Annotated in this window: 53 protein-coding genes and 2 pseudogenes (2 of these 55 cut by a window edge); 31 read left to right on the plus strand and 24 right to left on the minus strand. The window is 62.9% G+C overall.

What is annotated here, in order from left to right:
* A protein-coding gene (gene gcvP, locus ACIQUG_RS03600) for an aminomethyl-transferring glycine dehydrogenase (protein ID WP_402317471.1) crosses the window boundary here: on the plus strand, positions 1–943 show its 3' end. It extends 1,922 nt beyond the left edge of the window; 943 of the gene's 2,865 nt are visible here — the last part of the coding sequence; its start codon lies off the left edge, out of view; its stop codon occupies positions 941–943.
* A 139-nt stretch (positions 944–1,082) separates the two neighbouring features.
* Here the strand turns inward: gcvP and ACIQUG_RS03605 are convergent, their stop codons facing one another.
* The 9 genes from ACIQUG_RS03605 to ACIQUG_RS03645 form a co-directional block, all read right to left on the minus strand.
* Positions 1,083–1,511, minus strand: coding sequence for a response regulator (locus tag ACIQUG_RS03605; RefSeq protein WP_156134021.1), 429 nt, complete (start codon positions 1,509–1,511; stop codon positions 1,083–1,085).
* An 11-nt stretch (positions 1,512–1,522) separates the two neighbouring features.
* Positions 1,523–3,028, minus strand: coding sequence for an ATP-binding protein (locus ACIQUG_RS03610; RefSeq protein WP_402317474.1), 1,506 nt, complete (start codon positions 3,026–3,028; stop codon positions 1,523–1,525).
* A gap of 92 nt (positions 3,029–3,120) precedes the next feature.
* Positions 3,121–3,513 carry a Fe-S cluster assembly scaffold SufA gene (gene sufA / locus ACIQUG_RS03615; RefSeq protein ID WP_402317477.1) on the minus strand — a complete coding sequence of 131 codons (393 nt, stop codon included), beginning with the start codon at positions 3,511–3,513 and terminating at the stop codon, positions 3,121–3,123.
* 94 nt (positions 3,514–3,607) lie between these two features.
* The gene (locus ACIQUG_RS03620; RefSeq protein ID WP_043614418.1) at positions 3,608–3,988 is read right to left on the minus strand and encodes an SUF system Fe-S cluster assembly protein; all 381 of its coding nucleotides are present in this window, start codon (positions 3,986–3,988) and stop codon (positions 3,608–3,610) included.
* A gap of 73 nt (positions 3,989–4,061) precedes the next feature.
* On the minus strand, positions 4,062–5,303 hold the full coding sequence (locus ACIQUG_RS03625; RefSeq protein WP_205238757.1) for a cysteine desulfurase: 1,242 nt from the start codon (positions 5,301–5,303) through the stop codon (positions 4,062–4,064).
* 130 nt (positions 5,304–5,433) lie between these two features.
* A complete protein-coding gene (gene sufD, locus ACIQUG_RS03630) occupies positions 5,434–6,714 on the minus strand; it encodes a Fe-S cluster assembly protein SufD (protein WP_402317479.1) in 1,281 nt (426 codons plus the stop codon).
* Between the two features lie 22 nt (positions 6,715–6,736).
* On the minus strand, positions 6,737–7,492 hold the full coding sequence (gene sufC / locus ACIQUG_RS03635; protein ID WP_043614649.1) for a Fe-S cluster assembly ATPase SufC: 756 nt from the start codon (positions 7,490–7,492) through the stop codon (positions 6,737–6,739).
* 80 nt (positions 7,493–7,572) lie between these two features.
* Complete coding sequence (gene sufB, locus ACIQUG_RS03640; protein ID WP_402317482.1) at positions 7,573–9,042, minus strand: Fe-S cluster assembly protein SufB; 1,470 nt, start codon at positions 9,040–9,042, stop codon at positions 7,573–7,575.
* A 151-nt stretch (positions 9,043–9,193) separates the two neighbouring features.
* Positions 9,194–10,360 carry a cysteine desulfurase family protein gene (locus ACIQUG_RS03645; protein ID WP_402317484.1) on the minus strand — a complete coding sequence of 389 codons (1,167 nt, stop codon included), beginning with the start codon at positions 10,358–10,360 and terminating at the stop codon, positions 9,194–9,196.
* Between the two features lie 224 nt (positions 10,361–10,584).
* Here ACIQUG_RS03645 and ACIQUG_RS03650 point away from each other — a divergent pair, with 224 nt between their 5' ends.
* Both ACIQUG_RS03650 and ACIQUG_RS03655 read left to right on the plus strand, forming a co-directional pair.
* Positions 10,585–11,262 (plus strand): alpha/beta hydrolase, encoded by a 678-nt coding sequence (locus ACIQUG_RS03650; protein WP_043614433.1) that lies wholly within the window; start codon positions 10,585–10,587, stop codon positions 11,260–11,262.
* A gap of 206 nt (positions 11,263–11,468) precedes the next feature.
* Positions 11,469–12,287 (plus strand): alpha/beta fold hydrolase, encoded by an 819-nt coding sequence (locus ACIQUG_RS03655; RefSeq protein ID WP_402317487.1) that lies wholly within the window; start codon positions 11,469–11,471, stop codon positions 12,285–12,287.
* A gap of 11 nt (positions 12,288–12,298) precedes the next feature.
* Here the strand turns inward: ACIQUG_RS03655 and ACIQUG_RS03660 are convergent, their stop codons facing one another.
* Positions 12,299–13,498, minus strand: coding sequence for a diguanylate cyclase (locus ACIQUG_RS03660; RefSeq protein WP_402317490.1), 1,200 nt, complete (start codon positions 13,496–13,498; stop codon positions 12,299–12,301).
* A 140-nt stretch (positions 13,499–13,638) separates the two neighbouring features.
* The gene (locus ACIQUG_RS03665) at positions 13,639–14,760 is read right to left on the minus strand and encodes an anhydro-N-acetylmuramic acid kinase (protein WP_402317493.1); all 1,122 of its coding nucleotides are present in this window, start codon (positions 14,758–14,760) and stop codon (positions 13,639–13,641) included.
* Positions 14,761–14,859: 99 nt separating this feature from the next.
* On the opposite strand from ACIQUG_RS03665, the gene tyrS reads away from it, so the two are divergent.
* Positions 14,860–16,113: a tyrosine--tRNA ligase gene (gene tyrS / locus ACIQUG_RS03670; protein WP_402317496.1), complete on the plus strand. Its 1,254-nt coding sequence runs from the start codon at positions 14,860–14,862 to the stop codon at positions 16,111–16,113.
* A 51-nt stretch (positions 16,114–16,164) separates the two neighbouring features.
* Here tyrS and ACIQUG_RS03675 read toward each other — a convergent pair whose 3' ends face one another.
* A complete protein-coding gene (locus tag ACIQUG_RS03675) occupies positions 16,165–19,557 on the minus strand; it encodes a DUF3971 domain-containing protein (protein WP_402317499.1) in 3,393 nt (1,130 codons plus the stop codon).
* Between the two features lie 126 nt (positions 19,558–19,683).
* Here ACIQUG_RS03675 and ACIQUG_RS03680 point away from each other — a divergent pair, with 126 nt between their 5' ends.
* The 6 genes from ACIQUG_RS03680 to ACIQUG_RS03705 all read left to right on the plus strand — a co-directional run bounded on the left by ACIQUG_RS03680 (position 19,684) and on the right by ACIQUG_RS03705 (position 24,844).
* Positions 19,684–19,911, plus strand: a complete 228-nt coding sequence (locus ACIQUG_RS03680) for a hypothetical protein (protein WP_402317502.1) — start codon at positions 19,684–19,686, stop codon at positions 19,909–19,911.
* A gap of 55 nt (positions 19,912–19,966) precedes the next feature.
* Entirely contained in the window at positions 19,967–20,434 is a 468-nt protein-coding gene (locus ACIQUG_RS03685; protein WP_402317505.1) for a peroxiredoxin, read from the plus strand.
* Positions 20,435–20,442: 8 nt separating this feature from the next.
* On the plus strand, positions 20,443–21,270 hold the full coding sequence (locus tag ACIQUG_RS03690) for a ferritin-like domain-containing protein (protein ID WP_402317508.1): 828 nt from the start codon (positions 20,443–20,445) through the stop codon (positions 21,268–21,270).
* 104 nt (positions 21,271–21,374) lie between these two features.
* A complete protein-coding gene (locus ACIQUG_RS03695) occupies positions 21,375–22,709 on the plus strand; it encodes a M23 family metallopeptidase (protein WP_402317511.1) in 1,335 nt (444 codons plus the stop codon).
* Between the two features lie 185 nt (positions 22,710–22,894).
* Positions 22,895–24,403, plus strand: coding sequence for a DEAD/DEAH box helicase (locus ACIQUG_RS03700; RefSeq protein WP_043614459.1), 1,509 nt, complete (start codon positions 22,895–22,897; stop codon positions 24,401–24,403).
* Positions 24,404–24,412: 9 nt separating this feature from the next.
* Entirely contained in the window at positions 24,413–24,844 is a 432-nt protein-coding gene (locus ACIQUG_RS03705; RefSeq protein WP_402317515.1) for an NUDIX domain-containing protein, read from the plus strand.
* 107 nt (positions 24,845–24,951) lie between these two features.
* Here the strand turns inward: ACIQUG_RS03705 and ACIQUG_RS03710 are convergent.
* The 8 genes and pseudogenes from ACIQUG_RS03710 to ACIQUG_RS03745 all read right to left on the minus strand — a co-directional run bounded on the left by ACIQUG_RS03710 (position 24,952) and on the right by ACIQUG_RS03745 (position 31,638).
* Positions 24,952–25,692: pseudogene (locus tag ACIQUG_RS03710) on the minus strand (alpha/beta hydrolase family protein).
* 90 nt (positions 25,693–25,782) lie between these two features.
* Positions 25,783–26,100 carry a TfoX/Sxy family protein gene (locus ACIQUG_RS03715; RefSeq protein WP_192446200.1) on the minus strand — a complete coding sequence of 106 codons (318 nt, stop codon included), beginning with the start codon at positions 26,098–26,100 and terminating at the stop codon, positions 25,783–25,785.
* A complete protein-coding gene (locus ACIQUG_RS03720; protein ID WP_402317519.1) occupies positions 26,093–27,721 on the minus strand; it encodes an NTP transferase domain-containing protein in 1,629 nt (542 codons plus the stop codon). Before ACIQUG_RS03720 ends, ACIQUG_RS03715 begins: the two co-directional genes overlap by 8 nt.
* Complete coding sequence (locus ACIQUG_RS03725; protein ID WP_402317522.1) at positions 27,718–28,419, minus strand: XdhC family protein; 702 nt, start codon at positions 28,417–28,419, stop codon at positions 27,718–27,720. Before ACIQUG_RS03725 ends, ACIQUG_RS03720 begins: the two co-directional genes overlap by 4 nt.
* A gap of 2 nt (positions 28,420–28,421) precedes the next feature.
* Positions 28,422–28,754 (minus strand): XdhC family protein, encoded by a 333-nt coding sequence (locus ACIQUG_RS03730; RefSeq protein ID WP_402317525.1) that lies wholly within the window; start codon positions 28,752–28,754, stop codon positions 28,422–28,424.
* A gap of 47 nt (positions 28,755–28,801) precedes the next feature.
* Complete coding sequence (locus ACIQUG_RS03735) at positions 28,802–30,058, minus strand: VWA domain-containing protein (protein ID WP_402317527.1); 1,257 nt, start codon at positions 30,056–30,058, stop codon at positions 28,802–28,804.
* Complete coding sequence (locus tag ACIQUG_RS03740; RefSeq protein WP_043614478.1) at positions 30,058–30,987, minus strand: MoxR family ATPase; 930 nt, start codon at positions 30,985–30,987, stop codon at positions 30,058–30,060. The genes ACIQUG_RS03735 and ACIQUG_RS03740 overlap by 1 nt, the downstream gene beginning before the upstream one ends.
* Before the next feature lie 124 nt (positions 30,988–31,111).
* Positions 31,112–31,638: pseudogene (locus ACIQUG_RS03745) on the minus strand (flavin reductase family protein).
* Between the two features lie 261 nt (positions 31,639–31,899).
* Here ACIQUG_RS03745 and ACIQUG_RS03750 point away from each other — a divergent pair.
* The 7 genes from ACIQUG_RS03750 (at position 31,900) to ACIQUG_RS03780 (ending at position 37,870) form a co-directional block, all read left to right on the plus strand.
* Positions 31,900–32,991, plus strand: a complete 1,092-nt coding sequence (locus ACIQUG_RS03750) for a branched-chain amino acid ABC transporter substrate-binding protein (RefSeq protein ID WP_192446206.1) — start codon at positions 31,900–31,902, stop codon at positions 32,989–32,991.
* On the plus strand, positions 32,988–33,995 hold the full coding sequence (locus tag ACIQUG_RS03755) for a P1 family peptidase (protein WP_402317532.1): 1,008 nt from the start codon (positions 32,988–32,990) through the stop codon (positions 33,993–33,995). Before ACIQUG_RS03750 ends, ACIQUG_RS03755 begins: the two co-directional genes overlap by 4 nt.
* Positions 33,996–34,071: 76 nt before the next feature.
* Complete coding sequence (gene rpe, locus ACIQUG_RS03760) at positions 34,072–34,749, plus strand: ribulose-phosphate 3-epimerase (protein WP_043614490.1); 678 nt, start codon at positions 34,072–34,074, stop codon at positions 34,747–34,749.
* Positions 34,746–35,489 (plus strand): DUF2259 domain-containing protein, encoded by a 744-nt coding sequence (locus tag ACIQUG_RS03765; protein WP_402317536.1) that lies wholly within the window; start codon positions 34,746–34,748, stop codon positions 35,487–35,489. Before rpe ends, ACIQUG_RS03765 begins: the two co-directional genes overlap by 4 nt.
* Positions 35,486–36,046: a hypothetical protein gene (locus ACIQUG_RS03770; protein WP_402317539.1), complete on the plus strand. Its 561-nt coding sequence runs from the start codon at positions 35,486–35,488 to the stop codon at positions 36,044–36,046. The genes ACIQUG_RS03765 and ACIQUG_RS03770 overlap by 4 nt, the downstream gene beginning before the upstream one ends.
* A gap of 63 nt (positions 36,047–36,109) precedes the next feature.
* Positions 36,110–37,411 carry an adenylosuccinate lyase gene (gene purB / locus ACIQUG_RS03775; RefSeq protein WP_060585098.1) on the plus strand — a complete coding sequence of 434 codons (1,302 nt, stop codon included), beginning with the start codon at positions 36,110–36,112 and terminating at the stop codon, positions 37,409–37,411.
* 153 nt (positions 37,412–37,564) lie between these two features.
* Entirely contained in the window at positions 37,565–37,870 is a 306-nt protein-coding gene (locus ACIQUG_RS03780) for a PilZ domain-containing protein (RefSeq protein ID WP_402317543.1), read from the plus strand.
* A gap of 97 nt (positions 37,871–37,967) precedes the next feature.
* Here ACIQUG_RS03780 and ACIQUG_RS03785 read toward each other — a convergent pair whose 3' ends face one another.
* Positions 37,968–38,783 (minus strand): DUF2189 domain-containing protein, encoded by an 816-nt coding sequence (locus ACIQUG_RS03785; protein ID WP_402317546.1) that lies wholly within the window; start codon positions 38,781–38,783, stop codon positions 37,968–37,970.
* A 261-nt stretch (positions 38,784–39,044) separates the two neighbouring features.
* On the opposite strand from ACIQUG_RS03785, the gene ACIQUG_RS03790 reads away from it, so the two are divergent.
* Positions 39,045–39,599, plus strand: coding sequence for an alpha/beta hydrolase (locus ACIQUG_RS03790; RefSeq protein ID WP_043614501.1), 555 nt, complete (start codon positions 39,045–39,047; stop codon positions 39,597–39,599).
* A gap of 178 nt (positions 39,600–39,777) precedes the next feature.
* Positions 39,778–42,300 carry an EAL domain-containing protein gene (locus ACIQUG_RS03795; RefSeq protein ID WP_402317549.1) on the plus strand — a complete coding sequence of 841 codons (2,523 nt, stop codon included), beginning with the start codon at positions 39,778–39,780 and terminating at the stop codon, positions 42,298–42,300.
* Between the two features lie 59 nt (positions 42,301–42,359).
* Here the strand turns inward: ACIQUG_RS03795 and ACIQUG_RS03800 are convergent, their stop codons facing one another.
* Positions 42,360–42,674, minus strand: a complete 315-nt coding sequence (locus ACIQUG_RS03800) for an ATPase inhibitor subunit zeta (RefSeq protein WP_043614504.1) — start codon at positions 42,672–42,674, stop codon at positions 42,360–42,362.
* Positions 42,675–42,983: 309 nt separating this feature from the next.
* Between ACIQUG_RS03800 and purC the strand changes: the two genes are divergently transcribed.
* From purC to ACIQUG_RS03820, 4 genes are all read left to right on the plus strand, one after another.
* Entirely contained in the window at positions 42,984–43,748 is a 765-nt protein-coding gene (gene purC / locus ACIQUG_RS03805) for a phosphoribosylaminoimidazolesuccinocarboxamide synthase (RefSeq protein ID WP_043614507.1), read from the plus strand.
* 17 nt (positions 43,749–43,765) lie between these two features.
* Positions 43,766–44,008: a phosphoribosylformylglycinamidine synthase subunit PurS gene (gene purS / locus ACIQUG_RS03810; RefSeq protein WP_034794427.1), complete on the plus strand. Its 243-nt coding sequence runs from the start codon at positions 43,766–43,768 to the stop codon at positions 44,006–44,008.
* A gap of 169 nt (positions 44,009–44,177) precedes the next feature.
* Positions 44,178–44,849 carry a phosphoribosylformylglycinamidine synthase subunit PurQ gene (purQ, locus tag ACIQUG_RS03815; protein WP_043614510.1) on the plus strand — a complete coding sequence of 224 codons (672 nt, stop codon included), beginning with the start codon at positions 44,178–44,180 and terminating at the stop codon, positions 44,847–44,849.
* Positions 44,850–44,904: 55 nt separating this feature from the next.
* Positions 44,905–45,312, plus strand: coding sequence for a hypothetical protein (locus tag ACIQUG_RS03820; RefSeq protein WP_043614513.1), 408 nt, complete (start codon positions 44,905–44,907; stop codon positions 45,310–45,312).
* Between the two features lie 93 nt (positions 45,313–45,405).
* Here the strand turns inward: ACIQUG_RS03820 and ACIQUG_RS03825 are convergent, their stop codons facing one another.
* Complete coding sequence (locus tag ACIQUG_RS03825; RefSeq protein ID WP_402317556.1) at positions 45,406–45,660, minus strand: DUF1127 domain-containing protein; 255 nt, start codon at positions 45,658–45,660, stop codon at positions 45,406–45,408.
* A gap of 82 nt (positions 45,661–45,742) precedes the next feature.
* Between ACIQUG_RS03825 and ACIQUG_RS03830 the strand changes: the two genes are divergently transcribed.
* Together ACIQUG_RS03830 and ACIQUG_RS03835 are read left to right on the plus strand one after the other, a co-directional pair.
* Positions 45,743–47,161 carry a PLP-dependent aminotransferase family protein gene (locus ACIQUG_RS03830; protein ID WP_205238735.1) on the plus strand — a complete coding sequence of 473 codons (1,419 nt, stop codon included), beginning with the start codon at positions 45,743–45,745 and terminating at the stop codon, positions 47,159–47,161.
* 92 nt (positions 47,162–47,253) lie between these two features.
* Entirely contained in the window at positions 47,254–47,835 is a 582-nt protein-coding gene (locus tag ACIQUG_RS03835) for an acyloxyacyl hydrolase (protein ID WP_402317559.1), read from the plus strand.
* 110 nt (positions 47,836–47,945) lie between these two features.
* Here the strand turns inward: ACIQUG_RS03835 and ACIQUG_RS03840 are convergent, their stop codons facing one another.
* A complete protein-coding gene (locus ACIQUG_RS03840) occupies positions 47,946–48,695 on the minus strand; it encodes a hypothetical protein (protein WP_402317562.1) in 750 nt (249 codons plus the stop codon).
* 428 nt (positions 48,696–49,123) lie between these two features.
* On the opposite strand from ACIQUG_RS03840, the gene purL reads away from it, so the two are divergent.
* The 6 genes from purL to ACIQUG_RS03870 form a co-directional block, all read left to right on the plus strand.
* Complete coding sequence (purL, locus tag ACIQUG_RS03845; RefSeq protein ID WP_402317565.1) at positions 49,124–51,355, plus strand: phosphoribosylformylglycinamidine synthase subunit PurL; 2,232 nt, start codon at positions 49,124–49,126, stop codon at positions 51,353–51,355.
* Positions 51,356–51,580: 225 nt separating this feature from the next.
* Positions 51,581–51,814 (plus strand): BolA family protein, encoded by a 234-nt coding sequence (locus tag ACIQUG_RS03850; protein ID WP_034794447.1) that lies wholly within the window; start codon positions 51,581–51,583, stop codon positions 51,812–51,814.
* 6 nt (positions 51,815–51,820) lie between these two features.
* On the plus strand, positions 51,821–52,069 hold the full coding sequence (locus ACIQUG_RS03855) for a hypothetical protein (protein WP_402317568.1): 249 nt from the start codon (positions 51,821–51,823) through the stop codon (positions 52,067–52,069).
* A gap of 131 nt (positions 52,070–52,200) precedes the next feature.
* A complete protein-coding gene (gene grxD, locus ACIQUG_RS03860) occupies positions 52,201–52,539 on the plus strand; it encodes a Grx4 family monothiol glutaredoxin (protein ID WP_104664104.1) in 339 nt (112 codons plus the stop codon).
* A gap of 474 nt (positions 52,540–53,013) precedes the next feature.
* Entirely contained in the window at positions 53,014–54,252 is a 1,239-nt protein-coding gene (locus ACIQUG_RS03865) for a multidrug effflux MFS transporter (protein ID WP_402317571.1), read from the plus strand.
* Positions 54,253–54,333: 81 nt separating this feature from the next.
* Positions 54,334–55,598, plus strand: the 5' portion of a protein-coding gene (locus ACIQUG_RS03870) for a multidrug effflux MFS transporter (protein ID WP_402317574.1). It continues 28 nt past the right edge of the window; 1,265 of the gene's 1,293 nt are visible here — the first part of the coding sequence; the start codon lies at positions 54,334–54,336; its stop codon lies off the right edge, out of view.

The raw sequence follows: 55,598 nt of genomic DNA on the forward strand, positions 1-55,598 counted from the left end.
CCTCTCGTGCTGCATGATCACCTACCCCTCGACGCACGGCGTGTTCGAGGAGAACGTGCGCGAAGTCTGTGACATCGTGCACAAGCACGGCGGCCAGGTGTATCTCGACGGCGCCAACATGAACGCCATGGTCGGTCTTGCCCGCCCGGGCGACATCGGTTCCGACGTCAGCCACCTCAACCTGCACAAGACCTTCTGCATTCCGCACGGCGGCGGCGGCCCGGGCATGGGCCCGATCGGCGTCAAGGCGCATCTGGCACCCTACCTGCCTGGCCACCCGGCAACGGACGGCAATAACGGTGCGGTTTCGGCAGCGCCCTTCGGCTCGGCCTCGATCCTGCCGATCTCCTGGAGCTACTGCCTGATGATGGGCGGCGAAGGCCTGACGCAGGCGACCAAGGTGGCGATCCTCAACGCGAACTACATCGCTGCTCGCCTGAAGGGCGCCTACGAGGTGCTCTACAAGTCGTCCAAGGGCCGTGTCGCGCATGAGTGCATCATCGACACCCGGCCGCTGGTCGAAAGCGCCGGCGTCACCGTCGACGACATTGCCAAGCGCCTGATCGACTGCGGTTTCCATGCCCCGACCATGAGCTGGCCGGTCGCCGGCACGCTGATGATCGAGCCGACGGAATCGGAAACCAAGGCTGAAATCGACCGCTTCTGCGAGGCGATGTTGGCGATCCGCGAGGAAGCCCGTGCGATCGAAGACGGCCGCATGGACAAGACCAACAACCCGCTGAAGAACGCTCCGCACACGGTCGAAGACCTGGTGGGCGAATGGGATCGTCCCTATTCGCGCGAGCAGGCCTGCTACCCGCCGGGCGCCTTCCGGGTCGACAAGTACTGGTCGCCGGTCAATCGCGTCGACAATGTCTTCGGTGACCGCAACCTCGTCTGCACCTGCCCGCCGCTGGAAAGCTACGCGGAAGCCGCAGAGTAACGACATCGACCGGCGGAGCAGCAATGTTCCGCCGGTTATCTTTCCGGCGCGCCTGCGCCCGGATGGATGCGCTGCATCTGCGCTCCGACCGAATCCCCAGAGATCGTGACGTGTCACACCCGTAGCGTGCGGGCCGCATTTATCGGCGCGCACTCATGCCCGGTGGCAGGATCGTGCTTTCGACCCAGAAGCGGATGAAGGCCTCGGCAAAGCGGCGATACTCGATGACCGAGGAGGGTTTTGCCGCATAGGCATTGGCGCCGGCACCGTAGCACTGAAGCACGTCGGCCGGATTGATCGAGGACGTCAGCACGATGATCGGGATCAGCGCAGTGGCGCGGCTCTTGCGCACACGCCTTAGAAGCTCGATGCCGTCGCTGCCGGGCAGCTTGATATCCATCAGCATGTAGTCGAAATGCCCGCTGGCGAGCTGCCCTAGGGCCTCGTCCGCATCGGTCGCCAGAACGAGTTCGATCGATTTATCGACCTGGGCAAAGGCGCGCATCACGAAACGCGCATCGTGCGCGTCGTCTTCCACCAAGAGCAATCGCTTTGGCGTCGAGGTCACCTTGTTCCGCCCTACTTCGCCTTCCTCAGCCACCTCGGAAGCAACACGATGAAACGTGCGCCTTCTCGGAAGCTCGTGTCAAGGCAGATCGAACCGCCATGGCTTTCGGCGATGCGTTTGGCGAGCGACAGGCCGATTCCGGTGCCGCCATAGACCGTCTCATCCTTGTGCAGCCGCTGGAACACTTCGAAGATTCGGGTCGCAAACCGCGGATCGATGCCGATGCCGTTGTCCTCCACCACCAGTTCCACCGTCTGGTGCAAGTTGTTGCCGTGAATGCGGATGAGCGGGCGGCGGTCGGCGTGCCGGTACTTGATCGCATTGCCGACGAGGTTCTGGACCAGCCGACGCAGCAATTCGGGATCCCCCTCCAGTTCCGGCAGCGGGCCAACCTCGAAGGTAGCGTTGGCGTCGCTGGCGTCACCGGCAAGGATAGCCAGCGTCTCCGAGACGACGTCGCTCAGCTTCACCTCGGTCCAGTCGGTGATGCGATGCGCGATCTGCGCATAGTCGAGCAGGCTGTCGACCACGCGGTTCATGCGCCGGACGCTGTCGCGCAAGTGCCGGGCATTTTCGGCAAGCTCGGTCTGGTTCCCGGCTTTTAGGTCGTCTTCGATCATCTCGGAGAACATCGAGATGTGCCGAAGCGGTGCCTTGAGGTCGTGGGAAACGGTGGCGGTGAACTGATCGAGCGCTTCGTTCTTGTGCTCCAGTTCCTGTCGTTGCCGCTCGAGCGCCAGCTCGGCGCGCTTCAGGTCCGTGACATCGACACGCGCGACGACCGTGTTGCCGTCCTTGGCCTTGATGTTCTCCACGCGCAGCCAGCGGTCGTCGGCATAACGGTGGATCTTTGGCTTTCCGTCCGGATAGCGGAAATCGCGCAGTCGCGAGGCGATCCACTCGTCGCCTTCGCGCGTGCCCGGCAAGGCGTCCGGGTAATGACCGCCCTGACGCGCCAAGAGCAGGATTTCCTCGGCGGTGATGCCGGGCTTGAGTGCCTGACCGGCAGGCCCGCAGATCGCCTGATAGGCCCGGTTATAGACGACCAGCCGTTCCTCCCGGTCGAAGATGGCAAAGCCCTCGGGCATCGCTTCGAGCGCCGCATTCAGCATCTCGGAAGCCTTCTGCCGTTCGCTCACCGCTTCGGTCAGGTCCGAAATGTCTCTGATGATGCCGATGAGCGCCAGTTCTTCGCCAGCGTCGTTGATCAGCGGCGTCGTGCGCAGATGCCCCGAAAACGTCGAGCCGTCACGCCGGACATAAAGATAGTTCGAGGATCGGGGCGCGGTTTCGTCCACGCGCGCCGCCCGGTTCTGCAGGCGCTTGGCGTACTCCGCGTCGGTCGCGTAGATCAGGCGTACGGACTTGTCGATGAACTCCGCAGCCGGATAGCCGAACTGGCGGAGTGCTGCATTGTTCGCGGAACGGATGATCCGCTCGGCGTCGATGATAATCACGGGATCGGGAAACGTTTCGTAGAGCGCCTTGAAGACGAGATCTTCGTTCAACGCCGCCATGTCCCTCTCCCTATTCCATAGATGTGTATCTCAGCAGAAAAAAGGCCCGGCGAAAACCGGGCCGACCTATCCAATTGTAGGAATGGTAAAACTTAGCTGGCGCGCACGACGGCGTCGCCCTGCGCGGCAAGTGCCGCCAGATCGGCCGGCTTCAACTCGACCGATTCACCGCACCCGCAGGCGGATGTCTGGTTGGGATTGTGGAAGGTGAAGCCGGAGCGCAGCGTCGTCACTTCGAAATCCATCTGCGTGCCGAGCAGATAGAGCACGGCTTCCGGCGCAATCCAGACCTTGGCGCCCTGATGCTCGATCAGATCGTCCTTGGGATTGGGTTCGGTCACGAGATCAACGGCATATTCCATGCCGGCGCAGCCACCCTTCTTGATGCCGACGCGAATGCCCTTGGCATCGGCGCCGGAATTCTCGACGATCGCGCGCACGCGGCCAGCAGCAGCGTCGGTCAGGCTCATCACGGCAAAGCCCATGGGCTCATTCTCCTTGTCGTCACCGGGGTAAAGGCCCGGCGCCTTACAGAATCAAATGTAGTATCCGTGCCTTAACGGATCAATATGGCAGGGCTCAGTACCAGCCGACGGCGACCTGTGCTTCCTCGGACATGCGGTCGGGCGTCCACGGCGGATCGAAGGTCATCTTGACCTCGACACCCGAGACACCCTCGACGGCGCCGACGGCATTCTCGACCCAGCCCGGCATCTCGCCCGCCACCGGGCAACCGGGTGCGGTCAGCGTCATGTCGATCTTGACCATGCGGTCGTCTTCGATGTCGATCTTGTAGATCAGGCCCAGTTCGAAGATGTCGGCCGGGATTTCCGGGTCGTAGACGGTCTTCAGCGCGGCAATGATATCGTCGCTGAGGCGTGCAATTTCTTCGGCCGGAATCGCCGAATGGACGATGCCTTCACGAACGTCGATCTTTTCTTCCGTAGCATCAAGGCTCATGTCAGGCCTCCTGAACTTTCTCTTCTGGTTCAAAGATTTATGAGAAGTCTTTGAACCTTCTATATATTATTCCTCAAGCGAAAAACTTGCGAGCGTGTTCCAGTGCCTCGACCAGAGCATCGACTTCGGCCCGGGTATTATAAAGGCCGAAGGATGCACGGCATGTGGAGGTGACGCCAAAGCGTTTCAAGAGCGGCTGGGCGCAATGCGTGCCGGCGCGAACGGCGACGCCTGCGCGGTCGATCACCATCGACACATCGTGCGAATGGATGCCGGCAAGCTCGAAGGCAAAGATGCTGCCCTTGTCGGGCGTATTGCCGAAGACCCTGAGCGAGTTGACCGCCGACAGGCGCTCGCGCGCGTAGGCCGTCAGGTCCGCCTCGTGCGCCTGTATGGCTGCCCGGCCGAGCTTTTCCATATAGTCGAGTGCGTAGCCAAGGCCGATTGCCTGCACGATCGGCGGCGTGCCGGCTTCGAAGCGATGCGGTGGATCGTTGTAGGTGACGGTGTCTTCCGTGACCACTTCGATCATCTCGCCACCGCCGAGGAACGGCCGCATTTCCTTCAGGCGATCGGTCTTGCCGTAGAGCACGCCGATGCCCGACGGACCGTAGAGCTTGTGGCCGGTCATCACGTACCAGTCGCAGTCGATGTCCTGGACATCGACCGGCATGTGTACGGCGCCCTGGCTGCCATCGACGAGCACCGGAATGCCGCGCTCACGGGCGATGCGGCAGATTTCCTTGACCGGGACGACGGTTCCGAGCGCATTCGACATATGGGTGATGGCGATGAGCTTGGTCTTGTCGGTCAGGCACTTTACGAAATCTTCGACATGAAGCGCGCCGTCGTCATCCACCGGGATCCAGACGAGCTTGGCGCCCTGGCGCTCGCGGATGAAGTGCCACGGAACGATGTTGGAGTGGTGCTCCATGATGGAGAGCACGATCTCGTCGCCCTCGCCAAGGACAGGCATGCCGTAGCCATAGGCGACCGTGTTGATCGCCTCGGTCGAGGACTTGGTGAAGATGACGTTGTCGACGGATGGGGCGTTGAGGAAACGGCGCACCTTTTCGCGCGCCGCCTCATAGGCTTCCGTCGCGGCATTCGACAGGAAATGCAGGCCGCGATGGACGTTGGCGTATTCGTTGGAATAGGCATGGGAGATCGCATCGATCACGACCTGCGGCTTCTGTGCCGATGCGCCGTTGTCGAGATAGACAAGCGGCTTGCCGTAGACGGTTTTCGACAGGATCGGGAAATCCTTGCGGATCGCTTCGACGTCGTAGGCAGGCACCGGTACAGTGTGTTCCATGTCTCTTAATCCAATTGCCCTGGAGCGCCGCGCGTCCGTTAAGGCGCGCTAAGCGCGCTGCAACATGTTGAGCCGCTGCATAATTTACCCTCAAATCGCTGCCGATTTAAGGAATTACGCAAGGAGCCCGTCAGGCGTGCTTGTCGAGCCAGGTCGAGATGACGTCTTCCAGTGCCTCGACCAGCGCTTCGTGGTCTTCAAGCTCTTCGACGATCTCGGCAACGAAGGCATTGACGAGCATGGCCCGCGCCTTGTTTTCCGGAACGCCGCGCGCCATCAGGTAGAAGAGCTGCGTGTGGTCGATATCGGCAACCGTCGCGCCGTGGCCGCACTGCACGTCGTCGGCGAAGATCTCCAGTTCCGGCTTGGCCGACAGGTCGGCGTCGTCGGAGAGGAGCAGCGTGTTGCACGACATCTTCGCGTCGGTCTTCTGCGCGTCCTTGGCGACCAGGATCTTGCCCTGGAAAACGCCCTTGGCGCGGTCGAAGACGACGTTGCGGATGATTTCCGAAGACGTCGTGTGCGGCACGTTGTGGCCGAGCGTGAAGGTCACGTCCGTATGCGTCTCGCCGCCGAGCAGATTGATGCCGCGCAAGGTCAGGTCAGCACCCTCGCCGCTCGTCTTGCCGTGGATCTCCTGGCGCACCAGCTTGCCGCCGGCGTTGATCACGAAGAGATGCAGCTTGGCGTTCTTGCCGAGGTCGAAGCGGATCTGGCCGAGATGCGTATCAGCGGCACCCTGCTGCTGCAGGATGATCCAGATGACATCGGCACCTTCGGCGAGCGTCACGTCGCTGACCGACGAGACGAAGCTTTCTGCGTCCTTGGTCGACAGGTGCCGTTCGATCACGGTTGCCTTGGCGCCAGCGCCAAAGGTGACCGGGAAGCGCGTGTGCGCCTGGCCGAGGCTCTGCACCAGCTGGATTTCCAGCGGATTTTCCAGCGAGGCTTCAGCAGCGACGTCGATCTCGAGACCGCCGCGCACGAGGCCACCATTGATGCGACCGATCGCATCGTCAAAGCCGAGCACGGCAAGGCCGGCCGCGGCCGAGCCGTCGAGCAGGCTGTCGACGTAGGAACGCACGGTCACGCCCTCGGGCAGGTTGCCCTTGAGGTCAGCCTGGCCGTTGCGCACGGAAAGTACCGTCGAGCCTGGAACCAGCGCGTCGACGCGATCGGCAAACGCCGTCGGGTCGGCAGCGGGAACGGCGCGCAGCAGCGTGCGAAGGTCCGTGTAGTGCCAGGATTCGACGCGGCGGGTCGGAAGACCAGCCGTTCGCAGTTCGTGTACCAAGTTGTCGCGAACCGAAAGCACCGAGCCGTCGCCCGGCAGGTCACCGATCTGGGCGGTGTAGGCTTCGACGAGCGCCGTCTCGGCCGCCGTCATCTTGATTGCCTGTTGCATATTCATTCGAACGCTCCTTCAACAGGCGTCAAGCCGCGGCCTCGATGATTTCCGCGTAGCCGTTGGCTTCGAGTTCGTGCGCCAGCGTCTTGTCGCCAGACTTGATGACCTGGCCCTTGTAGAGGACGTGCACCGTGTCCGGCACGATGTAGTCGAGCAGGCGCTGGTAGTGGGTGATGACGACGACGGCGCGGTCCGGCGAACGCAGCGCGTTGACGCCGTCAGCAACGATCTTCAGCGCGTCGATGTCGAGACCGGAATCGGTTTCGTCGAGGACGCACAGCTTCGGCTCAAGCAGCGACATCTGCAGGATTTCGGCGCGCTTCTTTTCACCGCCAGAGAAACCGACGTTGAGCGGACGGCGCAGCATTTCCGGAGCGATCTTCAGCTCGGCAGCCGCTTCCTTGACGCGGCGCATGAATTCCGGCGTCGTCAGTTCGTCTTCGCCGCGATACTTGCGCTGCTCGTTCATCGCCACCTTCAGGAACTGCATGGTGGCAACGCCCGGGATCTCGACCGGATACTGGAAGGCCAGGAAGATGCCCTTGGCGGCGCGCTCGGCGGCGTCGAGCTCGAGAATGCTCTCGCCGTTATAGAGGATGTCGCCTTCGGTGACTTCGTAGTCTTCGCGGCCCGACAGGATGTAGGACAGCGTCGACTTGCCGGAGCCGTTCGGGCCCATGATGGCGGCGACTTCGCCGGCCTTCACGGTCAGGTTCAGGCCACGGATGATCTCGGTGCCGTCTTCGGCGATGCGGGCGTGCAGGTTCTTGATTTCAAGCATTTCTATCGTCCTCTTGGGAAACGAACGTTCGTTCGCGCGCAAGCTCTTGGTGCGCGCCATTCAATTTTCAGTTCAGGGCCTTAGCCCACCGAGCCTTCGAGCGAGATGCCGATCAGCTTCTGCGCTTCGACGGCAAATTCCATCGGCAGTTCCTGGATGACTTCCTTGACGAAGCCGTTGACGATCAATGCGATCGCCGCTTCGGTCGGGATGCCGCGCTGCAGGCAGTAGAACAGCTGGTCCTCGGAAATCTTCGACGTGGTGGCTTCGTGCTCGAACTGCGCCGTCGAGTTCTTCGCCTCGATGTAAGGCACGGTGTGAGCGCCGCACTTGTCGCCGATCAGGAGCGAATCGCACTGGGTGAAGTTGCGGGCGTTCTCGGCCTTGCGGTGGGCCGAAACCTGGCCGCGATAGGTGTTTTCCGAAACGCCGGCAGCAATACCCTTCGAGACGATGCGGCTCGACGTGTTCTTGCCGAGATGGATCATCTTGGTGCCACTGTCGATCTGCTGGTGACCGTTCGAAACGGCGATCGAGTAGAACTCGCCGCGCGAACCGTCGCCACGCAGGATGCAGGACGGATACTTCCAGGTGATCGCCGAGCCGGTTTCGACCTGCGTCCAGGAGATCTTGGAGTTCTTGCCACGGCAATCGCCACGCTTGGTGACGAAGTTGTAGATGCCGCCCTTGCCTTCCTTGTCGCCCGGATACCAGTTCTGCACCGTCGAGTACTTGATCTCGGCGTCATCGAGCGCAACGAGTTCGACAACGGCTGCGTGAAGCTGGTTCTCGTCGCGCTGAGGCGCCGTGCAACCTTCGAGATAGGACACGTAGGCGCCCTCTTCGCAGATGATCAGCGTGCGCTCGAACTGGCCGGTGTTCTTCTCGTTGATGCGGAAGTAGGTCGACAGTTCCATCGGGCAACGAACACCCTTCGGCACGAAGACGAAGGAGCCGTCGGTGAAGACAGCCGAGTTCAGCGTCGCGTAATAGTTGTCGGTCGTCGGAACGACCGAGCCGAGATACTTCTTCACGAGGTCGGGATGCTCGCGGATCGCCTCGGAGATCGACATGAAGATCACGCCGGCCTTCTTCAGCTCTTCCTTGAAGGTGGTGACGACCGAGACGCTGTCGAAAACGGCGTCGACGGCGATCTTGGACTTCTGCACGCCGGCGAGGATTTCCTGTTCCTTGAGCGGAATGCCGAGCTTCTCGTAGACCTTGAGGATTTCCGGGTCGACCTCGTCGAGCGACTTCGGACCCGTTACGCCCTTGGGAGCGGCGTAATAGTAGATCTCGTTGAAGTCGATCTTCGGATAGTTGACGCGCGCCCAGGTGGGCTCTTCGAGCGTCAGCCAGCGGCGATAGGCCTCAAGGCGCCACTCGAGCATCCATTCCGGCTCGCTCTTTTTTTCCGAGATGAAACGGATGATGTCTTCGGAAAGGCCCTTGGGGGCCTTTTCGACTTCGATGGTCGTCTCGAAACCGTACTTGTACTGGTCCACGTCGATCTGACGGACCTGATCAATGGTCTCCTGCACGGCAGGCATGTCGTTCTCCAATCTTGCCGGATCCAAGGTCCGGCAGCTTGTCAACACGATGCGAACTTGGCGCACCGCTTATGTAATGGCTAAAAGGCGCTTTTCACCCTGTTTGCCAAGCGGAAAATTGCTTTTCCGCAATTTCGTCCGGTCGTTCCGCTCAGGCCGCTTGCCCGGGCATCCGTCGTCTTGCTGCTACCTTTGCAAAGACCGCGGCGCAACGGTCGATATCAGCCTGTGTCGTGCCCTCGCCGATCGAGATCCGAAGTGCCCCCTGGCGCGGATCGTAACCCATCGCCATCAGCACGTGGCTCTGCCCGACCTTGCCCGAGGAGCAGGCCGAACCCGCCGACAACGCCACGCCTTCGAGATCGAAGGCGATCTGTCCGGTCTCGGCCTTGAGGCCAGGAAGCGTGAAGAAGGTCGTGTTGCCAACGCGCGAAACGTCGCGGCCGTGAATGACGACGTCCGCCGCGGCCGCAAGCATGTCGGCTTCGAGCTTGTCGCGCAGCGCGCCGACATGGCTCATGCGCTGGCCGACACCTTCGCCTGCCTTCCTGGCGGCTGCGGCAAAGCCAGCAATCGAGACCGTATTTTCCGTGCCCGAGCGGTGTCCCTTCTCCTGCCCGCCGCCGCGGATCAGCGGCGCGGGCATCATGACCTCGCCGCGCGCCACCAGCGCGCCGGCACCTTTCGGGCCACCGATCTTGTGCGAGGAGACGATCAGGAAGTCGGCGCCGAGGTCTTCGATAGAAAGCGGCAGTCTGCCGGCGGCCTGTACCGCGTCGACGACGAGAATGCCGCCATGAGGGCGGACGATCTCGGCGATCTCGGCGACCGGCTGGATGATGCCCGTCTCGTTGTTGACCAGCATGACGGCAACCATCGGCAAGCCGAGCTGGCGGTCATGCGCGGTCAGCAGGTCACGCAGCGCCGGGAGATCGACGACGCCATCCGATGTCACCGGGATTTCGCTGAGCGCTTCACGTGGGAAGCGCCCGCCTTCGCGCACCGCCGGATGTTCGATCGACGAGGCATAGAGCCGGCCGATCTTCAGCGGCATACGGCCCATGCGAAAATCGGGCGTCAGCACCAGGTTGGCCGCTTCTGTGGCGCCGCTGGTAAAGATGACACTGCCGGGCTTGGCGCCGCAGAGCAACGCCACGTCGCGACGGGCATTTTCGACGAGCGTGCGCAACGCGCGGCCCTCGCCGTGAACGGAAGAAGGGTTGCCGAGAAGGTCGAGCGCCGACAGGCAAGCCTCGCGCGCTTCCGGTAGAAGCGGCGCCGTGGCGTTCCAGTCCATATAAATGCGCGAACTCGACATGATTTCCTTCGCTAGATCAACAGGTCACACGCCCGCAACCTCTGGCGATGCATTTTCCTTGAATTTTCCGCGCCGCTTGCCTTATGAGACGAAGCACAAGGCGGAATGCCCGCACAGAAGTTTTGAACGGTTCTAAACTAGGTTTTAGAAAAGCTGACTGCTTTCGTCAAGACTCATCGCGATCTGAACCCAAGATTCGAACCAGGAACACTCCCGGAGAGCCAATGCCCGAAATCATCTTCAACGGACCCGCCGGCCGCCTCGAAGGCCGTTATCAGCCTTCGAAGCAGAAGAGCGCGCCGATCGCCATCATCCTGCACCCGCACCCGCAGTTCGGTGGCACGATGAACAACCAGATCGTCTACCAGCTCTTCTACATGTTCCAGAAGCGCGGCTTCACGACGCTCCGGTTTAATTTCCGCGGCATCGGCCGCAGCCAGGGCGAATTCGACCACGGCGCCGGCGAGCTCTCCGACGCAGCCTCGGCGCTCGACTGGGTGCAGAGCCTGCATCCGGATTCGAAGAGCTGCTGGGTCGCCGGCTACTCCTTCGGCGCCTGGATCGGCATGCAGCTCCTGATGCGCCGTCCCGAGATCGAGGGCTTCATGGCCGTCGCGCCGCAGCCGAACATCTATGACTTCTCGTTCCTGGCACCCTGCCCGTCCTCTGGCCTGATCATCAACGGCGATTCCGACAAGGTCGCGCCGGAAAAGGACGTCAACGGTCTCGTCGAAAAGCTGAAGGCCCAGAAGGGCATTCTCATCACCCACAAGACCGTGCCAGGCGCCAACCACTTCTTCAATGGCCAGGTCGAGGGCCTGATGGGCGAATGCGAGGACTACCTCGACCGTCGCCTCAACGGCGAACTGACGCCGGAGCCGGCCGCCAAGCGCATCCGCTAAAGACCGGACCAAAGTACAGAAACGCCGCGTATCCCTTCGGGTGCGCGGCTTTTTTTATGGACAATTGCGCCCTGTGGTCGTGCGCCTGAGGGCCGCGATACGGCTCACCCGACAGGGTGAGTTTCAGCGCCGTGCGATCGGCGTATAGTGCAAGTCTAGGCTGTTTGGGCGGGGCAGAGCCGAACAGTGTTCACAGGAGGGGAGCCATGTCGCAGGTGTCGAATGGGTCGGCGTCTTCGCCGAGGTGGCTATCCTTGCCCGCCACTCCACAGCTTCCGGCCGGCGGTCAAGAGGGTGTTGTCGAGGTCGCGGATGCCAAGATCTGGTATGCGGTCTACGGTTCGGGCGCTCCCGTCATTCTGCTCCATGGGGGGCTCGGCAACTCCGACTATTGGGGGCTTCAGGTCGCCGAGCTTGCCAAGAGCTATGAGGTCATCGTGATGGACAGCCGCGGCCACGGACGCAGCTCCCGGGGTAGCGGGAGCATGAGCTATGATCTGATGGCAGGCGATGTCATGGCACTGATGGCGCACCTGACCTTGTCGAAGGCGTCCATTGTCGGCTGGAGTGACGGCGCGATTATCGGGCTCCTGCTGGCGATTCGACATCCGGACCTCATAGCCGGTGTCTTTTCCTTCGGGGCGAACAGCAATCCGTCCGGAACACACGATCTGTCCAAGAGCGCAGTCTTCAACGCCTATATCGCGCGGACGGGCGAAGAGTACGCCCTGCTGTCGCCGACGCCAGGGGGATTTACGACCTTCTTCCGCGAGATGAACGCGATGTGGACGTCGCAGCCGAACATCACCGCCATCGATCTTCAGAAAATCCAGGCCCCTGTCTGGGTGGTGGACGGGGACCATGAGGAAGCCATCAAACGCGACGACACGCTGTTCATCGCCGACAACATTCCGGGTGCCGGCCTGTTGATTCAGCCTGAGGTCAGCCATTTTTCGCTACTGCAGAACCCGCACCAGTTCACCGAAGACATCCTCCGGTTTCTCCAAGAGAAATGCATCGCCTAGACGCCAGTCGCCTACGATCGCCCGATCCAGTGCGGAACGCTCGGATTGACGACCGTGGTCGGTGCTTCGGCGCATTCGACGCGGTTGCGACCGTTGGCTTTCGCCGTGTAAAGCGCCTCGTCGGCGCGCTGTATCACGGGCTCCAGCGCCTCGCCGGTACCGACGGCCGTGACGCCGAAGCTTGCCGTCACTCGTGCGGCTTCCGGAAGACCGCCGATCTGCTGGGACATGATCGCTGCACGCATGCCATGGGCGACGACGCGCGCTTCCGACAGATCCGTGCAGGGCAGATACACCGCGAACTCTTCACCGCCGAGACGGCCGGCAACGGCGCGGTTCGGCATGACGTCCATCAGCACCCGGGCGAACCGGCGAATGACTTCGTCGCCCGTGAGGTGGCCGTAGGTGTCGTTGACCAGCTTGAAGCGATCGAGGTCGGCAAGGATGAGTGTGCCGGGCGTCTGGGTGGTGCGGGCGTGCAGCAGCGGCATGACCCGCTCGATGAAGCCGCGGCGATTGTAGAGGCCGGAGAGCAGGTCGACTTCCGAGCGCGCCTGCGCGTCGTCGACGATCTCCTTGACCATGACGCCGAGCATGGCAAGACCGGCACCGACAATGAGGATCGCACCGAACGCCTGCGAGATGAGCGCGAAGGGGCTGGAAACGTAGTCCTGGGCCGTCGCGCCCGAGCCGGCGACGACCGCAGCATAAATCTTCACGAAGTAATAGGCGGCTGAGAGTGCCAGCAGGCCGAACAGCAACCAGTCAAAGGAGGTGCGGCGGCCGGAACGCAGGACGACCGATGCCGTCCAGGCCTGGATCACGACAAAAGGCGCCTGATACGGGATGGCATGCTGCCAGGTGCCTCTGGGCAGGTCGTAGATCGCCAGGTCCAGGCAAACGCCGGCAACGAAGAAGGCGCCGAGCAACGGCAGGCGCACCGGCACCTGATAAAAAAGACCGAGGCCAAACCGCAGGAGACAGAAGCCGCCGAGCACGCAGGCAAAGGCGCTGATGGCAAAGAGCCGCGGGGTCGAGGAAAAAGGAACGATGGCTTCGCAGACGGCTGCAAGCGAGGCGACGGCAAATCCGGCGGCGCACCAGAGCGCTGCACGCCGCTGCCGGCTCTTTGCGGCAATGATGAGAAATGCGGCTGTGAAGATCTGCGCGATGATGAAATTCACGGCCAGCAGAGAAATCGCACCACCCATCGAAGAACCCGAAACCCTCGTGCGGCACCAAGCCGCTCCTCGCCACCTCCTGTGGCAGCGGCTGAGATCCTAATTCGCTGTTGCGAAAATTTGATTAATCCGTCCGGGTGACGAACTCATGGCGAAACGCGAGATCAACTTTAAGTTTTTGCCGCGCGCCGGCCGCCGCTGACTGGCTGCCGCACGCCCGTCGTTCCCGGATAGGTGAGCGGCAAACCGCGCAAGGAGCGGACGGCGAGATACGCCCAGGCCTCGGCCTCCATCGAATCGCCGTTGAAGCCCACAGCTTCCGCCGCAAGCACCGTCGCGGCCTCTTCGTCGGCAAGTAAAGCGAAGTCGCGCATGATCACCGGATTGAGCCGCCCGCCGCCGCAAACGACATAGGTGGCCGGCCGCTGCGGCAGGTGCCCGGCCGACTTGATGATCGCTGCCGCCGTGACATGGGCTAGCGTGCGGGCACCGTCGGCGAGGCCAGCGTCGCTTCCAGCCGGCGGTGCAAAATCGTTCCGGTCCAGCGAGCGGCGCATGGCCGCGGTGAAGAAGGCATGGGAGAGATAGCGCTCAGCAAGCGCCGGCAGCACCGTTCCCTCGCTGGCGATCATGCCGCCCTGGTCGAAGGGAATGCCCGCATGCGCCTCGACCCACTGGTCGATCAGCGTGTTGCCGGGCCCGCTGTCATAGGCGATGAGCGTCTCGCCTTCGCCGATGAAGGTCAGGTTGGAAATGCCCCCGATGTTGACGAAGACAACCGGGCCTGCAAGGCCGGCCGCACCACGCGCCAGTGCCGCGTGGTAGGCGGGGATCAGTGGCGCGCCCTGCCCGCCATGTTCCATGTCGTTGGCGCGCATGTCGTAGACGACATCGATGCCCGTTTCTCCGGCAAGCAGCACACCGTCGCCGATCTGAACCGTCAGGGCCTCGTTGGGGCGGTGCAGCACGGTCTGCCCGTGAAAGCCGAGCACGTCGATATCCGCCGCAGACAGGCTGTTCTGCTTGAGGAAGGTCTTGACCGCTTCTGCGTGTCGCAGCGTCAGGTCGCGCTCAAGCGCATCGAGGGCGCCCGGCCTTTGGTCGCGTTGCGTGATCGCCTTCGCGTCGACCAGTCCCTGTTTCAGGCGATCCCGAAAACGCGCATCGTAGGGAAAGCCGGCGGATGGGCCGCGCTCGACGACGGTCTCCCCATCCGTTCGAAGCAGGGCGACGTCGATGCCGTCCATGCTTGTGCCACTCATCAGGCCGATCGCGGTTCTTGTCTGTGTCATGCGGGTCAATATTTCCAGAATCACTTTTGAAGTGATTATGCGCAAAAACAGTGCTAAACGCCCGTTCGTTCAAAAACTCCCCCGCAAGAGAGACAGATCATGTCCGGTTTCAAGTCCGATTTCCTTCACACCCTCAGCGAGCGTGGCTTCATCCACCAGATCTCCGACGAGACTGGCCTGGACGAACTGTTCCGCAAGGAAACCGTGACGGCCTATATCGGCTTCGACCCGACCGCACCGAGCCTGCACGCCGGCGGTCTGATCCAGATCATGATGCTGCACTGGATGCAGGCGACCGGCCATCAGCCGATCTCGTTGATGGGCGGCGGCACCGGCATGGTCGGCGACCCGTCCTTCAAGGACGAGGCGCGCCAGCTGATGACGCCGGCGACGATCGACGCCAACATCGCCAGCATCAAGACGGTGTTTTCCAATTACCTCAACTACGGCGAGGGCCCGAAGGACGCGTTGATGATCAACAACGCCGACTGGCTGCTTGGCATCAACTACCTCGAATTCCTGCGCGATGTCGGCCGTCACTTCTCGGTCAACCGCATGCTGTCCTTCGACAGCGTAAAGACGCGGCTTGATCGCGAGCAGTCGCTGTCGTTCCTCGAATTCAACTACATGATCCTGCAGGCCTACGACTTCGTCGAGCTGCATAAGCGCACCGGCTGCCGCCTGCAGATGGGCGGCTCGGACCAGTGGGGCAACATCATCAACGGCATCGACCTCGGCCACCGTATGGGCACCGAGCAGCTTTACGCGCTGACCTCGCCTCTGCTGACGACCTCGTCTGGTGCGAAGATGGGCAAGTCGGTCAACGGCGCCATCTGGCTGAACCCGGACATGCTGTCGGCCTATGATTTCTGGCAGTACTGGCGTAACACCGAGGATGCCGACGTCACCCGCTTCCTGAAGCTCTATACGACGCTTCCGATGGCCGAAATCGACCGCCTCTCCAAGCTTGGTGGCTCGGAAATCAACGAGGTCAAGAAGATCCTCGCAACCGAGATCACCGCCATGCTGCACGGCCGTCCGGCCGCCGAGCAGGCCGCCGAGACCGCCCGCAAGACCTTCGAGGAAGGCGCGCTTGCGGACAACCTCCCCTCGGTCGAAATCCCGACCGCCGAGCTTGAAGCCGGCCTCGGCCTTTTGAGCCTGATCGTACGCGCCGGCCTTGCCGCTTCCAACGGCGAAGCCCGTCGTCACGTCCAGGGCGGCGCTATCAGGATCAACGACGAAGCCGTCAGCGATGAGCGCCGTGTGATCGGCACCGGTGACGTGACCGCTGACAATGTCGTCAAGCTTTCGCTCGGCAAGAAGAAGCACATTCTCGTGCGGCCGGCCTGACGCCGGGGATACGCACAACGAGACAAAGGCCGGCCCTCGCGCCGGCCTTTTTCATTGGAACTCGAAGATGCTGCGGAAGACACCCGGTGCGATGATCGACAGGGGGTTGATCGTCAGCTTCGGCTGGTTGAACGGGCCGTTGAGCTTGAAAGTGATGCCGAGCAGGCCACGGTCACGACCATTGCCGAGCAACACGCCGATCAATGGCAGTTCGCCGAAGATGCGGTTGAGCCCATAGGCCGGCATGAAGGTGCCGGTCATGTCCATGATGCCGTTGTTGTCGCGCACCGTTCCCTGGAAGGTCGCGCCGACATCGGTCCCGCGCAGTACGCCGCCATCGACGCGGATCGCGCCGCGGTCGAGCGCCAGTTGCGCGAAGCCGCGTTCGAAGCGGGCCGAGCTCACGTCGATGTCGCGCCGCACGGCCTGGTTCAGGCTTCGGCCGTCGGCACCGGTTGGCGTCGATACCATCGATTGCAGGCGCTGCTCGCCGACAAGCTGGAACTTGCGGATATCGACGCTGCCGCGCCACGAACGGCCGCCGCGATCGCGTAGCTTGAGATTGAGCAGGCCGCCGCGCATGTTCTGGTAGATGTCGGCAAACCGGGCCAGCGCGCCGGCATCGCCCGTGGTCAGTTCCAGCGTGTTGTCGGCGCCGGCCTTGGCGAGCCGGGCAACCAGCGCCTGGCCGCTGCTCGTGACAGCCGAGAGGTTGACGTCCTCGATCTGGCGTCCGCGTTCGCCGTAGACGAGATTGACGTTCGACAGCGATTCACCGTTGAAGCCGGTGACACGGCCAAGCTGGGCCTTGACGGTTATGTCGTCGCCACCACCCTGGTTCTGGTCGCTTCCGGTCTTCAATTGCGCCAGGATCGGCCTGATATCGGCTGCAGCTCCAGAAAGCGACGCCGTGTAGCCGCCCCTGTTGCGGTCGACGGAGACCTTGAAGTCGTCACCCTGCGCCAAGCGGACATTGTCGAGATCCGCAGAGAGAAGACCGCCATCGTCGATCTGCAGTTTGCCGCGCGCACCGAAGCCGTCGCCGGCAAGCGCGAAATTGCTGATCGTTGCGATCTTGCCGTCCATCGAGGACGTGAACTGCGCCTCGGCCGGGATCCCGACGCCCTTGCTCCAGCCGATCCAGGGAAGTGAGAGCTGGGCTTTCGTGAGGTCGATCTCTGCCGTCTGCCGGCTCGCCTCGTCGATTGCAACGTCAATCGTGATCGGCCCGGAAACGATCCGAGAAAGGCCCGGTATCAGTTTCTGCCAGACACCCTGCTCCAGCGAGCCCGAAATCTCGCGCGAGCGCTTGACGGTCGAACCGGAATCGACCGGTTCCGTCAGCGCGACCTTGACCTTAGCGCCTTCGATGCGGGCATCCGCATCGAGGACCGCCTGCTGATTGTCGACCCGGAATGTGCCGACGAGATCCTCCACGGCGCGCCCGAACATGGCCTTCTGGACGGTGACCTTATCGAGCTGCATCTGTACCTGGTAGAGCGGCTTCGGCGGCTTCTGATCCGAGATGAGGCCGAAACGGGCACCGACGACAGCCGTTAAGGGGCCGCTGAAATCTTCCGGCAGCAGGGGGGTCTTTTGCAGCGCCTGGATCGGCTTGTAGCTGACGAGTTCGGCGATCGCATCGGCGTTGCCGCCGACCTCGATCTTCATCTCGGCCATCAGCGGTTTCGTATAGACGTCGGGAAGGATGAAGTCGCCGCCGTTGAGCGCGACCGAGCGTCCCGACGGGAAGAAGGCGGTCCCCTTCTCGATCTCCGCCGTCATGCGCTGGCCGCTCAGCTTGAACTTGCCTGAGGTGTCGCGCAGCGGCGGTATCTCGCCGGTAATGTTGATGCGCGTGTCGTCGATGTCGAAATTGATATTGAGCTCCTGCTCGTCGAGCTTGAGCTCGCCTTCGTTGTTGGCGATCCGGCCCTCGGCGACCGACACTTCGATACGGGCATTGGTGACCGTGCCGCCGAAGAGGTTGGCGATCGCCCAGCGGCGCGCGCCCTTGGCGAGCCACCACGGCCACAATTGCTTGACGGCGGTCGCCTCCATGCGATCGCTGACAGAAGCGAAGCTGATCTGTGGCGAGGTCTTGCCGAAGGCGACGGAAAGCGAGCCGAACATCGAACCGAGCGGGGTCGACACGGCAAGCTGGTCGAAGATCAGTTGGCGCTTGTCCGACACGAAGCGGCCATTTGCCTTGGCATCGAATATCAGCGGCGCGTCGGCGACGTCTTCCGGGGCGGAGCTTGCATTCTTGAGCAGGAGGTCAATGGCAAACCCGGTATCCGTTGCGCCGGCAATCTTGTCGAGGTCGATGATCGCCCCAGTGAACGGAAAGGTCGAACGGCCGATCTTGACCGACGACGGCAGGATTTCGACGGACGAGCGCTCGAAGTCATAGGCGACGTCCATTTGCGAGGCATTGAGGGTCGAGATGAGGTTGCCTGCGTGGAACTCGCCCTTGGACGTGCGCACCGTGACGCGCAGATCCGGTTTCGCACCGCCGGCGGCCCGCGTCGCGTTCAGCGACAGCCCGGCCGACGCGACGACGCCGAAGGGCGGCTCCGAACCAACCTTGCCATGGTAGAAGAAGGGCGCGAGCGGCAGATTGGTGATCGACGCCTCGAAGCCGGTCATGTGTCCCTTGTCGCCAAGGGCGTCGGCGCTGAGATCGACCTCCACCCCATCGACGGTGACGCTGCCCTTGACGCTCATCGACCCGCCGGAATCGCGGTTGAACTCGAGCGCCTTGGCGACGACGGGCACGATGCGATCGCGGGAGCCGATGACGGAGAAACTGAAATCCGAGAGCGTGACCTTCTGGCTGCCGCGGCCAGCCGCCATCTGCGACATGCGATCGACGTGCGAGAAGATTGCTTCGAGCGCATCGCCGACGTCGGCAATGCGGATCCTGGTCAGATCGAGCGGCTCGCCGCGCGGCAGCAACCCGGTATCGAAGTCGCCGCCTTCCGCCTCAAGATTGGAGACGGCGATGCGGCCGGTCATCAGCGCCAGCGGGTCGAGCGCGATCGAGATCGCACGCAGCTTGGCAACCGGCTGGCCGGAGGAGGCTTCGCTGAGCGACACTTCGCGGGCCCTGAGCGCAATCGCGCCGCCTGCGGTCATGCGCACGACGGTGCTGCCGACCTCGGCGCGATAGCTGTCGCCGAGTGCTGCATTGAGTGCGGTGCGGGCGCGCGCATTGAGCGTGCTGTCCATCATCCCGCTTTCGATGACGACGATGAGGATTGCCGCGATGGAAAGCGCGAGCAGCGATATCAGCAGTGCGATCTTGGCGCAGACGCGCGCGGCTCTGTTCTTGCGCGGCGCGTGCACGATCATGGGTTCGTGCGCCTGCGCTGAAGGCAACGCATGCAACGCGACGATGTCTTTCTTGCGAAAGCCGACTTTTTCGCCGCGGATCTCACTCATCAGCGCGGACGTCCTCCGTTCGATACGAGCTTCGTCGCCACCCTTCGTCTCTCACGTACGGGGCGACCACTTCTCGCTTCTGTAGACCACATGTCATCGTGCCGAGTCACCAAGGGACGCGGGACCATGCTGTGGACAGCGACCACCTGCGATGGAATTCGCGCGCGCAGGCGACTGCAACGTTTCGTAGCGGCCCATGCCGTCCGAAACCTGTCGAATCTAGCACAAATGCGCTGGACGGCGGTCGACGATTTTCGCTATGCCCAAGAGCATCGCGTGCCCTTTGGCGCGCAAATGTCGCTCGACTACCTTGAGCACTGCACGTTTTGCCCGCTGGTCGGCAAAGACCAATGAAAACATGCAGTAGTGCGCGATTGTCTGCAAAACTTGGCGGAAGGAAGGTTTAATCATGGCAAGACCCGCTCCCGGAGATGTCGCTCCCGACTTCACCCTGCCGCGTGACGGCGGCGGTACGGTTTCGCTCTCGGCCCTGCGCGGCCGTCCGGTCGTTCTGTTCTTCTATCCGAAGGACGACACGCAGGCCTGCACGCTCGAGGCGATCTCGTTTTCGCAACTGGCCGACGAATTCGCCGCAGCCGGCATCGCTCTGATCGGGCTTTCGCCCGATTCGGTGAAGAAGCACGACCGGTTCGCCAAGAAGCACAACCTGACGGTGCCGCTTGCCGCCGACGAGGAGAAGGCAGTGGTCGAAACCTATGGCGTCTGGGTCGAGAAGACGATGTACGGGCGCAAATATATGGGCGTCGAGCGCAGCACCTTCCTGATCGGCGCCGACGGTGTCGTCGTCAAGGTCTGGGAGAAGGTGAAGGTGGACGGCCACGCCCGCGAGGTCCTCGACGCCGCAAAGGCGATCTGAGGGCGCCGATGAGCGAGTTGCCCATATTTCACAGCCTGCGGGGCGGCGCCGTCGAAGCGATCCGCGCCGCGGACCTCGAGATCAAGACGGCGCTTGCGCAGGAAGCGGCGCGTCGCTGGCAGCGCCGCACGCTGTCGCTGCGCTCGCCGCTCGACCGGCCGGTGCCGGTACGCCCGGGCCGGCCCGACAAACCGGTGCTGACGCCACCGACCCAGGTCAAGCGACGGTCTCTCGGTTCGCTCAAGGGCCGAATCGCTCTCCTCCACTCGATCGCCCATATCGAGTTGAACGCCGTCGATCTCGCCCTCGATATCGTCGCCCGCTTTGCGACCGAGCCGGTGCCCAATTCCTTCTTCGACGGCTGGATGCGCGTCGCCTTCGAAGAGGCGAAGCACTTCCGCATGGTCCGCCAGAGGCTGAACGACCTCGGCGCAGACTATGGCGACCTGCCCGCGCATGACGGCCTCTGGCAGGCGGCGCACGACACGCGCAACGACCTGACGGCGCGGCTTGCCGTGGTGCCGCTCATTCTCGAAGCGCGCGGTCTCGATGTGACGCCGGCGCTGCAGGCCAAGATGCGCGAAACCGGCGACTTCGAGAGCGCTGCCGTGCTCGACGTCATCTACGAGGACGAGAAGGGACATGTCGCCGTTGGCGCCAAATGGTTCCGTTTTCTCTGCGCCCGCGAGAAGAAGGACCCGGCGGCGACCTTCCAGGCGCTGGTGCGCGCCAATTTCCGCGGTCCCCTGAAAGCGCCGTTCAACGATATCGCCCGCGCCGAGGCCGGCCTGACGCCGTCCTTCTACCGCTCGATGACCGCTTCGACCAATCGATAGCGGCCATCACCTTCCCGCAATCTTGCTTACCGATTGTTAACCCTAACAAAGTGTAATGATCCCCAGGTGATGCGAGGCAACGCGCACATGGCGGGAGAGAACGGGTGTCTGGACATCAGGCAAATCGTACCTTTGGAAAACGCAAGCAGAATCACGTCCTGATCCTGGCCAGCGGCGACAAGGTCCGGCACATGACCGTGCGTCCGTGGATGGCGGCGATCGCCGTCTCCTTTGCCGGCGTCTGCAGCATCGGCTATCTCGCGGCCACCTCCTACCTGGTTTTGCGCGACGACCTGATCGGCGGCACGATTGCCCGCCAGGCGCGCATGCAGCACGAATACGAAGACCGGATCACGGCGCTACGCGCGCAGGTGGATCGGGTCACCAGCCGTCAGCTGCTTGACCAGCAGGTGGTGGAGGAAAAGGTCGAGAAGCTGCTGCGCCAGCAGATGGCGCTGACCTCGCGTAACGGGAAGCTCGGCGCCCTGGTCGAAAGAGCCGAAAATTCCGGTGTGACGACCGCAACCGACGCGCCCGCAGCCGTCGAGCCGCTTGCCTATGACAAGCGCGCCGACGCGAGCGGCAGCGGTGGTGTGAAGGCAATCGAGAAGCTGATGGGGCTGAGCGTTGCGCCGGTCGGTGCATCGGCCGTCCCTGCCCTCGCCTATGCGGCACCCGATGCCGGCGAATCAAGTTCCGACCGGGCTGACCGGATTTTTTCGAAAGTTACGCTCTCGCTGAAGGATGTCGAGCGCGAGCAGATGGCGCGGGTCCAGCAGCTGACGGACGGCGCGGCGAAGACGTCGGGTGCGATTCGCTCGATCGTCGGGCGCACCGGTGTCGACCTGCCCGCCGACGATGTCGCCGAGTTGATTCCGGCCAACGACATATCCGGCTCCGCCGAGACAGCGATCGGCGGTCCCTTCGTCGAGCCCGTGAACGATGACGATTTCGGCCGTTCGCTTGCAGCACTCGATACCGCGCTCCTGGAACTCGACCGCACGCGCGCCGAGGTTCGCAAGCTGCCCTTCGGCAATCCCTCGCCGGCCAGCGACATCACCAGCGATTTCGGCAACAGGCTTGATCCGTTTCTCGGGCGCCTCGCGCTGCATGCCGGCATCGACTTTCGCGCAACGGTCGGCACCCGCATCCGCTCGGCAGCGCCTGGAACGGTGACCAATGCGGGGCTGACCGGCGGCTATGGAAACATGGTCGAAATCGACCACGGCAATGGTGTGGCGACGCGCTACGCGCATCTTTCGACAGTGCTGGTAAAGGCCGGCGATCAGGTGAAGGCTGGCGAAGTCATTGCCAAGTCCGGCAACACCGGGCGCTCCACCGGGCCGCACCTCCACTATGAAATCCGGCTGAACGGCGAGGCCGTCGATCCCATGCGGTTTCTGGATGCGAGCACCAAGCTTGCGAGCTATATGAACTGACGCTGCCGCGCGGTTCTGCTTGACAAGAAATGCGACAGATTCGCCACTATTTACCTTTTACTGCTTCAACGTGCTGGATTTCTTGACTTTCAGCGGCGTTCAGCTTAAGAGCGCGGCCACGTGCTTGTGCGTTTTCCATCGATCGATCAGTGTTCTATTGAACCGGAACGGAAACAGATTTCCCTTTGACCAATTTTGCTGACCTTGGCCTGAGCCAAAAAGTTCTCTCCGCTGTCACCGATGCGGGCTACACAATCCCGACCCCGATCCAGGCTGGCGCCATCCCGCCGGCGCTGCAGCGTCGTGACATTCTGGGCATTGCCCAGACGGGTACCGGCAAGACCGCTTCGTTCGTGCTGCCGATGCTGACGCTGCTCGAAAAGGGCCGCGCCCGTGCGCGTATGCCGCGTACGCTCATCCTGGAGCCGACGCGCGAACTCGCTGCACAGGTCGCAGAGAACTTCGACAAGTATGGCAAGAACCACAAGCTCAACATCGCGCTTCTGATTGGCGGCGTGTCCTTCGACGAGCAGGACCGCAAGCTTGAGCGTGGCGCTGACGTGTTGATCTGCACGCCCGGCCGCCTGCTCGACCACTTCGAGCGCGGCAAGCTCTTGATGACCGGCGTAGAAATCCTGGTGATCGACGAAGCCGACCGCATGCTCGACATGGGCTTCATTCCCGATATCGAGCGGATCGCCAAGCTGATCCCGTTCACGCGCCAGACGCTGTTCTTCTCGGCGACCATGCCGCCGGAAATTCAGAAGCTGGCCGATCGCTTCCTGCAGAACCCGGAGCGCGTCGAAGTCGCCCGCCCGTCTTCGACGGCGCAGACCGTAACGCAGCGCTTCGTCGCAGCGCACGCCAAGGACTACGAAAAGCGCGCAGTGCTGCGCGACCTGATTCGTGCCCAGGACGAGTTGAAGAACGCGATCATCTTCTGCAACCGCAAGAAGGACGTCGCCGACCTCTTCCGTTCGCTCGACCGTCACGGCTTCTCCGTCGGCGCTCTGCATGGCGACATGGACCAGCGTTCGCGCATGACGATGCTGGCCAACTTCAAGGACGGCAACATCAAGCTGCTCGTCGCCTCGGACGTTGCTGCTCGCGGTCTCGACATCCCGGATGTCAGCCACGTCTTCAACTTCGACGTTCCGATCCACGCGGAAGACTACGTCCACCGCATCGGCCGCACCGGCCGTGCCGGTCGCTCGGGCGCTTCCTTCACGCTGGTGACCAAGCGCGACACGAAATTCTCCGACGCCATTGAAAAGCTGATCGGCCAGAAGGTCGAATGGCTGAACGGCGACCTTTCCAATCTGCCTGAGCCGATGGAAAGCCACGACACCGGCCGCCGCGAACGCGGTCGTGACGGCCGCAAGGACCGGAAAAAAGATGGGGATCGCGGCTCGAGGGGCCGATCCGATCATAAATCCGATACCGTGCGCGCCGATAGTGAAGCCGAAATTGAAACAGTCGTGGAAAGGGCGGAATCGGTGAAACCGGCACGCAGCGCAGAGAACAAGCAGGCACAGAACAATCGTGGTGATCGTCCGGTGCGTGCATCGAACCCTGCCAACGACGACAATCGCGACCGCCGCAACCGCCACCGCCGCGACTATGACGATGGCCCGACGCCGGTCGGTTTCGGCGACGAAATCCCCGCCTTCATGCTGATTGCCGGCAAGGCCTGATCCGAACGGATGGGCCAGCCAGGCGTCGATTTTCCGGGCTTCGGCTGCGGACTTGTCATCGTGCGCGATGGCAAGATTCTGCTTTACAGGCGCTTGAAGGCGCCTGAGGCCGGTTACTGGAACATCGTCGGCGGCAAGGTCGACCACATGGAGCGGTCGGAAGCTGCGGCCCGACGCGAGGCCGAAGAAGAAAGCGGCCTCAAGATCCGGTCGAGCGAATTCCTCTGCCTGAGCGAACAGGTGATCGAAGCCGATCGCCAGCACTGGATCTCGATGATCTATGTGACCCGGGATTTCTCCGGCGAGCCGCAACTCGTCGAACCGGACAAGCTTTCCGAATTCGGCTGGTTCCGCCTCGACGCCCTGCCCCAACCGCTGTCGCGTTTTACCGCCGACGCTGCTGAAGCCTTGCGCAAGCAGGAACACGGCGTCGCCGCATAGCTTGGCGGCGACTGGCCAGATCGCTGCTGGCGTTTATCGCGCCCGTCTCATTCCGCAATTTTTCGGGTGCCGCTGTCGGAGGAACAACCGTCTTCCGAACGCAATGCCTAGTGGCGTGTGGCGCCGGAAGTGAAAATCCTCTGCAGAAACGGGCCGAGCACCCGTTGTGATTCGTCACGCGGGATACGGTGCCCGCAGTCGACGGGCACGCCGGCGTCGGACAAGGCTTCGTAAAACGCCTCTGCCTGGGAAACTGACGCGCGGTCATCATGCCGTCCGTGCAAAAGCAGGATCTCCGACCTGATATTACCAACATGATGCAAGGCGGAGCGTGCCTTGAAGGCTTCGCTGTAAAGCCCGGCCTCAAGTTCTATCGCTTTCCGGATACCCATGGGAGCGTTGTCGAAAACGCTTTTGAGATCATAGACACCACTTGCCAGAACGACGGCACGAAGGTCGGCTAGCTCAGCAGCGACCATAGCCGCAGCGACCGCGCCGCGGCTGTTTCCATAGAGAACAATCCGGTCCGGATCGATTGCCGGTAGCTCGCGTAGAAATCGGAGCGCAGCTATGACAGCTAGCTGCGTTCGGGGGCCACAGAAATCCGCAGGCCCGTCCGAGGCGCCGAACCCTGGCTGGGAAACCGCCGCCGTCACAATGTCCAATCGGGACGAAAGCTGCGTGAGAGCGCCGCTGTCGACAAATTCGCTTGCGCCGAGACGACGTCCGCCCTAGTTGCCATGGACAAGCAGAAGCGCACCCGTTGGCGCGGTTGCGATGGCAGACGCCTGGAACAGTTCAACGGCTGTTCCATCACCTTGCTGGATCATGTGTCGTGTGACTGGCATCGCTGAACCCACTCGACGTCACCGAGGCGCGCGGATGGGCGGCGCGGTGATCTGTATTTCATCTGAGGTGCCGCGCATAAGTTGGGCGACCTACTTCCGGGAGCGCCGCGCTGCCTCATAGGCAAGCCGCACCCAGCGCGCCATCTCGTCCGGATCGTCGAATGCGTCGTCCGGAATGCTCCAATAGGGCATCTTCACCGGCTTTCCCTTGCCGTCATAAGCCCATTGCCGCGAACCGGCTGCCTCCAGCGCAGGCGCTGTTTGTTCGTCGCCCTTGAGCAGGATTTCGCCGTCGACCTCAAGCGCGAAGATCACGCCCTGGCAATAGATGCCCTTGCCGCCGAACATCCGCTTGATGGTCACCGGCCCGAGGACTTCGAACATCTCTTCGATTGCGGCATTATCCACGCGTCTGTTCCTCCAGGATACCGCCAGCGGCGACGATCTGTTCCGGCGTATCGAGATCGAGGCGCGCCGCGGCGCCGAGTTCGAGATCGATGACCGGCAGGCCGCTCTTTTCGATGATGTGCCTTGCGCCAACGTCCCCGAGCAACTGCCTGATCGCCGAAAATGTCTGGCGCGGCAGGATCACCGGATTGCCGCGCTGCCCGCCGGCGGTCGCCCGGATGATTGAACGGCCGCCCTCGGCGACGAAACGCTCGATCATCCGGCGCAGGTCGTCGCCGGTAATCCTGGGCATGTCCGCCAACATGACCAGCATGCCGGCCGCCTGCGTCCCGATTGCCGAAAGCCCCGCCGTCAGCGAGGAGGCCATGCCCGAGATGTAGTCGGGGTTGGAGACGAACGTCACCGGCAGCCCTTGTAGCGCGTGGCGGATGTCGGCCTCGCGGTGGCCGGTCACAACGCTGACCCTGCCCGGCGCGGCCTTGAGCGCAGCTTCGACGCTGCGGCGCACCAGCGGCACGCCGTCGAAGGTGGCGAGAAGTTTGTGGCCGCCGTCCGCGCCCATTCGGCTGGCCCGGCCGGCGGCCAGAACGACGACAGAAACCGAGAGCAATGACAACTCCGTTGCAGTATCGCGCGGCTGCGGCCGGGTCGGGATTTCGCTCAGGAGACCGCCGACCCCAAGGCCGGTAATATCATCGAAGCTCGGCCACTCGCCGGCAAGGATACGGCCGAGGATCCAGTCGAAGCCGTTCTCGCGCGGACTGCGGGCGCAGCCGGGCGCACCGATGACCGGCGTCTCGCCGACCCGGCCGAGAACGAGAAGATTGCCGGGATCAACAGGCATTCCGACGTGATCGACCACGCCTCCGGCTCGCCGAATTGCCGCGGGAATGACGTCGTCGGGATCGGCAACCGCTGACGCGCCGAAGACGACCAGCAGGTCGTGCGTTTCTCGCATTTCGGCAATCGCCGTCGCCACGGCGGCCTCGCTGTGCGCGACGCGCCGTTCTGTGAGGAGTTCGCTTCCGGCCTGTCGCAGCCGCGCCGCCAGGATGGCATGTGTCTTGTCCATCACCTGCGGTTTGAGGTTCGGCAACTCCGTTGCTATCAATGCCGTGCGCCGCGCCGCGAACGGCTTGACCTCGAAGGGGCGATGGTCGCGCAGCAGCCTTTCCGCCTGCTCGACGAAGGCGCCGGCGACCGCAAGCGGGATGATCTTGATCGTCGCGACCATATCGCCGGGCTGCACCGGCACATGGTCGGCGAGACAGGCGAAGGTGATGGACGGATCTATGCGGTTCAACCGATCGACGACTTCGCGGCTCGCAACAAAGAGACCGGCGACCTCGGAATAGACATTGACGCGCCCGGTCGCAGCCTGCGAAAACCGGAGATGATCGGGGGCGATGGCCGCGGCAATGCGCGTGGCCGCCTCGTCTTCCGGGAAATCGCCGGCATCAAGCCGCGCGACCACAACCGCATCGACGCCGGCAGCGATCAAAGCGGCGATGTCGGCGGCCGTGAGCCGATGGCCCTTCGGAAGCCTGAGATCGCCGGCCTTCACCGCATGCGCGAGCATGGCGCCCTCTGCCTCCGCGACCTTGAACGGCCCGAACCTCATGCTCCACTCCCCGCGGCGCCAACGTCACGCCGTCGCAGCGCCTCGATGATTTCAGCGAGGATCGCAACCGCGATTTCGGCCGGACTTGCTGCGCCGATGTCAAGACCGATCGGCGCTCGGATGCGAGCCATGTCGGCATCGGCGACCCCCGCATGCCGCAGCCTTTCGATCCGCGCGGCGTGGGTCTTGCGGCTGCCGAGCGCACCCACATAGAAGCAACCGGCCGACAATGCCGCCCGGATCGGTCCGTCGTCGATCTTCGGGTCGTGCGTCACGGCGGCAAGGGCCGTGAAGCGGTCGAGCGGTCTGAGTTTCAGGGCGTCCTCCGGCCATTCGGCGATGAGGTCGACACCGGCAAAACGTTCCGGCGTGGCGAAGGCCGTGCGCGGATCGATGATGGTCATGTCGAAGCCGGCAACGGGTGCAAGCTGCGCCAGGGCCTGTGAAATGTGCACTGCGCCGATGACGAGGATGCGCGGCGGCGGCAGATAGACATTGAGGAAGAAGGCGCCCTGCCCGGTCTCGACGATACCGGCCCGGCCGGATTGCAGCGCACGGGCAACGGCCTCGCGCCAGGGTTCGGGACAGTCGTCGCCTTCGAGGTGGACGCGGACATCGCCGGCAAGATCGCTGACGGTGACGGCGGCGCGGCGGGCCGCGCGCGCAAGGTTGAGTTTTTCCAGGATCGCCCGTTCCATTGTCAGCCGTTTACCCGCTCCACGAGGATCCGGATCCTGCCGCCGCAGGAAAGCCCGACGCGCCAGGCGGTCTCATCCGCGACGCCGAATTCGAGTATTTTCGCAGTACCCGAGACGATCACGTCGGTTGCCTCGGTGATGACGGCGCCCTCGACGCACCCACCCGAAACCGAGCCCTGAAAATTGCCGTCTCCATCGATCACCAGATGGCTGCCGACCGGCCGTGGTGCCGAGCCCCAGGTCTCGATCACCGTTGCGATCGCCACCCGGCGTCCCTCCTTCAGCCAGGCCTCGGCGATGTCGAGCGGATCGAGAACATTGACTGCCTGCCCCATGCTTGCCACCTCCAATCAATACCGTTCATCCGGTCATCTTGGCCCAGTCATCTTGGTTCGATGAACCGCCGCGGATCCGCCTGGCGGGAGCCCTGCCCGGAAAGCGCCTTCACCAGTTCGCCAATCGATTCAAGATTGTGCACGGCCCGGAATTCGTCAACATGCGGCAGCATCGCGCGCACACCGCGCGCCCGCGCTTCGAAGCCGTCGAAGCGCAGCAGCGGGTTGAGCCAGATCAGCCGCCGGCAGGATCGGTGCAGGCGATCGATCTCGATTTCGAGATCGGCCACGTCGTCGCGCTCCAGACCGTCGGTGATCAGAAGCACGATCGCGCCCTGCCCGAGCACGCGCCGCGACCAGCGTCGGTTGAACTCATGCAAGGTCTCGCCGATGCGCGTGCCGCCGGACCAGTCCTTGACCGCAGTGACGCAATCGTCGATCGCAGTGTCCGGATCGCGATTGCGCAATTGGCGCGAGACATTGGTCAGCCGGGTTCCGAAGAGGAAGGTGTGCACACGCCGCCGCTCCTCGGTCAGCGCATGCAGAAAGTGCAGAAAGATGCGAGTGTACTGGCTCATCGAGCCGGAGATGTCGGCGAGCACGACGAGCGGCGGGTGGACGACGCGCCGCTCCCGAAACCGCGGAAGGATCAGTTCGCCGCCGAAGCGCATGGCATCGCGCATGGTCGCGCGCGGGTCGATGCGGATCTGCCGCTTCGAGGCGCGGAAGCGCCGCGTGACGACGCGGTCCATCGGCAGCGTCAGGGCCGAGAGCGCGCGTTTGGCCTCGGCAAGTTCGGCAGCGTTCATCTGCGCGAAATCGGCCCGACGCAGAAGCTCGCGACCGGAAACCGTGAAACGGGCATCGACCTCGATCTCCGGCTCGTCGCGTGGCGGTCGATCGGCCTCGTGCCCGGAAAGCAGCGCGTCGCTGACGCGGGTTTCGCCTGCCCGGCGCTGCTGCCGCTCGCTCTCGCGTTCCGGCGCCAGCGGCGACATCATCGCGATCATCTTTTCGACGAGACCGCGCGACCGCCAGAACAGGCGAAACGCCTCGTCGAAGACCGGCTGGTCTTCGTGACGCTTGACGAAGACGCATTGCAATGCGGCGTAGAACGCGTCCCGTCCGCCGATCCCGATCAACGCCACCGCATCGATGGCGTCGGCGATGGCGCCTGGCCCGATCTTGATGCCGGCGCGGCGGAGCGCGCGCGCGAAGAAGACGATGTTGTCGGCAAGCCGTCCGTCGCCTACCGCGATTGGTGGGGGAACATCGTTCCTGTGCTGCTCCCGCGCCTCCGTCATCAGTTTGCCGCCAGCAATTCCGCCTTGACCTCGGAGAGCAGCTTTCGCCCCTCTGCCCCCTCTATCCTGGCGATGTCGTCCTGGTATTTCAGCAGCGTTCCGAGCGTGTCGGCAATCGTCTCCGGATCGAGTGCCAGCCGGTCAAGTTCCGTCAGCGCCGTTGCCCAGTCGATGGTTTCGGCAACGCCCGGGTTCTTGAAGAGGTCGATCGTGCGCAGCCGCTGCACATAGGCGATGACTTCTCGTGACAGGGTAGCGTTGCAGCCGGGAACCTTGCGGCGAATGATCTCCAATTCCTGCGCCGCCTTGGGATAATCGACCCAATGATAGAGGCAGCGGCGCTTCAGCGCGTCATGGATCTCGCGGGTGCGATTGGTGGTGATGATGACGACAGGCGGTTCGTCCGCCCGGATCGTACCAAGTTCCGGAATTGTCACCTGGAAATCGGACAAAACTTCCAGCAGGAACGCCTCGAAGGCTTCATCTGTCCGGTCGAGCTCGTCGATCAGGAAAACGGGCGCACGTCCTCCGTTCGACGAAATCGCCTGCAAGACCGGGCGACGGATCAGGAAACGTTCGGAGAAGATGTCGCTTTCGACCCGCTTGCGATCGACCTTGCCGGATGCTTCCGACAGGCGGATTTCGAGCATCTGCGCTGGATAGTTCCATTCGTAGACGGCCGAGGCGACGTCGAGACCTTCATAGCATTGCAGCCGGATCAGTGGCCGGTCGAGCGCCTTGGCCAGTACCTTGGCGATCTCGGTCTTGCCGACGCCGGCTTCGCCTTCGAGAAAAAGCGGGCGCTTCATCCTGAGCGCAAGAAACAGCACCGTCGCCAGCGCCGTGCCGGCGAGATAATCATGCGCCTCCAGCAGTGCCATCGTCTCTTCGATGGACTGTGGCAGGCCCGTTGCCGCCTGTGTCGCCATGTCTCCTCCACCACGGCCCGAATCGATCGCTGGAAGCTGGAAGGGGATAAAATCCACCGGCGAGCTCAACGACTTAGAGCGATCTTCTCATGTTGCGATGAGCAGTCGATCGCTGAGTAAAAACTTATAGCGAGTGGTATCCGCGGTCCACATAAATGAGCGGCGGGCGGGACGAGCCGATCGAGACGTCGACGACTTCGCCAAAGAGCACCAGATGCGTGGCGATCGTCTTCACCTCGACCAGACGGCAATCGAAAGCGGCGGTGGCGTTGACGAGGATCGGCGCACCGGTCGTAAGCCGCGTCCACTGTCCGAGCGCGAAGCGCAGATCCATGTCGAGCTGATCGCGGCCGGAGAAGCCATGGGCCAGCGCCCGGTGCTCATCGCCGAGCAGGTTGAGCGCAAAGCTGTCGCTGCGGGTGAAGATCTCGTTGCGCGGATTGGCGCCGTTCAGGCAGACGAGAACCGTCGGCGGGCTATCGGAAACCGAGCAGGCCGCAGTCACGGTGACGCCGCGCCGCTCGCTGCCGTCAGCGGCGGTAATGATCTGCACGTGACCGGCCAGGCGGCTCATCGCGTCGCGATAACTGATAGGGTCCAGCCGGGTCTTCTCCAACACATCTTTCTCCGGGCGATGTCAGGCACATACATAGACGCTGTCGGAAAATATGAAACCCGCTGGAAGGAGATTCTTGCACATGTGCGACGTGGCCGTGACGCAGATTGAACCTTCTTCACCAGGAGCGACATCTTTTCCTTTGACGCCGCGGGGCACTTCCTTAAAACATGCGACAACGACCGTGCCTCGCGTCAGACGCGAGCGGCAACGGAAGAGGAAGCTGTGGTGGCTCGCCGTAAGATTTTGCCCCGGATCGGTTCGGACGGGAAAGCTTGCGGCGGCGGAGTAAGTGAATGCGTCGATCCATTGTCACCAGCCTTATCCTTGCCGGACTGGTGCAGGCAACGCCGGCTTGGGCGGCCGGTATCAAGGTGGCGGTCGTGGCGCCGGTGGAAGGCCCGTTCGCGCCGCTCGGCAAGCAGATTATCGACGGCGCAGGCTTCAAGGCGGGGGATCGCGGCAGCGAGATCGTCGTCATTCCCGAGACCTGCGATACCGCCGGCAACGAGGCGCTGACCAAGGCATTGCTTGCGGCAGGTGCCGAAGCCGCCGTCGGCTTTCTCTGCACCGAAAGCCTGGATGCGACGCTTCCGGCCCTGACAGAAGCGGGCTTGCCGGCAATCACCCTCAGCGTGCGCTCCGATATCCTGATGGAAGACGCGCTCAAGAACAAATGGCCGCTCTTCCGCCTCGCGCCGAGCGGCAATGCCGAGGCTGTGGCCATCGTCGATGCCATCGTCAACCGCTGGAAGGACAAGCCCATCGCGCTCGTCGACGACGGTACGATCCACAGCCGGGAGCTGGTCGAGGCGGTGCGCGCAGCGCTTGCCGAAATCGGCATGACACCGGTCTTCAGCGACACCTACCGCCCGGCGCAGGAGCAGCAGATCAACCTGGTGCGACGCCTGGTGAAAAGCGGCGCAACCCACGTCTTCACCGGCGGCGACCGGCAGGATACCGCGGTGATCGCCCGTGATGCCCTTGGCGAAGGCGCAAACCTCACCTTGCTTGGCGGCGACGCGTTGAACGCGGCCGATCTCACGGTTCCGCTTGCCGATGGCGTGCTTGCAGTAACGCTGCCGGATGCGGCGCAATCGCCGGAAGGCAAGCCCTTTGCCGACGAAATGCGCGCCGCTGGCATCGAGCCGGAAGGCTATGTGATGCCGGCCTTCGCGGTGATGGCGTTGCTGGAGGAAGCCAAGGATAGAGCAGCACAGGACGACAAGTCGTTGATCGAAGCGATCGCCGGCAAGGGGCCCTACCCGACCGTTCTCGGCCTCACCGCCTTCAACGCTGCGCACGAGCGTGCCGACAATCCCTACCGTTTGATGCAGTGGCAAGGCGGCCATTTCGTGCCTGCGGCCGCGGAAGGAGCCACGCCATGATGCGTCCCGGACCGCTGAACCTGATCACCGATGTCAAAGGTCTGACGGTCGGCAACGCCGAGGATCATCGCCTGAAATCGGGCGTCACCGCTGTTGTCTGCGACCCGCCGGCAACGGCCGCCGTCCAGGTTCTGGGTGGTGCGCCGGGTACCCGGGAAACCGACCTTCTCGACCCGCACAACACGGTGCAGACGGTCGATGCGCTCGTTCTTTCCGGCGGTTCGGCCTTCGGGCTTGACGCTGCGTCCGGTGCTCAGGCGGCACTCAGGGAAATGGGCCGCGGCTTCGCTGTCGGCCCGCACCGGATCCCGATCGTCCCGACGGCGATCCTATTCGACCTCATCAATGGTGGCGACAAGGATTGGGGCCGCTTTCCGCCCTACCGCGAACTCGGCTTCGAGGCCGTCGGGCGGGCTGGCGCGACATTTTCGACCGGTTCGGCAGGCGCCGGCACCGGTGCGCTGACCGCGGGCCTGAAGGGTGGGCTCGGTTCGGCGTCGACCGTCCTGCCGAACGGCATCACCATCGGCGCGCTTGTCGCCGTCAATGCGCTCGGATCCGCCACCGTCGGCGACACCGGGCATTTCTGGTCCGCGCCCTTCGAGCTGGATGACGAGTTCGGTGGGCTTGGCCTCCCCCACCCGATGCCGGCCGACGCGGCCGACATCCGCATCAAGTTCCGCGACCGCCAGGCGGCCGTCGCCAACACGACGATCGCGGTGATCGCGACGGATGCGGTGCTGACGAAGGCCGAAGCCAAGCGCCTGGCGATTGCCGCCCATGACGGCTTTGCCCGCGGGCTCTGGCCGGCGCACACGCCGCTCGACGGCGACCTGATCTTCGCGCTTGCGACCGGCGCCAGCGGCAAGACGCCGACGCTCGAGGATTTCATCGATCTCGGCGCGGTTGCCGCCTCGACCATGGCGCGCGCGATCGCCCGCGGGGTCCACGACGCGACGCCGGCGGAAAACGATCTCATGCCCTGCTGGTCGCAGCGTCGCTGACGCAGCTTTGATCGCAGGCATGTTGTTTGCGGGGCTCGGCGGTGCTATTCCCGCGGAAAACACGCTGGAGTGCGCCATGACCCACCCTATCCGCATTGCCCCGTCGATCCTGGCGGCCGATTTCTCCAAGCTCGGCCAGGAGGTTCGCGACGTCGTCGATGCCGGCGCGGACTGGATCCATCTCGATGTCATGGACGGTCATTTCGTGCCGAACATCACCTTCGGCCCCGATGTCATCAAGTCGCTGCGCCGCTACACCGATGCGACGTTCGACTGCCACCTGATGATTTCGCCCGCCGATCCCTTCCTCGAAGCCTTCGCCAAGGCCGGCTGCGATATCCTGACGGTGCACGCCGAAGCCGGTCCGCACCTGCATCGCTCGCTGCAGACCGTCCGTTCGCTCGGCAAGAAGGCGGGCGTGTCGCTCAATCCGGCAACGCCCGAAAGCGCCATCGAATACGTGCTCGATGAGCTTGACCTGATCCTCGTCATGACCGTCAATCCGGGCTTCGGCGGGCAGAAGTTCATCGACGCCACCGCGGAAAAGATCCGTCGTATCAAGGCGATGATCGGCGATCGGCCGATCGAGATCGAAGTCGATGGCGGCATTGCGCCTGAGACGGCAGCCATTGCCACCGGCGCTGGCGCCAATGTTCTTGTTGCCGGCTCGGCGATCTTCAAGGGCGGCTCGGTCGAGGCCTATCGCTCAGCAATCGAAGCGATCCGTGCGCCGGCTGAGAAGGCCTATCGATGACAGCACGCGCGGCAATTTCCGGTCTTTGTTGCCTGGCTGCGGCCGCCGCTGCATCGCCGGCCCTTGCTGGCGACTATGCCGCACTGCAGCCGATCGGCTTCTCGGCCGACGGCAATGTCTTTGCCTTCGAGGAATATGGCGTCCAGGACGGCTCCGGCTTTCCCTATTCGACCATCTATGTGATCGACACGCGCAATGACAGTTTCCTGCCGGGTGCGCCGGTGCGCGCTGTCAGCCGCGAAGACGGCAGCCCGCTGTCGAGGGCGCGCCACGAAGCCCGGCGTCGGGCGGCTCCCTTGATCGATGCCTACCGCCTGGCCGATGCGCCCGGGCTGCTCGCGGCCTTCAACCCGATCACGGAAGCCAACGCCAAGCCGCTCTCGCTGACCTACGATGCCTTTGCAGCCGATCAAGCGTTTCGCGAGACCTATACGGTTACGCTCGAGGAAAAGACCTTCGAGCCGGACGGCATCTGCAAGGACTTCCTGAAGGAAACCAAGGGTTTCCGTCTGTCGATGACGATGAAGGCGGGCGCGCCGGCAAGCGACGTGCTTCAGGATGACAGCCGCATACCGGAAAGCCGCCGTTGCCCCACCGGCTATCAGGTCGGCGGCGCCATCACCCACCGCAACGACGACGGTTCGGAAACCCATGTGATCATGGTGCTCGTCAAGTCGCTCGGCTTTGAAGGCACGACGGACGGGCGCTGGATCGCGATCCCGACGCGGATCGCCAAATGAACGAGGCGGCCGCCAGCGTCGAAGCGAAAGCGGGGCGTGCGGCGGCCGGTGCCCGGAAACGGACCCGCCTCGCCCGGTCCGTGCCGAGCCTTCCGCTGTTGCTCTTCGGCGCCCCCTTGTGGAGCGCGTCGATGACGCTGTCGGCGTGGTTTGCGCTGTGGTTGCGGGAACGGGACGCGACCTTCCATCTGGCCGAACTGCTCTGGGTCTTCGGGGCCGGCGCTATGCTCGCCTGGCCGCCGGCGCTGTTTCTCGCCCGCTTCGCGGCGATCGGACGGCGCGTGGAAACGCGTTTCGCGGCCTATCTCTTCTTCCTCTCGCTCGGCACGATCGGGATGACGGCACTGCTTTTCGCGCTCGACTACCGCGAGTTCTATGCACAGTGGCACGCCCCGATCGGAACCACGACCTGGCTCTTCCAGTTCGCCTTTACGACGCTGATCGCCTTCTACCAGTTTCTGGTCATGGGCCTTCGCCTCTATTTGCCGGTCGGCGGTGTTATACTGTTCGCCGTCTGCCTGTGGCTGGCAAGCGATCGCCATGAGCAACGGCGTTGAGCTTCGCGGCTATCTTTGCTAGAGGCACGGCCATCCCTCCACTGACGACGAAAGCTTAAGCCCATGATCCCCCGTTACTCCCGACCGGAAATGGTGGCCATCTGGTCGCCGGAAACCAAGTTCCGCATCTGGTTCGAGATCGAGGCCCACGCCTGCGATGCGCTTGCCGAAATCGGCGTGATCCCGAAGGATGCCGCGCGCACGATCTGGGAAAAGGGCGGCGCTGCCACTTTCGACGTCGCTCGCATCGACGAGATCGAGGCCGTCACCAAGCATGACGTGATTGCGTTCCTGACGCATCTTGCCGAATTCGTCGGCCCCGACAGCCGCTTTATCCATCAGGGCATGACCTCGTCCGACGTGCTGGACACCTGCTTCAACGTCCAGTTGGTGCGCGCAACCGACCTGCTTCTCGCCGATCTCGACAAGCTGCTCGAAGCCCTGAAGCGCCGCGCCTTCGAGCACAAGGACACGGTGACGATCGGCCGTTCGCACGGCATCCACGCCGAGCCGACCACCTTTGGCGTCAAGCTGGCGCTCGCCTATGCCGAGTTCGACCGTTGCAAGCAGCGGCTGCTCGCCGCGCGCGAAGAAGTCGCCACCTGCGCGATCTCGGGCGCCGTCGGCACCTTCGCCAACATCGACCCGCGCGTTGAAGAACACGTCGCCGAGGCACTTGGCCTGAAGCCGGAACCGGTTTCGACGCAGGTCATCCCGCGCGACCGTCACGCCATGTACTTCGCAACTCTCGGCGTCATCGCCTCGTCGATCGAGCGCCTGGCGACGGAAGTCCGTCATCTGCAGCGCACCGAAGTGCTCGAAGCGGAGGAGTACTTCTCGCCGGGCCAGAAGGGCTCGTCGGCCATGCCGCACAAGCGGAACCCGGTCCTGACCGAAAACCTCACGGGCCTTGCCCGCATGGTTCGCGCCTTCTCCATTCCCGCCATGGAAAACGTTGCGCTCTGGCATGAGCGCGACATCTCACACTCCTCGGTCGAGCGCATGATCGGCCCGGATGCGACGGTGACGCTCGACTTCGCGCTCGCTCGTCTGACCAGCGTTATCGACAAGCTGCTCGTCTACCCCGAGAACATGATCAACAACATGAACAAGTTCCGAGGGCTCGTGCATTCGCAGCGCGTGCTTTTGGCGCTGACGCAGGCCGGCGTGTCGCGTGAGGATGCCTATCGCCTCGTGCAGCGCAACGCCATGAAGGTCTGGGAACAGGGCAAGGACTTCCTCGAGGAACTGCTGGCCGATGCTGAAGTCCGTGCGGCGCTTTCCGAAGAAGACATCCGCGAGAAGTTCGATCTCGGCTACCACACCAAGCACGTCGACACGATCTTCAAGCGCGTCTTCGGCTAAGGTTCCGCGCTGAGCGGTCGGCCGTAGGCCCTTGGTTTTGTTGCCATGCCCGCATTTGGAGCACACAGCTCGAATGCGGGCATTTGCGTTAGCAGGAAATTCACGCATCGCGTGCAAAGCTCAGGATCTGTCAATCCAGGTTCTGAGGATCACATGGCCTACAAGGACAGTGTCGAGCGGGCGACGCAGCGCACGCAAACGAAAATTACAGGTACGGTGACCGTCAAGTCCGGCTCCAGCAGCGGCGTCGTCAAGGACCTCTCAGCCGAGGGCATCTGCTTTCAGCTGCTCTTCGACATCGGCGCCAAGACGGGACAGGAAGTGACGATCAGAAGCGAGGAGCTCGGCTTCCTGACCGGCATGGTCCGCTGGTATCGCGGCGACAAGATCGGCATCAAGCTCAACCTGTCGTCCAACACGGCGGCGCAGATCTCATCCTATTACAAGCACTTTCGCTAGGCCGGGCATCTCGGTAAGCACGCCAAAGGCGCCGCAAGTCGATCGACATGCGGCGCTTTTTTTGTTGAACGGTTATCCTGCCTTCGGTTGTCAGCGATCAGTGCGACCGCGCGCGGGGACCGGGTTCCACCATCTTGCGATAGAGGTGCCAGGTGGCGTGTCCGAAGATCGGCATGATGACGGAGAGGCCGACGAAGACCGGGATCGAGCCGATGACCAGACCGGCAGCGATGATGAAACCCCAGACGGCGACGGGCACCGGGTTGACGAGCGTTGCGCGAATGGACGTCTCGACCGCCGACACGGCGCCGACGTCACGATCGATCAGCAACGGGAACGACACGACGGATGTCGACAGAACGATGACGGCGAAGACGAAGCCGACGGCGTTGCCGACGAGGATCAGGTTCCAGCCCTGGTCAGTGCCGACGATACCGTTCCAGAAGGCCGCGATCGAATCCGGTGGTTCTGCCCCGAAGATCTGCACATAGAGCGCCTGGGCGACCAGCAGCCAGATGATGAAGACAACGAACAGCATGGCGGCGACGGCCATGATCGACGGCAGCGCCGGAGAGCGGTGCAGGCGAAGCGCGTGTGGCCAGGAGTAGTCCATGCCGAGTTCTCGCCGTCGGCTGATCTCGTAAAGGCCGATAGCGGCGACCGGGCCGATCAGCGCGAAGCCGGAAACAAGAGGATATAGCAGCGGCAGCATGTTGGCGCCGGCGCTCCAGGTGATCAGAACGACACCGGCTATCGGGTAGATCAGGCAAAGAAAGACGTAGTGCGATGGTTTCTCGCGAAAATCGTCAAAGCCCAAGCGTAAGGCGTCGAATACATCCGCGACGCCGATCTTTTTTATTCCGGGATGGGCGACACTCGCGTCCGCTCCCGACAGGACATGGAATGTTGTCATGGCTCACACTCCTCAACGAACCAGAGCGGCCACGGAACAGAGATACGGCGAACCAAGCCGCACCATCCGCGACCGTCCGTTCGATTATACAGAAAATGCGACCGCTGTCGCCTGCCGCCTCTCGCCACGTTAAGCAGTCGCCTGGAACGCGAAACATCGGGGCCGTCAGCCAGGCTCCCATCGGCGACGTCCAGGCCGTGGCGAACGGGTTGGACCGCAGGCCTTGACTTCCGCGCCTTTCAGCGCCACATCGCGGCCACCATGAAAGTTTCCGACGCCCATATCCTCATCGTTCCAGGTTACACCAACTCCGGACCGGAGCACTGGCAGACGCGCTGGGAGCGCAAGATGTCGACCGCACGCCGCGTCGAGCAGGCGGAATGGGCAAAGCCTGTCCGCGACGATTGGGTGGCGCGCATGGTCGACGAGGTCAATGCGTCGGAAAAGCCTGTTGTCATCGTCGCCCATTCGCTGGGCGTTGCGACGGCCATCCACGCCCTGCCCCATTTCAAGAAGCCGATTGCCGGTGCTTTCCTGGTGGCCCCGCCGGATGTTGCGAATCCGGCGATCCGTCCGAAGCATCTGATGACCTTCGGCCCCTATCCGCGCGATCCGCTTCCCTTTCCGTCCTTGATGGTCGCCAGCCGCAACGATCCCTTCGGTTCCTACGAGCATGCGGACGACATCGCCAACGCCTGGGGTTCGCTGCTCGTCGATGCCGGAGAATCCGGTCACATCAACACCGAGTCCGGCCATGGGCCGTGGCCGGAGGGCACGATGGTGTTTGCCCAGTTCCTAAGCCGGCTCAAACCCTGACGCGCCGCGGCGACCTGTTGCGGCCATATTAATCCGACGTTCATTGTCCGCGGTCATCATCGCCGGCACGACGCGACTCGTCTCATGATGGTGCCGAGCGCTGTCGAACCTTGATCTGCGCCCGCATTGACCGGATCCTTCCGTTTGGTCGCCCGGCCGCAGATACTGGACATGGGAAGTGGCCGTAAACGAACGTCTCACCAAAGGTGCGCAAAACGCACCGGCGCATCCGGATGCTCTGACGCAGGCCACCCTGGAACGGTTGCCGGCAGGCGCCGTCATTGTCGATGCGCACGGACGGATCCTGGCTGCCAACGCCCGCGCCTGCGACGTGTTCGGCCGCGCGCTTTCACAGTTGCGACACGCCTTTCTGAGCGACTTCGTTGCGGACGAGGATCGGCCGCGTGTGCCGCCGCGCGCAACGTCGGCGGTCGCCGAGACGATCCATTTCCTCGGCCCCGGCCGCTCCGCGCCGATGCTCGTTGCCTGTTCGCCGGTGCGGTTTGGCGATGAAGCCGCCTCGCTGCTGCTGATGTTGCCGGCCGACGATTTCGTCAACGAGATCGCCGGGTTGCGCAACGACGAGACCCGCTGGAAATATGCCCTCGACGGCGCGCTTGAGGGGGTATGGGATCACGACTTCGAAACCGGAGACCTGTTTTATTCGGCCACCTGGAGGCGGCTTCGCGGCCTGCCCGAGGACGCCCAGGTCGACGGTACGCTCGAAAACTGGATCCAGAACGTTCACCCCGACGACCATGCGCATGTGCGCGCGGCGATCGAGCGGCAGGATTCCGGCGAAGCGATCTTCAACACTTTCGAGTATCGAGAGCGCCACGCCGACGGTCACTGGATCTGGATCGAAAGCCGCGGCGCCTCCGTTGCCTACTGGCCGGACGGCAGGCCGAGCCGCATCATCGGGACGGATACCGACATCACCGCCCGCAAGGAAGCCGAGGCGCGGCTAGAGGAAGTTTCCCGCCGCCTGAGGCTGGCGCTCGGCGTGTCGAAGATCGGCGTGTTCGATTTCAATCTCGATGCGCTGCGCGACGACTGGGACGAGCGCATGTTCGAGATCTATGGGCTCGACCCCGCCGATGGCGCACCGACCTCCGAGGCCTGGGAAAACTGCCTGCACCCTGACGACCGCGACGCCGTCATTGCCAGAACCAATGAAGGCATCGCCTCAGGAAAGCCCTACGCCAACGCCTTCCGCATCGTGCGCCCGGACGGGTCCGTCCGCCACATCCGTTCCAATGCCGCGACCTATGTCGATCATCTCGGCACACGCAAGCTCATCGGCGCCAACTGGGACGTCACGGAAGACATTGCGCTGCAGGAAGAGTTGCGCCAGGCGAAGGCATCGGCCGAAGCGCGCAACCGTGAACTCGAGCAGGCCCGGATCCGGATCGAGTACAATGCACTGCACGATTACCTGACCGACCTGCCCAACCGTCGCTACCTGGATCAGATGCTGACGGAGAATGTCGCCGTCAACGCGATCCTGCATATCGATCTCGACCGCTTCAAGCAGATCAACGACACGCTCGGGCACCAGGCCGGCGACGCCATGCTGACACATGCCGCCGCGATCCTGCGCGCGCACGCCCGCCACGACGACTTCATCGCCCGCATCGGCGGTGACGAGTTCGTCATCCTCTGCCGCCGCGACCGCGACCTGCCGCAACTGACCGAGCTTGCCGAGCGCATCGTCCATGCCTTCCGCCGCCCTATCCCCTATGACGGCCAGCTCTGCCGCCTGGGCGCAAGCATCGGCATCGCCTTCAGGGGCGGCGAGGACTTCGACGCCAAACAACTGCTGATGAATGCCGACATCGCCCTCTATCGGGCAAAGAGCGTCGGGCGAGATCGCGTCGAGGTGTTTTCCGAGCTCATTCAAACCCAGATCCTCAATGCCAAGCGCATCGGCGACGACATTCGCCAGGCGATCGAGGAAGGCCAGTTCACGGTCTACTACCAGCCGCAGTTCCACGCACGCTCGCTGGAGATATCCGGCGTCGAGGCACTGGTGCGGTGGAACCATCCGGAGCGCGGCATTCTCGCCCCCTTCCATTTCCTGAAGGTGGCCGAGGAGATCAACGTCCTGCCGGCGATCGACCGGAAGGTGGTCGAGCTCGCCTATCGCGACTTTCAGTCCTGGCAGAAGGAAGGGCTCGGGGTTCCCAAGATCTCGGTCAACATGTCGTCGCCGCGGCTGCGCGATCCCGGGTTGATTGCCGATCTGCGCGACATGCGGATCCTGCCGGGCATCCTTTCCTTCGAGCTTCTGGAGTCGATCTTCCTCGATGACCCGGAAGACGAAATCGCCGAGACCATTTCGGCGCTCGGCGACCTCGGCATCGAAATCGAGATCGACGATTTCGGCACCGGCCATGCCTCGATCATCGGCCTGCTCAACCTCAATCCGGCCCGGCTCAAGATCGACAGGGCGCTCGTCGGCCCGATGACCGAAAGTGCCAAGCAGGCAAAGCTGGTGCGGGCGATCATCGACATCGGCCACTCGCTCAACATCGCGGTCGTGGGTGAAGGTGTGGAGACCTGGGAGCACGCGGCGATGCTGCGGGATCTCGGCTGCGACGTGCTGCAGGGCTACGCGCTTGCGCGGCCGATGGACCGGCTGGAGCTGGAGCAGCGCTTGCGCCGCGGGTGGAAGCCTGTGTTCGGCGGTCCGGACAAATAAAAACCGCCCGGCCGGAAGGACGGGCGGCGCTTCAATGGATCTGGCAACAGCCTTTCGGCTTACTTGCTCTGCAGCTGCTGGACGGCTTCGCCGAGCAGTTCGAGCATACGCACGCGGATCTGCTCCTCGCTCTGGGCAACGCCTGCCGCGTCGAAATCCGCCTTGATCTTGCGAACGACATCTTCATGGCCGGCTTCTTCGAAGTCGGCAGCCACCACTTCGCTGGCATAGGCGTCGGCGTCGGCCTTGCCGAGCAGGCCGGCGGCCCACAGGCCGAGCAGCTTGTTGCGACGCGCTTCAGCCTTGAACCTCAGCTCTTCGTCCATCGCAAATTTTGCTTCGAAGGCCTTTTCGCGATCCTGCATCGACGTCATCAATCAATCTCCCTGAGAATTCCATGTCTGAAATCAGTTTATCGCCATAAATCAAAACGCGGGTCAAACTGCAATGCGAAGTTTTTCGGATCGATGACTTTCGTGTTACCTTTGAGGGGTTTCCTCGGTCGCGTTCTATCCCGGAAAGCATCGCGGCATCCGGTGCGTCGAGGAGGACACGCAGTGCCCCATGCAAATCAGGGGACTGGAACATAGGCCGATTGTGAAATCGGTTCTTTTCAGCTATGGACCGCGAGAGATACTCCACGTGCGCGCCCCAAGAGCGCCAGTAAACACAGAGACAAATCCATGAATCGTCGCCGCCGTATCTACGAGGGCAAGGCCAAGATCCTCTATGAGGGTCCCGAGCCGGGCACGCTGATCCAGTTCTTCAAGGACGACGCGACCGCCTTCAACAAGAAAAAGCACGACGTCATCGACGGCAAGGGTGTGCTGAACAACCGGATTTCCGAGTATATCTTCACGCACCTCAACAAGATCGGCATCCCCACGCACTTCATCCGCCGCCTCAACATGCGCGAGCAGTTGATCAAGGAAGTCGAGATCATCCCGCTTGAGATCGTCGTGCGCAATGTCGCCGCCGGCTCGCTGGCCAAGCGTCTCGGCATCGAGGAAGGCACAGTCCTCCCCCGTTCGATCATCGAATTCTACTACAAGGCCGATGCGCTCGAAGACCCGATGGTCTCCGAAGAGCACATCACCGCGTTCGGCTGGGCAAGCCCGCAGGAACTCGACGACGTCATGGCGCTCGCCATCCGCATCAACGACTTCCTCACGGGCCTGTTCCTCGGCGTCGGCATCCAGCTCGTCGATTTCAAGATCGAGTGCGGCCGCCTGTTCGAAGGCGACATGATGCGTATCGTGCTTGCTGACGAGATCTCGCCGGACAGCTGCCGTCTCTGGGACATCGAGACCCGCGAGAAGCTCGACAAGGACCGTTTCCGCCGCGACCTCGGCGGCCTCGTCGAGGCCTACCAGGAAGTCGCCCGCCGTCTCGGCATCATGAATGAGAACGAACCCGTGCGCGGCACCGGTCCGGTTCTCGTGAAGTAACTTCGGGGAAAATCAAAGTGATCAAGGCACGTGTAACCGTGACGCTGAAGAACGGCGTTCTCGATCCGCAGGGCAAGGCAATCGAAGGCGCGCTCGGTGCGCTCGGCTTCGATGGCATCGGCCAGGTTCGCCAGGGCAAGGTCTTCGACCTGCAGATCGAATCCGCAGACAAGGCCAAGGCCGAGGAAGACCTCAAGGCCATGTGCGAAAAGCTGCTCGCCAACACGGTGATCGAGAACTACAGCATCTCCTTCGCCTGATCCTACAGGAAAAGGGGGCGTTCCGCGTCTTCGGGCGCGGAACCAGACGTTACGAAATGCCGGAGCAGCCGCTGGTCCCATGGGGAGCGCCGCTGCCATCGTCGCAGCAGATGCCTGGCTCGTCGGAGTGCGGCATCAAGATTGATCTCGCCGTATCGGAGACACAGATATGAAGTCAGCCGTCGTCCAGCTTCCGGGCCTCAACCGCGACCGCGACATGATCGCGGCCCTCACCAAGATCTCCGGCAAGGCGCCTGTCACCGTCTGGCAGACCGAAACCGATATTCCGGATGTCGATCTGATCGTCATTCCCGGCGGCTTCTCCTATGGCGATTACCTGCGCTGCGGCGCGATCGCTGCGCGCATGCCGGTCATGCAGGCGATCAAGGCCAAGGCGGAAAAGGGCGTAAAGGTTCTCGGCGTCTGCAACGGCTTCCAGATCCTCGTCGAGGCGGGGCTCCTGCCCGGCGCGCTGATGCGCAATGCCTCGCTGAAATTCGTCTGCCGAGAGATCAAGCTCGAAGTTGTCAACGCCGACACCGACTTCACCCGCGCCTACTCCAAGGGCCAGATCATCCGGTCGCCGGTCGCGCACCACGACGGCAACTACTTCGCCGATGCCGAGACGTTGAAGACGATCGAAGGCAATGGCCAGGTGGTGTTCCGTTATGCTGAAGGCACCAACCCGAACGGTTCGATGAACGATATCGCCGGCGTCATGAACGCTGAAGGTAACGTGCTCGGCATGATGCCGCATCCGGAAAACCTGATTGAAGCCGCCCACGGCGGTTCCGACGGTCGCGGCCTGTTTGCGTCTGCCCTCGAAGTAATCGCCGCTTAACCATCCGGCTGGTAGAAGGCATTCGACCCATCCCCATTTGCGAGCGAGACCGTCGATGCCTTCATTTGCCCCTGCACGCCTGACCGGCCTTGCCTGCACGGCCTTCGGTCTTGTGCTTCTGGCCTCGTGCCAGTCGCCGAAGCCGCCGGCACCAAGCCCGAACACGGCGGCGCTGCCGACCATGGAACGCGTGGCGCTCGGTGCCAACAGCTGCTGGTTCAAGTCGGGTGACGCCGAATTCAAGTCCTATCGCCTTGCGCCCGAGCTCAACTCCTTCTCCGGCCGTCCGCGCATCCTGATTGTCCCGCGCAAATCGCCGGAGGCACGCCCCCTCGCCGTCGTTCAGGCCGAGGGCAATCCGGCCCGCCTGCAGGCCTTCGGGCCGCTGATGAGCGAACCGACGGGAACGCGCATGGCCGCCGACATCAAGCGCTGGGCTGCTGGCGGACAGGGCTGCAAATAGCCCAAGCTGAACGTGTCGAATTGATCCAAGGGCCGGTTGACCTCAAGGTTGCCGGCCCTTTTGCATTTCGGACAGTCGTTCCGATCCGATCGGCTAGCGCCAGAACGGGACAGACGATTCCTGGCGCGCGTCCTTCTTGCAAACGCCGATATCCTTGAGCTGCCACTCACTCAATTCCCCGAGCGCCAGCCGGCCGCGCCGCTTTGCAGCCAGCGTGCAATAGAGGCTCCAAAGACGCTTGAGCAGGCTTTCGCGCTCGTCCGAATAGTCGCCACCCAGCAATGTGCCGGCGCAGCCTGCGGACTTCGCCTCCGAGCGGGACAAACAAATTGTATCGATTGTACTCATTGATAACCCCAATGCAGCGATTGCTATCGTTGTATCGGTGATAATTGACATATTTCGCGCTGTAATCTAAAGAATTGTCACTATGACAAATTGGCTCCCGGACATTCAGCAAGGTCATGGCCCGCTCTACGCGCGCATCGCCGACCAGATCGAACAGGCAATTGGCAACGGCGCCCTGCCCGTCGGCGCCAAATTGCCACCGCAACGCAACCTCGCCTACGACATCGGGGTGACAATCGGCACGATCGGGCGCGCTTACAATATCGTCCGCGAGCGCGGGCTGGTGAGTGGCGAGGTCGGACGCGGCACCTATGTGCTCGACCATCCCGAAAGCCGGCCGCCGGAGCAATCGGATCCGCTGACGACGTCGCTTGCCGGCACCCGCCCCCTGGTCGCGCCCGTCGGCAAGCTCAGGTTCGACAGCACAGCGGCGCCGGACATCGGCCAGGGAACGGTGCTGAGCGAAGTGTTGGGTGAGATCAGCCATGAGCATCACGCCGATATCGCCAGCTACGCGCGGAACTTCCCGGATCATTGGTTCGAAGCCGGGTGCCAATGGCTGGCGCGCGGCGGGTTTCGCCCCAAGCCTGAAAACATCGTGCCGACGCTCGGCGCCCATGCGGCCGTCGTGGCGGTGATCGCGGCGGTGACCGCCCCCGGCGATCGCATTGCCTTCGAGACCCTCACCTATTCGCAGGTCAGCCGCAGCGCCGGCCTGATCGGTCGCCGCACGACGCTGGTCGAATCCGACGCCTTCGGCATGATCCCCGACGACTTCGAGCGCGTCTGTGCGCAGCAGCATCCCAAGCTCGCCTTCCTGATGCCGAGCGCGCAGAACCCGACGGTGGCCGTCATGCCGCTCGCCCGCCGCCAGGCGATCGCCGATATCGCCCGCAAATACGGCGTGTGGCTGGTCGAGGACGATCTCTATGGCGCCATGACCGGCGACCAGACGCCGCTGCTCGCCGAGCTTGCGCCCGAACGCACCTTCCTCGTCGGCGGTCTTTCGAAGTCCGTTGCCGCAGGTGTTCGCGGTGGTTGGGTCGCCTGCCCTCCGCATTTCGGCCAGCGCATCCGCATCGCCCACAAGATGGTCAGCGGCGGCCTGCCGTTCATCCTGGCGGAACTGTGCGCGCGCCTGGTGCTCTCCGGCTCGGCTGCGGCCTTGCGCAGCCAGGGCATCGAGGAGGTTCGCGCCCGCGAGGCGATGGCGCGCGAAGTCTTCGAGGGCATCGAGTTCGCCTCGCATCCCTGCATTCCGTTCCTCTGGATGAAGCTGCCGGACCCCTGGCTGTCCGGCACCTTCAAGCAAGCGGCGCTGCAGGAAGGCGTGCTCGTCGACGACGAGGACGAGTTCAAGGCCGGCCGCACCGATCGCGTCTTCCATCGGATCCGCATCGGCTTCTCCTCGCCACCGCAGCGCGCCGAAGTCAGGGCTGGCTTCCAGACGCTGAAGCGGCTGCTCGACAGCGGCCGAGCCGGCTACGACAGTTTCGAGTGACGATCGAAATCCGCGGGGTGACTTTCGCGCAAGCTTACGCAAGATACTATTTTAGCAGTATCGCGTAGATGATTCGCCCCTAAGGATTTCGCATGCCGCTACCGTTTCGCCCTGTCTCGTCCCGGCTGATCGCCCCCTTCCTTTTCGTCACGACCACCTCCTTCATCGCCGCGCAGGCGCTGGCTCAGGACGGCGTCTTCGACGAAATGCGCTTTGGCGTGACGACCTCGATCGCCAGCGGCGACAAGCAGGAAGACGGGGTGTTTCCGTCTTTCACGCTCTACTTCGATCCGTTCAATGCGGATGGTGCGGCAGATTTCGGCGAGAAGCTGTTGCGGCCGCGTGTCTATACCGGTGCAGCCGTGGCCACAGCGTCGAACGGCGTCAACCAGGCCTATGCTGGCTTGAGCTGGACCTTCGACATGACGCAGCGGCTCTTCGTGGAGTTCGGCGCGGGCGGCACGGTTCACGACGGCGATCTCGACGATCCCAACGGTTCCGGTCCGCAACTCGGCTGCCGCTTCCTCTTCCGCGAATACGCCGCCGCCGGCGTGCGCCTCGACGAACACTGGAACGTCTCGGCGACCGTGGAGCATGCGTCGCATGCCAATCTCTGCGACGGTCCCAACAACGGCCTGACACGCGCCGGCCTTGCGCTCGGCTACAAGTTCTAGGCCGAGTTCGTCCAGAATCCCATGCGGCATCAGTTAAAATTGATCGCCCGCGTATTTTTGGCGGCAGCAAACCCTTTCGATGTACAGTGGTTCGCGACTGATATCGACGCTCAGCGCTTTAAGCCCTTGATGTTCGATGCGCTTTGGAAGCCGAAGGCATCCGCCCATTTGTCGCCCCAGGCGCTGAGTTCCGCGCTGGCGGCAAACATCGCTATCGCGGTGTTCCTCAACCTGCTGCCGTCAAAATTGTGCGGTTTTGTCGGGTCTTTGGCGATCTCGAGGAGCTCCTTCAGCGTGGCAGTCGCTTCGTCCTGGGCTTTGCTATGACGAGCAGACAGGGCGCCACGGGTGCTGTATCCGTTGATATCCTCGATGTTGATTATATTTGATGAGCCGTTCGAATGTCGGAAACCGATGACGAATTCATCACCCGTGAATTTCTGGCGGTTTCCTCTGATTAATCCCACAAGGGCATTCGTGATCGCGTTTTCATCCGTTATGCCCGGGCGCCTTGCTTTTTCCGCCTTCACCAGTCCCGCAAAACGATCCCCGTCCTCGTTGATCAACGCCTTCAGAGTGTCACCCACGCTTGGATCGCTCGACTGGAAACCGCCCGAATGTAGAAAGTCCATCGTATCCGAGACGATATCGTCATTGGCCTGTTTCAGATCCAGGAGGCCGCTGGTGATCTGAGACGCGGCTTGTGTCCTCACCGGGCTGTCGCCGCCCGCAACCTTATAGATGATCGCCGAAATGGCATCGATTGCTCCCGCCTGCCCCCCGCTTTCTTGAGGCAGCGGCGCCTGCGCCCGCTGAAGGATCAGTAAGGCTGCGTTGTTTGTAGCGGCGATGGAGGTCATGCTCGTTCCCTCATACCTCCGCCGCTCTATCATCTTCGGTGAAGTACGTCAGTTCGGGCCTCATGCACGAAACGGTGATTGCGATTTGCATATGCAACCTTGGAGCGTATTCCTTAATAATGCGCGAAAACCCGTAAGATTTGCAACTAAAACGTGAGATGATTGGCGATAGTGGATCTTCGACCCCGCGATCGGGCGCGCCGGTCCGCACGACGCAGAGCGACGTCGATCACTGCGGACTTGAGGCGCGGGACAACAGCGCTCCATGCGGCCGTCAACCGCTGTTGATCGCCCGTATTTTTCTGTCGCGCCGCGTCGCAGCATAGGTTAAAGAAGCCGCAAAGCGCCCCCTGTTTCTGTTGCGGTTCGCACGCGCCATATTCCTCGCTAGTGGATTGCGCGCCGCCCGAAGGATTTGACGGTCGACGATGACGATTTCCAACACCCGCCCCATCACCCCGGACCTCATCGCATCGCACGGGCTGAAGCCTGACGAATACGAGCGCATCCTCGGCCTGATCGGGCGCGAGCCGACCTTTACCGAGCTCGGCATCTTCTCGGCCATGTGGAACGAGCACTGCTCCTACAAGTCCTCCAAGAAGTGGCTGCGCACGCTGCCGACCAAGGGCCCGCGCGTCATCCAGGGCCCGGGTGAAAACGCCGGCGTTGTCGACATCGACGATGGCGACTGCGTCGTCTTCAAGATGGAGAGCCACAACCACCCGTCCTATATCGAGCCCTACCAGGGGGCGGCGACGGGCGTTGGCGGCATCCTGCGCGACGTCTTCACCATGGGCGCCCGCCCCGTCGCGGCGATGAACGCGCTGCGTTTCGGTTCGCCGGATCATCCGAAGACCCGCCACCTCGTTTCCGGCGTCGTTGCCGGTGTCGGCGGCTATGGCAACTCCTTCGGCGTGCCGACCGTCGGCGGCGAAGTCGAGTTCGACGCCCGCTACAACGGCAACATTCTGGTCAACGCCTTTGCTGCCGGCCTCGCCAAGAGCGACGCCATCTTCTACTCCAAGGCCGAAGGCGTGGGCCTTCCTGTCGTCTATCTCGGTGCCAAGACCGGCCGTGACGGCGTCGGCGGTGCGACCATGGCGTCCGCCGAGTTCGACGAGTCGATCGAAGAGAAGCGCCCGACCGTTCAGGTCGGCGACCCCTTCACCGAAAAGTGCCTGCTCGAAGCCTGCCTCGAGCTGATGACGACGGGCGCCGTCATCGCCATCCAGGACATGGGTGCAGCCGGCCTCACCTGCTCTGCCGTCGAAATGGGCGCCAAGGGCGACCTCGGCATCGAGCTCGACCTCGACACCGTTCCGGTGCGCGAAGAGCGCATGACCGCTTACGAAATGATGCTGTCGGAGAGCCAGGAGCGTATGCTCATGGTTCTTGAACCGGCAAAGGAAGAAGTCGCCAAAGCGATCTTCGTCAAGTGGGGCCTCGATTTCGCGATCGTCGGCAAGACCACCGACGACCTGCGCTTCCGTATCCTGCACCAGGGCGAAGAAGTCGCGAACCTGCCGATCAAGGAACTGGGCGACGAAGCCCCGGAATATGATCGTCCCTGGACCCCCGCAAAGTCCGCTGCGCCGCTCGCATCCAACGATATCCCGCAGGCCGATGTCGCAGACGCGCTCGTCAAGCTCGTCGGCTCGGCCAACAACTCGTCGCGCCGTTGGGTCTACGAACAGTATGACACGCTGATCCAGGGCAACTCGCTGCAGCTGCCGGGCGGCGACGCCGGCGTCGTGCGCGTCGAAGGCCACGCCTCCAAGGCGCTCGCTTTCTCGTCGGACGTGACGCCGCGCTATGTCGAAGCCGATCCTTACGAAGGCGGCAAGCAGGCGGTCGCCGAGTGCTGGCGCAACCTGACGGCAACCGGATCGCTGCCGCTGGCAGCCACCGACAACCTCAACTTCGGTAACCCGGAACGTCCTGAAATCATGAGCCAGCTGGTTCATGCCATCAAGGGCATCGGCGAGGCCTGCACCGCGCTCGACTTCCCGATCGTGTCCGGCAACGTCTCGCTCTACAACGAGACCAACGGTCAGGCGATCCTGCCGACCCCGACGATCGGCGGCGTTGGCTTGATCAAGGACTGGTCGAAGATGGCGCGTATCCGCTTTGCCGCTGAAGGCGAAACGATCCTCGTCGCCGGCGCCCCTGCCGGTCTCGGCTCGCACATCGCCCAGTCTGTCTACATGCGCGACGTCCACGGCCGCACCGACGGCCCGGCACCGCATGTCGACCTCGCGCACGAGCGCAAGGTTGGCGACTTCGTCCGCGGCCTGATTGTCGACGGTCTTGTCACCGCCGTGCACGATTGCTCGTCGGGCGGGCTGGCGCTTGCCGTTGCCGAAATGGCGATGGCTTCGGGCATCGGCGCCTCGGTCGACGCCGTTGTCGGCCATGATCCGATCGCCACCTTCTACGGCGAAGACCAGGGTCGCTACGTCGTGACGGTTGCCGCCGGTGCGCTCGATGCGGTTGCCGCCCGTGCGAAGGCTGCCGGCGTCTCGCTCCCCGTCATCGGCAAGACCGGCGGCGACGCCGTCAAGCTTGGCGATGCCAAGGCCGTGTCGGTCGCGGATCTCCGCGCCGCCCATGAAGGCTGGTTCCCGGACTTCATGCAGGGCGACGTCGCGCCTGAGAACTAAGAGATCGAGGACGGGAGCTGCAGTTTCTGCGGCTCCCATATCTCTTTTGCGGTGCCTGCTTGCAGGCGCTGCCGGGAGCGATCATTTGATCGTGTTCACGCTGGCAACAGCCCTGCCTCACCCAATTCAGCAATTGCGTTCCGCCCCTGAATCGTGGTTCCCTTGTTTCATGGACAACGTCGGCAGGTTGCTGACGTTGCAGAATAAATAGGGAGTTGGCGTATCATGCCCATGACACCAGGCGACATCGAAGACATGATCAAGGCAGGGATTCCCGGAGCCAAGGTCACGATCCGCGATCTGGCCGGTGACGGCGACCACTATGCCGCCGAAGTCGTGGCCGAGGCGTTTCGTGGCAAGAGCCGCGTGCAGCAGCACCAGATGGTCTACAACGCACTGAAGGGCAATATGGGCGGCGTGCTGCATGCCCTTGCACTTCAGACGAGCGCGCCGGAGTAAGCTGGCGTGGCTGACCTGATCAAGGAACTTGTCAGCGGCGTCGTTGACAGTGCGCTGAAGGAAATCCTCAAGAAGACCGGCGTCAAGCGAACCACCACCAAGCGGACCAAGCGCCGGACACGGCCGACCTCTTCCGGTGGCGGCGGTCTTCTTGGCGACATTCTAGAGGCGGCCTTCCGCAAGCCGGCAAAGAAGCAGGTCAGTCGGCGGAAAACGTCGGCGGCGCGCAGCAAGACGCGGCGCCGCACGGCCTGAGTGGTATTAAAACCACATCTTGAGGACCATCAATATTTGTTGCGATTGGGTGGTGAAAATCACCAATATGCATGCTATCTAAGACCCAATCGATATCCGGCCCTTGAAGCCGGCGCAGGAAGGATGACAGGATGAGCGGAATTCACGAATTCATCGACAACGAAGTCAAGACGAACGATGTGGTGCTCTTCATGAAGGGTACGCCGCAGTTCCCGCAGTGTGGCTTCTCCGGTCAGGTGGTCCAGATTCTCGATTACATCGGCGTCGACTACAAGGGCATCAACGTGCTCGCCGACGCGGACCTGCGCCAGGGCATCAAGGACTATTCCAACTGGCCGACCATCCCGCAGCTCTACGTCAAGGGCGAATTCGTCGGCGGTTGCGACATCGTGCGCGAGATGTTCCAGGCCGGCGAACTTCAGTCCCACCTTTCCGAGCAGGGTATCGCCGTCAAGGGCGCTGCCGCCTGATCTAAGGACGCCTTGTCCCGATCCATCGGAGAAGGCGGGTAACCGCCTTTTTTGATTCGGACGTCGCTGTCCGGATTTCGATTTTCGTTGTCTTCCCAAAGGCTTTGCGCGCTTGGTTCGCGCAATGACCGTTTGAATGTTTGTGAAAGCGGGCTTCCTTCCTGTAACGTTTCCGGCGTTCTGAAGCGAGGCCTGGGCCGAGTTTTCGGCCTGTCATGAAGCAGTCGCGATCGTTCGGCATAAGCAGCAACGGTTCCCGCTCCGGCCTCCCGGCACGGAAATGACCCCGTCGCTGCCGATCGATGCCCTCACCGTTTCATGCAGGCCCGGTCCAATTGGTGCGGCTGCCCGGTCGCCCCCGCCTGACATCCCTGTGCCGACCGGCATTAAGCCAGCCGACATCCTTATTTTCCGGCACCGTCCGGACCCAGACCCGTTTCGCTTGGCGCTGACCGCGCCGCTAGGACTTTTGAAATGACAAGCACGACCAACGACGACGCCCTGCCCGGCCTCACGAAATTCCAGTTCATCGCGCTGATGGCCACCCTGATGGCGACGAACGCGATTTCGATCGACATCATGCTGCCGGGTCTTCAGGAAATCGGCGCGAGCCTCGGCGTGGCGTCGGAAAACGAGCGGCAATACATCATCACCGCCTACCTGCTCGGCATGGGCGTGGCGCAGCTGTTCTTCGGGCCGTTGTCCGACCGCTTCGGACGCAAGCCGCCGCTTCTGGCCGGCCTTGCGCTTTATGCCGTCTGCGCGGTCGCAATCGCCGTCGTGCCGACCTTCGGTCTCATGCTCGCCCTGCGCTTCATACAGGGCGCCGGTGCGGCCGCGACGCGCGTCATCACCATCTCGATCGTCCGCGACGTCTATGGCGGCCGGCAGATGGCGGAGGTGATGTCGCTGGTCATGATGGTGTTCATGATCGTCCCGGTCATCGCCCCGTCGATCGGCCAGCTCATCATCAGCTTTGCCGAATGGCACATGATCTTCGTCATCGTCGCGCTTTATGCGGTGATGAACATCGCGATCGTGCTGTCGAAGCTCGGCGAAACGCTTGATCCGGCGCACCGCCGCGCCTTCACGCCGTCGGTGATCCTCAGCGGTTTCCGCATCGTGCTGACCAACCGGCTGTCGCTGCTCTACACGCTCGCCACCTCGGTCATCCTTGGCGCACTGTTCGGCTTCATCAATTCGGCGCAGCAGGTGCTCGTCGGCGTCTACGATCTGGGCGTGTGGTTTCCGCTTGTCTTTGCGGCTTTCGCGAGTATGATGGCGGTCGCTTCCTTTACCAACTCCCGCCTCGTCCGCCGCTTCGGCATGCGGCCGTTGTCCCATGCGGCACTCTGCGGCTTTACGCTCGCTAGCTTCATCTGGATGTCGGCCTCCCTCTATGCGCCGCTGCCCTTCCCGCTCTTCGTGGTCCTCTATTGCGCCACGATGTTCCAGTTCGGGCTGATCGCGCCAAACTTCAACGCCATGGCCATGGAGCCGCTCGGCCACGTTGCCGGCACGGCGTCCTCGGTTCTCGGCTTCATGCAGACGATCGGCGGGAGCGTGATCGGAGCCTTCATCGGCCAGTCCTTCGACGGAACGGCCACCCCGCTTGCCACCGGCTACTTCACTGTCGCTGCGATCGGCCTCGCTTTCGTCCTGATTGCCGAACGCGGCAAGCTGTTCAAACCGCACCATCAGCCGGCCGGCTGATCGCTAAAGCGCCAAAAGTCGCTGTAGCGCTCCAAACCGCTGGCCAGCTTTTTCCAAAGATTGAATTTACGGGTTATCCCAATGTCCACCATCACCAATCAATCCGAACATGTCGACGGGGTCTCGGGGGCCGAGCGCCTCAACATGGGCATCGTCGAATTCATCATCACCATCGCCGTCATGACGGCGAGTGTCGCCATCGCCATCGACAGCATGCTCCCGGCGCTGCCGGCGATCGGCCAGTCGCTGAACGTCGCCAACACCAACGATAGCCAGCTGGTCATCGGCGTCTTCTTCCTCGGCTTCGGCATCTCGCAGATCTTCTTCGGCAGCCTGTCCGACGCCTTCGGCCGTCGCCGCGTGCTGCTCGGTGGGCTCGCCTTCTTCACCGTGTCGATGTTTGCCGCCGCCCTCACCCAGAGCTTCGAGACGCTGCTGATCCTGCGTTTCATCCAGGGTATCGGGGCTGCGGCGATCCGCATCACTACCATGGCGATCGTGCGCGACTGCTTCGGCGGCCGTGAAATGGCGCGCGTCATGTCCTATGTGATGATCGTCTTCATGATCGTGCCGATCGTGGCACCTTCGATCGGCCAGCTCGTGATCCTCTATGCCAATTGGCACTGGATCTTCATCCTGATCGGCATCATCGGCGCGATCCTCTTCGTCTGGGCCTTTTCCCGCATGAAGGAGTCCCTGCCTCAAGAGGAGCGCATGCCGCTCTCCGTCGGCGCGGTGGCATCGGGTTTCAAGACAGTGCTCACCAACCGCATCACCTGCGGCTACATGATCGGCATGACGATGTTCACCGCCGTGATCTGCGCCTATATCGTCACCGTCCAGCAGATCTTCGGCGAGGTCTACGGCCTCGGTGAGTGGCTGCCGATCGCCTTTGCCGGCACGGCCGGCGGCATCGCGGTTGCGAACTTCGCCAACGGCTTCTTCGTCCGCAGCTTCGGCATGCGCCGCATCTCGCACGTCTCGATGATCCTGTTCACGTTGATTTCGGTCGCAGGTTTCGTGATGTCGCTCTCCGGCACGCCGGCCTTCGTCGTCAGCTACCTGATGTTCTCGGTGCTCTTGATGTTCTTCGCTGTCATCGCAACGAACTTCACCGCGATCAGCCTGGAACCGATGGGGCACCTTGCCGGCACCGCCACGGCGATCACCGGCTTCGTTTCGACCACCGGTGGCGCGCTCATCGGCGGCGCTGTCGGCCAGCTCTTCAATGGCACGTTGCAGCCGCTGTTCGGTGGTTTCGCGCTCTTCGGCGCGGTGACGATCCTTGCAACGCTCTGGGCTGAGAAGGGCAAGCTCTTCACCCATCCCGGCGACAAGGACGTCTC

Source organism: Ensifer sp. NPDC090286 (genome assembly GCF_044769565.1).
GTDB lineage: Bacteria > Pseudomonadota > Alphaproteobacteria > Rhizobiales > Rhizobiaceae > Ensifer.

What these genes read in the sequence shown, in the direction of transcription:
- ACIQUG_RS03785 (WP_402317546.1), bottom strand. Translation starts at nt 38,783, where the DNA reads ATGACAACATTCCATGTCCTGTCGGGAGCGGACGCGAGTGTCGCCCAT.
- ACIQUG_RS03850 (WP_034794447.1), top strand. Translation starts at nt 51,581, where the DNA reads ATGCCCATGACACCAGGCGACATCGAAGACATGATCAAGGCAGGGATT.
- ACIQUG_RS03690 (WP_402317508.1), top strand. Translation starts at nt 20,443, where the DNA reads ATGAGCGAGTTGCCCATATTTCACAGCCTGCGGGGCGGCGCCGTCGAA.
- ACIQUG_RS03750 (WP_192446206.1), top strand. Translation starts at nt 31,900, where the DNA reads ATGCGTCGATCCATTGTCACCAGCCTTATCCTTGCCGGACTGGTGCAG.
- ACIQUG_RS03780 (WP_402317543.1), top strand. Translation starts at nt 37,565, where the DNA reads ATGGCCTACAAGGACAGTGTCGAGCGGGCGACGCAGCGCACGCAAACG.
- purB (WP_060585098.1), top strand. Translation starts at nt 36,110, where the DNA reads ATGATCCCCCGTTACTCCCGACCGGAAATGGTGGCCATCTGGTCGCCG.
- ACIQUG_RS03765 (WP_402317536.1), top strand. Translation starts at nt 34,746, where the DNA reads ATGACAGCACGCGCGGCAATTTCCGGTCTTTGTTGCCTGGCTGCGGCC.
- ACIQUG_RS03740 (WP_043614478.1), bottom strand. Translation starts at nt 30,987, where the DNA reads ATGGCGACACAGGCGGCAACGGGCCTGCCACAGTCCATCGAAGAGACG.
- sufD (WP_402317479.1), bottom strand. Translation starts at nt 6,714, where the DNA reads ATGAATATGCAACAGGCAATCAAGATGACGGCGGCCGAGACGGCGCTC.
- ACIQUG_RS03675 (WP_402317499.1), bottom strand. Translation starts at nt 19,557, where the DNA reads ATGAGTGAGATCCGCGGCGAAAAAGTCGGCTTTCGCAAGAAAGACATC.
- ACIQUG_RS03655 (WP_402317487.1), top strand. Translation starts at nt 11,469, where the DNA reads ATGTCGCAGGTGTCGAATGGGTCGGCGTCTTCGCCGAGGTGGCTATCC.
- ACIQUG_RS03705 (WP_402317515.1), top strand. Translation starts at nt 24,413, where the DNA reads ATGGGCCAGCCAGGCGTCGATTTTCCGGGCTTCGGCTGCGGACTTGTC.
- purQ (WP_043614510.1), top strand. Translation starts at nt 44,178, where the DNA reads ATGAAGTCAGCCGTCGTCCAGCTTCCGGGCCTCAACCGCGACCGCGAC.
- grxD (WP_104664104.1), top strand. Translation starts at nt 52,201, where the DNA reads ATGAGCGGAATTCACGAATTCATCGACAACGAAGTCAAGACGAACGAT.
- ACIQUG_RS03835 (WP_402317559.1), top strand. Translation starts at nt 47,254, where the DNA reads ATGCCGCTACCGTTTCGCCCTGTCTCGTCCCGGCTGATCGCCCCCTTC.
- ACIQUG_RS03665 (WP_402317493.1), bottom strand. Translation starts at nt 14,760, where the DNA reads ATGACACAGACAAGAACCGCGATCGGCCTGATGAGTGGCACAAGCATG.
- ACIQUG_RS03820 (WP_043614513.1), top strand. Translation starts at nt 44,905, where the DNA reads ATGCCTTCATTTGCCCCTGCACGCCTGACCGGCCTTGCCTGCACGGCC.
- ACIQUG_RS03625 (WP_205238757.1), bottom strand. Translation starts at nt 5,303, where the DNA reads ATGGAACACACTGTACCGGTGCCTGCCTACGACGTCGAAGCGATCCGC.
- ACIQUG_RS03660 (WP_402317490.1), bottom strand. Translation starts at nt 13,498, where the DNA reads ATGGGTGGTGCGATTTCTCTGCTGGCCGTGAATTTCATCATCGCGCAG.
- ACIQUG_RS03755 (WP_402317532.1), top strand. Translation starts at nt 32,988, where the DNA reads ATGATGCGTCCCGGACCGCTGAACCTGATCACCGATGTCAAAGGTCTG.
- ACIQUG_RS03840 (WP_402317562.1), bottom strand. Translation starts at nt 48,695, where the DNA reads ATGACCTCCATCGCCGCTACAAACAACGCAGCCTTACTGATCCTTCAG.
- ACIQUG_RS03735 (WP_402317527.1), bottom strand. Translation starts at nt 30,058, where the DNA reads ATGACGGAGGCGCGGGAGCAGCACAGGAACGATGTTCCCCCACCAATC.
- ACIQUG_RS03865 (WP_402317571.1), top strand. Translation starts at nt 53,014, where the DNA reads ATGACAAGCACGACCAACGACGACGCCCTGCCCGGCCTCACGAAATTC.
- ACIQUG_RS03725 (WP_402317522.1), bottom strand. Translation starts at nt 28,419, where the DNA reads ATGGAACGGGCGATCCTGGAAAAACTCAACCTTGCGCGCGCGGCCCGC.
- tyrS (WP_402317496.1), top strand. Translation starts at nt 14,860, where the DNA reads ATGTCCGGTTTCAAGTCCGATTTCCTTCACACCCTCAGCGAGCGTGGC.
- sufB (WP_402317482.1), bottom strand. Translation starts at nt 9,042, where the DNA reads ATGCCTGCCGTGCAGGAGACCATTGATCAGGTCCGTCAGATCGACGTG.
- ACIQUG_RS03645 (WP_402317484.1), bottom strand. Translation starts at nt 10,360, where the DNA reads ATGTCGAGTTCGCGCATTTATATGGACTGGAACGCCACGGCGCCGCTT.
- purL (WP_402317565.1), top strand. Translation starts at nt 49,124, where the DNA reads ATGACGATTTCCAACACCCGCCCCATCACCCCGGACCTCATCGCATCG.
- ACIQUG_RS03825 (WP_402317556.1), bottom strand. Translation starts at nt 45,660, where the DNA reads ATGAGTACAATCGATACAATTTGTTTGTCCCGCTCGGAGGCGAAGTCC.
- ACIQUG_RS03610 (WP_402317474.1), bottom strand. Translation starts at nt 3,028, where the DNA reads ATGGCGGCGTTGAACGAAGATCTCGTCTTCAAGGCGCTCTACGAAACG.
- ACIQUG_RS03680 (WP_402317502.1), top strand. Translation starts at nt 19,684, where the DNA reads ATGCTGTGGACAGCGACCACCTGCGATGGAATTCGCGCGCGCAGGCGA.
- ACIQUG_RS03770 (WP_402317539.1), top strand. Translation starts at nt 35,486, where the DNA reads ATGAACGAGGCGGCCGCCAGCGTCGAAGCGAAAGCGGGGCGTGCGGCG.
- sufA (WP_402317477.1), bottom strand. Translation starts at nt 3,513, where the DNA reads ATGGGCTTTGCCGTGATGAGCCTGACCGACGCTGCTGCTGGCCGCGTG.
- ACIQUG_RS03685 (WP_402317505.1), top strand. Translation starts at nt 19,967, where the DNA reads ATGGCAAGACCCGCTCCCGGAGATGTCGCTCCCGACTTCACCCTGCCG.
- ACIQUG_RS03790 (WP_043614501.1), top strand. Translation starts at nt 39,045, where the DNA reads ATGAAAGTTTCCGACGCCCATATCCTCATCGTTCCAGGTTACACCAAC.
- ACIQUG_RS03650 (WP_043614433.1), top strand. Translation starts at nt 10,585, where the DNA reads ATGCCCGAAATCATCTTCAACGGACCCGCCGGCCGCCTCGAAGGCCGT.
- ACIQUG_RS03830 (WP_205238735.1), top strand. Translation starts at nt 45,743, where the DNA reads ATGACAAATTGGCTCCCGGACATTCAGCAAGGTCATGGCCCGCTCTAC.
- ACIQUG_RS03620 (WP_043614418.1), bottom strand. Translation starts at nt 3,988, where the DNA reads ATGAGCCTTGATGCTACGGAAGAAAAGATCGACGTTCGTGAAGGCATC.
- sufC (WP_043614649.1), bottom strand. Translation starts at nt 7,492, where the DNA reads ATGCTTGAAATCAAGAACCTGCACGCCCGCATCGCCGAAGACGGCACC.
- ACIQUG_RS03720 (WP_402317519.1), bottom strand. Translation starts at nt 27,721, where the DNA reads ATGAGGTTCGGGCCGTTCAAGGTCGCGGAGGCAGAGGGCGCCATGCTC.
- ACIQUG_RS03730 (WP_402317525.1), bottom strand. Translation starts at nt 28,754, where the DNA reads ATGGGGCAGGCAGTCAATGTTCTCGATCCGCTCGACATCGCCGAGGCC.
- purC (WP_043614507.1), top strand. Translation starts at nt 42,984, where the DNA reads ATGAATCGTCGCCGCCGTATCTACGAGGGCAAGGCCAAGATCCTCTAT.
- rpe (WP_043614490.1), top strand. Translation starts at nt 34,072, where the DNA reads ATGACCCACCCTATCCGCATTGCCCCGTCGATCCTGGCGGCCGATTTC.
- ACIQUG_RS03800 (WP_043614504.1), bottom strand. Translation starts at nt 42,674, where the DNA reads ATGACGTCGATGCAGGATCGCGAAAAGGCCTTCGAAGCAAAATTTGCG.